Annotated in this window: 43 protein-coding genes; 22 read left to right on the top strand and 21 right to left on the bottom strand. The window is 61.3% G+C overall.

Annotated elements, in window-relative coordinates; genetic code table 11:
• Nucleotides 1-306 precede the first annotated feature (306 nt).
• The gene (locus tag MRX98_RS19460; protein WP_246914069.1) at nt 307-792 is read left to right on the top strand and encodes an acyl-CoA thioesterase; all 486 of its coding nucleotides are present in this window, start codon (nt 307-309) and stop codon (nt 790-792) included.
• A gap of 31 nt (nt 793-823) precedes the next feature.
• Nucleotides 824-1,252 carry an HIT family protein gene (locus MRX98_RS19455; RefSeq protein ID WP_246914067.1) on the top strand — a complete coding sequence of 143 codons (429 nt, stop codon included), beginning with the start codon at nt 824-826 and terminating at the stop codon, nt 1,250-1,252.
• Nucleotides 1,253-1,268: 16 nt separating this feature from the next.
• Here the strand turns inward: MRX98_RS19455 and MRX98_RS19450 are convergent, their stop codons facing one another.
• The 11 genes from MRX98_RS19450 to MRX98_RS19400 all read right to left on the bottom strand — a co-directional run bounded on the left by MRX98_RS19450 (nt 1,269) and on the right by MRX98_RS19400 (nt 14,268).
• A complete protein-coding gene (locus MRX98_RS19450; RefSeq protein ID WP_246914065.1) occupies nt 1,269-2,279 on the bottom strand; it encodes a tRNA 4-thiouridine(8) synthase ThiI in 1,011 nt (336 codons plus the stop codon).
• A gap of 4 nt (nt 2,280-2,283) precedes the next feature.
• A complete protein-coding gene (locus MRX98_RS19445) occupies nt 2,284-3,660 on the bottom strand; it encodes a sigma 54-interacting transcriptional regulator (RefSeq protein WP_246914063.1) in 1,377 nt (458 codons plus the stop codon).
• The gene (locus tag MRX98_RS19440; protein ID WP_246914061.1) at nt 3,653-5,455 is read right to left on the bottom strand and encodes an ATP-binding protein; all 1,803 of its coding nucleotides are present in this window, start codon (nt 5,453-5,455) and stop codon (nt 3,653-3,655) included. Before MRX98_RS19440 ends, MRX98_RS19445 begins: the two co-directional genes overlap by 8 nt.
• A 147-nt stretch (nt 5,456-5,602) precedes the next feature.
• Nucleotides 5,603-7,021 carry an NAD(P)/FAD-dependent oxidoreductase gene (locus tag MRX98_RS19435; RefSeq protein ID WP_246914059.1) on the bottom strand — a complete coding sequence of 473 codons (1,419 nt, stop codon included), beginning with the start codon at nt 7,019-7,021 and terminating at the stop codon, nt 5,603-5,605.
• Nucleotides 7,022-7,049: 28 nt separating this feature from the next.
• Entirely contained in the window at nt 7,050-8,438 is a 1,389-nt protein-coding gene (locus tag MRX98_RS19430; protein ID WP_246914057.1) for a sigma-54-dependent transcriptional regulator, read from the bottom strand.
• On the bottom strand, nt 8,435-9,958 hold the full coding sequence (locus MRX98_RS22215) for a sensor histidine kinase (RefSeq protein ID WP_246914055.1): 1,524 nt from the start codon (nt 9,956-9,958) through the stop codon (nt 8,435-8,437). Before MRX98_RS22215 ends, MRX98_RS19430 begins: the two co-directional genes overlap by 4 nt.
• 5 nt (nt 9,959-9,963) lie before the next feature.
• Entirely contained in the window at nt 9,964-10,356 is a 393-nt protein-coding gene (locus MRX98_RS19420; RefSeq protein WP_246914053.1) for a response regulator, read from the bottom strand.
• 55 nt (nt 10,357-10,411) lie between these two features.
• Nucleotides 10,412-11,206 carry a cytidylate kinase family protein gene (locus MRX98_RS19415; RefSeq protein ID WP_246914051.1) on the bottom strand — a complete coding sequence of 265 codons (795 nt, stop codon included), beginning with the start codon at nt 11,204-11,206 and terminating at the stop codon, nt 10,412-10,414.
• Between the two features lie 83 nt (nt 11,207-11,289).
• Complete coding sequence (locus MRX98_RS19410) at nt 11,290-13,098, bottom strand: SLC13 family permease (RefSeq protein WP_246914049.1); 1,809 nt, start codon at nt 13,096-13,098, stop codon at nt 11,290-11,292.
• Nucleotides 13,080-13,646: a universal stress protein gene (locus tag MRX98_RS19405; protein WP_246914047.1), complete on the bottom strand. Its 567-nt coding sequence runs from the start codon at nt 13,644-13,646 to the stop codon at nt 13,080-13,082. Before MRX98_RS19405 ends, MRX98_RS19410 begins: the two co-directional genes overlap by 19 nt.
• 211 nt (nt 13,647-13,857) lie before the next feature.
• A complete protein-coding gene (locus MRX98_RS19400; RefSeq protein WP_246914033.1) occupies nt 13,858-14,268 on the bottom strand; it encodes a response regulator in 411 nt (136 codons plus the stop codon).
• A gap of 350 nt (nt 14,269-14,618) precedes the next feature.
• Here MRX98_RS19400 and MRX98_RS19395 point away from each other — a divergent pair, with 350 nt between their 5' ends.
• The 10 genes from MRX98_RS19395 (at nt 14,619) to MRX98_RS19350 (ending at nt 25,210) form a co-directional block, all read left to right on the top strand.
• Complete coding sequence (locus tag MRX98_RS19395) at nt 14,619-15,200, top strand: TetR/AcrR family transcriptional regulator (protein ID WP_246914031.1); 582 nt, start codon at nt 14,619-14,621, stop codon at nt 15,198-15,200.
• Between the two features lie 297 nt (nt 15,201-15,497).
• Nucleotides 15,498-15,887, top strand: a complete 390-nt coding sequence (locus tag MRX98_RS19390; protein WP_246914029.1) for a response regulator — start codon at nt 15,498-15,500, stop codon at nt 15,885-15,887.
• Between the two features lie 62 nt (nt 15,888-15,949).
• A complete protein-coding gene (locus MRX98_RS19385; RefSeq protein WP_246914027.1) occupies nt 15,950-17,248 on the top strand; it encodes a sulfite exporter TauE/SafE family protein in 1,299 nt (432 codons plus the stop codon).
• Nucleotides 17,249-17,292: 44 nt separating this feature from the next.
• Nucleotides 17,293-17,940: a hypothetical protein gene (locus tag MRX98_RS19380; protein ID WP_246914025.1), complete on the top strand. Its 648-nt coding sequence runs from the start codon at nt 17,293-17,295 to the stop codon at nt 17,938-17,940.
• Nucleotides 17,941-17,958: 18 nt separating this feature from the next.
• Nucleotides 17,959-20,670: a PEP/pyruvate-binding domain-containing protein gene (locus MRX98_RS19375; protein ID WP_246914023.1), complete on the top strand. Its 2,712-nt coding sequence runs from the start codon at nt 17,959-17,961 to the stop codon at nt 20,668-20,670.
• An 11-nt stretch (nt 20,671-20,681) separates the two neighbouring features.
• Nucleotides 20,682-21,905 carry a response regulator gene (locus MRX98_RS19370; protein WP_246914021.1) on the top strand — a complete coding sequence of 408 codons (1,224 nt, stop codon included), beginning with the start codon at nt 20,682-20,684 and terminating at the stop codon, nt 21,903-21,905.
• 26 nt (nt 21,906-21,931) lie between these two features.
• Nucleotides 21,932-23,689 carry a sensor histidine kinase gene (locus tag MRX98_RS19365; RefSeq protein WP_246914019.1) on the top strand — a complete coding sequence of 586 codons (1,758 nt, stop codon included), beginning with the start codon at nt 21,932-21,934 and terminating at the stop codon, nt 23,687-23,689.
• On the top strand, nt 23,658-24,059 hold the full coding sequence (locus MRX98_RS19360; RefSeq protein WP_246914017.1) for a response regulator: 402 nt from the start codon (nt 23,658-23,660) through the stop codon (nt 24,057-24,059). The genes MRX98_RS19365 and MRX98_RS19360 overlap by 32 nt, the downstream gene beginning before the upstream one ends.
• Nucleotides 24,056-24,718 carry a sensor histidine kinase gene (locus MRX98_RS19355; protein ID WP_246914015.1) on the top strand — a complete coding sequence of 221 codons (663 nt, stop codon included), beginning with the start codon at nt 24,056-24,058 and terminating at the stop codon, nt 24,716-24,718. The genes MRX98_RS19360 and MRX98_RS19355 overlap by 4 nt, the downstream gene beginning before the upstream one ends.
• A 63-nt stretch (nt 24,719-24,781) precedes the next feature.
• Nucleotides 24,782-25,210 carry a response regulator gene (locus MRX98_RS19350; RefSeq protein ID WP_246914013.1) on the top strand — a complete coding sequence of 143 codons (429 nt, stop codon included), beginning with the start codon at nt 24,782-24,784 and terminating at the stop codon, nt 25,208-25,210.
• 12 nt (nt 25,211-25,222) lie between these two features.
• Here MRX98_RS19350 and crcB read toward each other — a convergent pair whose 3' ends face one another.
• Nucleotides 25,223-25,603 (bottom strand): fluoride efflux transporter CrcB, encoded by a 381-nt coding sequence (crcB, locus tag MRX98_RS19345; RefSeq protein WP_246914011.1) that lies wholly within the window; start codon nt 25,601-25,603, stop codon nt 25,223-25,225.
• 176 nt (nt 25,604-25,779) lie between these two features.
• Here crcB and MRX98_RS19340 point away from each other — a divergent pair, with 176 nt between their 5' ends.
• The 4 genes from MRX98_RS19340 to MRX98_RS19325 all read left to right on the top strand — a co-directional run bounded on the left by MRX98_RS19340 (nt 25,780) and on the right by MRX98_RS19325 (nt 32,127).
• Entirely contained in the window at nt 25,780-26,964 is a 1,185-nt protein-coding gene (locus MRX98_RS19340) for an efflux RND transporter periplasmic adaptor subunit (RefSeq protein ID WP_246914009.1), read from the top strand.
• Entirely contained in the window at nt 26,961-30,065 is a 3,105-nt protein-coding gene (locus MRX98_RS19335) for an efflux RND transporter permease subunit (RefSeq protein ID WP_246914007.1), read from the top strand. Before MRX98_RS19340 ends, MRX98_RS19335 begins: the two co-directional genes overlap by 4 nt.
• A 29-nt stretch (nt 30,066-30,094) precedes the next feature.
• A complete protein-coding gene (locus MRX98_RS19330) occupies nt 30,095-31,606 on the top strand; it encodes a TolC family protein (protein WP_246914005.1) in 1,512 nt (503 codons plus the stop codon).
• Nucleotides 31,607-31,830: 224 nt separating this feature from the next.
• Complete coding sequence (locus tag MRX98_RS19325) at nt 31,831-32,127, top strand: antibiotic biosynthesis monooxygenase family protein (protein WP_246914003.1); 297 nt, start codon at nt 31,831-31,833, stop codon at nt 32,125-32,127.
• Between the two features lie 148 nt (nt 32,128-32,275).
• Here MRX98_RS19325 and MRX98_RS19320 read toward each other — a convergent pair whose 3' ends face one another.
• Together MRX98_RS19320 and MRX98_RS19315 are read right to left on the bottom strand one after the other, a co-directional pair.
• Entirely contained in the window at nt 32,276-33,670 is a 1,395-nt protein-coding gene (locus MRX98_RS19320) for a TolC family protein (RefSeq protein ID WP_246914001.1), read from the bottom strand.
• Nucleotides 33,671-33,716: 46 nt separating this feature from the next.
• Complete coding sequence (locus MRX98_RS19315) at nt 33,717-34,232, bottom strand: MarR family winged helix-turn-helix transcriptional regulator (protein ID WP_246913999.1); 516 nt, start codon at nt 34,230-34,232, stop codon at nt 33,717-33,719.
• A 224-nt stretch (nt 34,233-34,456) separates the two neighbouring features.
• Between MRX98_RS19315 and MRX98_RS19310 the strand changes: the two genes are divergently transcribed.
• Entirely contained in the window at nt 34,457-35,257 is an 801-nt protein-coding gene (locus MRX98_RS19310) for a C40 family peptidase (RefSeq protein WP_246913989.1), read from the top strand.
• 90 nt (nt 35,258-35,347) lie between these two features.
• On the opposite strand, the gene MRX98_RS19305 is transcribed toward MRX98_RS19310, so the two are convergent.
• Complete coding sequence (locus MRX98_RS19305) at nt 35,348-36,742, bottom strand: acetyl-CoA hydrolase/transferase family protein (protein ID WP_246913987.1); 1,395 nt, start codon at nt 36,740-36,742, stop codon at nt 35,348-35,350.
• Nucleotides 36,743-37,065: 323 nt separating this feature from the next.
• Nucleotides 37,066-38,475, bottom strand: coding sequence for a sigma-54-dependent transcriptional regulator (locus tag MRX98_RS19300; RefSeq protein WP_246913985.1), 1,410 nt, complete (start codon nt 38,473-38,475; stop codon nt 37,066-37,068).
• 280 nt (nt 38,476-38,755) lie between these two features.
• On the opposite strand from MRX98_RS19300, the gene MRX98_RS19295 reads away from it, so the two are divergent.
• The 4 genes from MRX98_RS19295 to MRX98_RS19280 all read left to right on the top strand — a co-directional run bounded on the left by MRX98_RS19295 (nt 38,756) and on the right by MRX98_RS19280 (nt 44,660).
• Entirely contained in the window at nt 38,756-39,118 is a 363-nt protein-coding gene (locus MRX98_RS19295; protein ID WP_246913983.1) for a hypothetical protein, read from the top strand.
• Nucleotides 39,119-39,440: 322 nt separating this feature from the next.
• On the top strand, nt 39,441-41,321 hold the full coding sequence (locus MRX98_RS19290; protein WP_246913981.1) for a CPBP family intramembrane glutamic endopeptidase: 1,881 nt from the start codon (nt 39,441-39,443) through the stop codon (nt 41,319-41,321).
• Between the two features lie 284 nt (nt 41,322-41,605).
• A complete protein-coding gene (locus tag MRX98_RS19285; protein WP_246913979.1) occupies nt 41,606-44,089 on the top strand; it encodes an Lcl domain-containing protein in 2,484 nt (827 codons plus the stop codon).
• 91 nt (nt 44,090-44,180) lie between these two features.
• The gene (locus MRX98_RS19280; protein WP_246913977.1) at nt 44,181-44,660 is read left to right on the top strand and encodes a cytochrome c3 family protein; all 480 of its coding nucleotides are present in this window, start codon (nt 44,181-44,183) and stop codon (nt 44,658-44,660) included.
• A 178-nt stretch (nt 44,661-44,838) separates the two neighbouring features.
• Here MRX98_RS19280 and MRX98_RS19275 read toward each other — a convergent pair whose 3' ends face one another.
• From MRX98_RS19275 to epsC, 3 genes are all read right to left on the bottom strand, one after another.
• Nucleotides 44,839-45,480: a TetR/AcrR family transcriptional regulator gene (locus tag MRX98_RS19275; RefSeq protein ID WP_246913976.1), complete on the bottom strand. Its 642-nt coding sequence runs from the start codon at nt 45,478-45,480 to the stop codon at nt 44,839-44,841.
• Between the two features lie 186 nt (nt 45,481-45,666).
• Nucleotides 45,667-46,587: a cysteine synthase A gene (gene cysK / locus MRX98_RS19270; protein WP_246913974.1), complete on the bottom strand. Its 921-nt coding sequence runs from the start codon at nt 46,585-46,587 to the stop codon at nt 45,667-45,669.
• Nucleotide 46,588: 1 nt separating this feature from the next.
• Entirely contained in the window at nt 46,589-47,587 is a 999-nt protein-coding gene (gene epsC, locus MRX98_RS19265; RefSeq protein ID WP_246913972.1) for a serine O-acetyltransferase EpsC, read from the bottom strand.
• Between the two features lie 304 nt (nt 47,588-47,891).
• Between epsC and MRX98_RS19260 the strand changes: the two genes are divergently transcribed.
• Complete coding sequence (locus tag MRX98_RS19260) at nt 47,892-48,803, top strand: NAD(P)/FAD-dependent oxidoreductase (RefSeq protein ID WP_246913970.1); 912 nt, start codon at nt 47,892-47,894, stop codon at nt 48,801-48,803.
• Between the two features lie 15 nt (nt 48,804-48,818).
• Here the strand turns inward: MRX98_RS19260 and MRX98_RS19255 are convergent, their stop codons facing one another.
• Together MRX98_RS19255 and MRX98_RS19250 are read right to left on the bottom strand one after the other, a co-directional pair.
• Nucleotides 48,819-49,427, bottom strand: a complete 609-nt coding sequence (locus MRX98_RS19255) for a lytic transglycosylase domain-containing protein (protein WP_425523899.1) — start codon at nt 49,425-49,427, stop codon at nt 48,819-48,821.
• A gap of 153 nt (nt 49,428-49,580) precedes the next feature.
• Entirely contained in the window at nt 49,581-50,024 is a 444-nt protein-coding gene (locus MRX98_RS19250) for an OsmC family protein (RefSeq protein ID WP_246913966.1), read from the bottom strand.
• Nucleotides 50,025-50,734: the final 710 nt, after the last annotated feature.

Genomic DNA, 50,734 nt, shown 5'->3' with positions numbered 1-50,734 from the left:
GGACCCACCCGCCGGCGGTCGTTCAACGCACCACAAAACCAGTATCAGTATCGATTTTCGAACAACGCGCCTTGTGTCGCAAATCATGTCATCCCAATAGGAATGCCTCCGGCTCTTGTGCTGCTGGTCTACCGTCCTGGCAGCGTCGGTCCGGCAGCGCAGGTGTTGCGGCATCGGGGGACCGGCCCTATAATGGGGCCATTGCAATGGAACGCGGCGACAGGGCGGCAGGTTGTTTTGTCGGGTCGCGTTGGATGTGCGGCCGGTGTGGCCGATTGGGTAACGATGAAAAAAGGAGGGGGTTGTATGGAAGAGGAGCGAACGGCAGGCCAAAGCAGCCTGGTGGTGTCCCATTTGGTCCTGCCGGGGGATACCAATCCGGCGGGCAATGTGCACGGCGGTGTGATCATGAAGCATATCGACAATGCCGCGGGGATCGTGGCCCATCGCCATGCGCGCAGCAATGTGGTGACCGCCTCCATCGATCGTTTGGATTTTCACAACCCGGCTTTCGTGGGGGAGCTGCTGACCTTTAAAAGCAGTTTGAACTATGTGGGCCGCAGCTCCATGGAGATCGGGGTGCGGGTGGAGGCGGAGAACCTGCTCAGCGCTGATGTGCGGCACATTGCTTCGGCCTATTTGACTTTTGTCAGTTTGGACGAAAACCACCGGCCCAAGCCGGTGCCGCGGTTGCGTTGCGAATCGGGTGAGGAGCTTCGGCGCAACCAGGAAGCCATCGCCCGTGCGCAGCTGCGTCGCTGCGAGAAGCAAAAGGAGCAGGCCAACGGTTGATCATGATGACGTTGACGGGAAGGAGCGGCCGATGACCGATTGCATATTCTGTCGTATCGTGGCCGGCGAAGTGCCGGTCGCCAAGGTGTACGAGGACGACCAGACCCTGGCCTTCATGGATTTGGGCCAGGTCAACCCGGGCCATGTGATCGTGGCGGTCAAGCCCCATGTGGCCGACATCTACGGGCTTTCGGATGCCCTGGCGGCGGCGGCGTTTCAGACGGCCGCCAAGGTGGCCCGGGCGGCCAAGCAGACCTTTCATCCCGACGGCATGACCCTGCTGCAGGCCAACGAGCCGGCGGGGTTGCAGACCGTCTTCCACTTTCATCTCCACGTACTGCCCCGCCATGTGGACGACGGGGTTGCGCTCACTTGGCCCGCCAAGCACCCGCCCCGAGAGGAGCTGGAACGGCTGGCGGGGCTTTTGCGGGAGGGTGTTCAGGCGCTGCCCGCCCTTTGAGCCTATCGCGCATTCCTCATGTGATCAGGAAGCGGCGTGCCTCTTCGGGCAGCACCGGCAGCACGCTGATGGTGTCATCGCGTCCGGCGCCGCTGACCTGGATTGGGGTGGGGCTGGTTTCGGGGGCTTTGCTGTAGCCGGCGCAGATGGCGGCGGCCAGAAAGACCATTTCCCGGCTGCCGCCGCCGGGCATAATGACGGTGGGGCCGGGCCGCCCATTGGTTTTGAGCAGCAAATCGTGCTGGGGATCGTAAAGCTGCGCCAGTTGTTCGTTGTCCTGCTGGGTGCGGCCGACGACGATCTTGGTGGTCGGGTTCAGGCGCATGTGGCGGCCGTGCTGCAGCAGGTGCAGGGCGCCGGGCGCAAGTTGGCTGTCGTGGTCCATCAGGTCCTTGAGGCGTCGCGAGTAGCCGGGGTCGGTGAGCAGACAGCCGCCGGCAGGGGCGGGGTAGTCGGTGATCCCGTAGTGCGCCGCCAGGGCGATCTGGGGCTTGCGTGATCGGCCGCTGAGATCCAGCAGCCGGCCGCGGTCCACCAGGCCCTGCTCTTCCATGGGGGTTTCGGGCAGGCGTTGGGCGCTCAGGGGCCGCAGGATGCGGTCGGCGAATCCGGAGTGCTTGGCCACGTAGCGCAGGGAGGAGGCGGTTTGGGACATGGGGCGCTGGCCCAGTACTTCGCCGCTGAACAGAAAGTCGAAGCCGTGGGCCTGCATGAATTCGCCGGCCTTGCGGAACATCAGGGCGTGGCAGTCCATGCAGGGGTTCATGTTTTTGCCGAAGCCCGCCCGCGGTGCGGCGAGCATGGCCAGATAGTCTTCGGTGATGTTCAGTACGTGCAGGGGTACACCGGTGAGGCGGGCGGCGTTGCGTGCCTTGTCGGCATTGAAAAAGGGGGTTTCGAAGTTGATCCACTCCACGTGGATGCCCTGGTCCCGAAGCACCAGGGCCGAGAGCATGCTGTCCAGGCCGCCGGAGCAAAGGCCCAGGGCGCGAATAGGGTCGGGGGATGCGGATGCTTCCAAAGTCATTGGGCTACATTTCTCCGTATTGCTTTAACTTGTTGTGCAAGGTCTTGCGGGTGATGCCCAGGCGCCGGGCCGCCTCGCTTTTGTTGCCGCCGGCGGCCGCCACGGCCGCCAGGATCGCTTCCCGCTCGATTTCTTCCAGGGGGCGGTCGACCGCGGCGGCGGTCGCTTCCGCGGCCCCCTTGGCCTGATCGATATCGTTTTTTTCTTCGGCTGCCGCGATGGTAGCGGGCAGCTCCTTTTCGGTGATGTAGTCGCCGGTCATCAGAATCACCGCCCGTTCCACGGCGTTTTCCAGTTCGCGCACGTTGCCCGGCCAGTCGTGTTTGAGCAGCAGGTCCATGGCTTGGGGCGAGAACCCTTTGACCGTTTTGCGGTTCTTGGCGGCGTAGCGTTTCAGGAAGTGTTGTGCCAGCAGGGGGATGTCGTCGCTGCGGCGGCGCAGGGGCGGCACTTCCAGGGTGATCACGTTGAGCCGATAGAAGAGATCTTCGCGGAAACGGCCCTCGGCCACCTCCTTGGCCAGGTCCCGGTTGGTGGCGGCCAGGATGCGTACATCCACGTGCAGGGTTTGCCGGCCGCCGACCCTTTGGACTTCCCGCTCCTGGATGGCGCGCAGCAGCTTGGCCTGCATGGTGGGGGTGGTTTCGGACACTTCGTCCAGAAAGAGGGTGCCGCCGTCGGCCTGCTCGAAGCGGCCCGGCCGGGTCCGGTCTGCGCCGGTGAAGGCCCCTTTTTCGTGGCCGAACAGTTCCGATTCCAACAGGGTTTCGGCGATGGCCGCGCAGTTGACCACCACCAGGGGGTTGTCCCGCCGCGGGCTGTTGAAATGGATGGAGCGGGCGATCAGCTCCTTGCCGGTACCGCTCTCGCCGGCGATCAGCACCGTTGCCTCGGCGGGCGCCGCCATGGCCAGGGTGTCCAGCAGGGCCTTCATGGCCGGGCTTCGGCCGATGATGTTGTCGGCGTGGAACCCGGCCCCCAGTTTGGCCTTGAGTTGTCGGTTTTCGGCCTTGAGGCCGGCATGCTCGCGGGCGCGGGTGATGCTGATTTTTAGCGCGTCGAAATCCAGCGGCTTGATCAGGTAGTCGTAGGCCCCGGCCTTGAGGGCCTCCACCGCCGAGGCCACCGAGGAGTAGGCGGTCATGATGATGATGGGAATGGCCGGATTGTAGGCCTTGATCTCCTTGAGGGCGTCGATGCCGCTCATGCGGGCCATGCGCACATCCATCAGGATCAGGTCCACCGGTCCCTGCTGGATGCGTTCCACGGCGCCGGTGCCGTCGTCCACGCCTTCCACGCGGTAGCCCCAACTGGTGATCAAGGTCTTGAGGGTGGTCAGATGGCCCGGATCGTCATCCACCACCAGGATGGTTTCATTCATTTGCGGCCTCCGATGGGGAAGGGACGTCGTCCGCGCAGGGCAGGGTGATGGTGAAACGGGTGCCCTGGCCGGGAACGCTGTCGAAGGTGATGCGCCCGCCGTGGGCCTCGATGATCTTGTGCACGATGGCCAGGCCCAGCCCCGTGCCCTTGGGCTTGGTGGTGAAGTAGGGGTTGAAGATCTTGTCAGCGTCCGCCGCGGCGATCCCGCTGCCGGTGTCGCTGATGTCGATGCGCACCCGGTGCTTCCCGGCCGGGACGCTGGCGACGCTCAGGCGGCCTCCCGGCGCCATGGCCTGGATGGCGTTCAAGTAGAGGTTGAGCAGGCATTGGGCCAGCCGGTCGGGGTCGACATGGGCCGCGCAGAGGTCGGCCGCCAAGTCGGTTTGCATGGTGATGCCCCCGGCGGCGGCATCTTGCTGCACCAATTGCAGGGAACGCTCGATCAAGGCGTTGGTGTCACTGCGCCGCGGCGCCACGTCGGAGGGCCGGGCGAAGGCCAGCAGGTCGCTGATCACCCGGTTGAGGCGGTCCACCTCGCGGGACATCACCCGGGCCGCTTCGCGGTCGGGGCTGTCGGCGGGGAACTTGCCGGCGAAGTAGGTGGCCATCCCCTTGATGGAACTGAGCGGGTTGCGGATCTCATGGGCCATGCCGGCGGCCATGCCGCCCAAGGCGGCCAGCTTCTCCTGACGCCGCACCTCGGCCTGCAGGCGCCGCAACTCCCCCAGATCCCGCACGATCAGCACGTGACCCACGAACTGCCCGGCTTCATTGAAAATGCGGGTGGCGCTGACGCTGATGGGCACGCTGTGGTCCGGGTGCACGTCGATGTTCATTTCCCGGTCGTTGATCGCCTGCCCTTGTTCCAGTTGTGTGAGCAGGTCGCACAAGGGTTGGGGCAGCACCGCTTGCGGGGTCATGCCGAGGGCTTGGCGGCCCGGAGCGCCGAACAGCGCCTCGGCGGCGGCGTTGAAAAAAGCGATGCGCCCCAGGCGGTCGGTGGCGATGAGCCCCACCGGCAGATGGGTGACCACCTGATCGGCAAAGGCGCTGGTGTCCTGCAGCGAGCGCCGCGTGGCGCGGTAGCTGTTCATCCAGAAAAGCGATACGAACCCGGCGAATCCCAGCAACAGCAGTCCGGCGGACATGGCGATGGTGTGGCGCACCGCGCCTTCGACCATCTCTTCCAGCGGCTGCATGTCCAGGCCGACGGCGATGAACCGGTCTCCCTGCGCGGCGCTATCGCCCCAGGGTGCATAATCCGGCAACATGCGACGGCGATGCATGGCTTCCATGCCGGGGCTGCGGCCGCGCCGCGGCGGTATCAGGGGCCGGAAGGGGCGCAGCACCTCGAAGGCCGATCGCCCGTCTTCTAGCACCAGTGGTATTTTCTGCTCTTCGAGGTCATCAGACAAAGCAAGCGCGTCCAGGTGAGGATGGAGAGGCCGTCCGATTCGTTCCGGGTCGCTGTGGGCCGTCACCGTGCCGTCGGCGGAGATCAAGGCGATGTAGAGCACCTCGGGCAGCAGGGCGCTCTCTTCCAGCAGCCGCTGCACCTGGTTGCCGCCCCACATCATGCCGGTCATGCCGGTGCGCGCGCCGGCCTCCACCGCCCGGATCAAGGCCACCCCGCGGGCGCTGAGCACTTCGGTCATGTGGCGGTGGTCCCGTTGGATGTTCTGCAATGCCAGCACCACCACCACGATCAGCAGAATCAGGGCGGCGCCCAGGATGAGCCAGGGCGAGGTGCGCATGCCGGCGCCGGGCGCCGATTGGGTCTTGGTGATTCTCATGGGGGCAAAATAGGCGTTTGCGGGTAAAATGTAAACAGGTGCTCAGGAGGGGACGCCCTTTCACGAGTACTGACGGGGGGACGCCCTTTATATTTTTATATTTCTGCCCAAAAAGGCAGAAATATAAAAATATAAAGGGCGTCCCCCCTATTCCAGGATGGCTTTGGCCGGAATCAGGCCGGTGGCCGCGGCGGAGACGATGTTACCGGCCACGCCGGGGCCGTCGCCGGCCACGTAGAGCCCCCGGACGGCGGTTTCCAGGTGGGCGTCGGTTTCGACCTGGGTGGCGAAGAATTTGATTTCCGGCGCGTAGAGCAGGGTTTCGTCGTTGGCCACACCCACCACCACGCGGTTGAGCTGCTCCAGCCCCTCGATGATATTGGTCAGGATCCGCTCGGGCAGAGCCATGGCGATGTCGCCGCACACCACGTTGGTCAGGGTGGGGCGGATGTAGCTTTTTTGGATGCGCGGCCAAGTGCTGCGGCGGCCGCGCTTGAGATCGCCGAACCGCTGCAGGATGGGTTTGCCGCCGCCGATGAGGGTGGCCAGGTGGCCGATGGCCTCGCCGTAGGCCTGGTTGTCGGTGACCGGTTCGGTGAGCACCACCTTGGACAGGAAGGCGAAGTTGGTGTTCTCCGATTTGTGGTCCTGGTAGGCGTGGCCGTTGACGCACACGAAGCGGGCGTAGTTCTCCAGGGCGACGAAACCGCCCTGGTTGGTGCAGAAGGTGCGGGTCTGGTCGTCGTATTTGCGGGTCTGGATGAAGAAGGTGGGGTCGTAGATCACGCTGCACAGGTCGTGCAGGATGTCGTTGTGCACTTCCACCCGCACGCCCACTTCGATACCCCTTTGGGTGACGCCCAATTGGAGTTGCTCGGCCAGTCGCCCCATCCAGTCCGCCCCGGCCCGGCCGGGCGCCAGAATGACATGGGGGGCGCGGTACGCACCCCGTGCCGTACGCACCCCCTGCACCCGGCCGTTGGCCACCTCCACCGTGCGCACCTCCTCGGAGGTGTGCAACGCCACGCCTTTGCGGCGCAGATGATCGGCCATGGCGCCGATGTGGCCGGGCAAATGGTCGCTGCCCAGGTGCTTTTGCTTGATGAGCAACAGGTCGATGCCGTAGCGCTTGGCGTTTTTGCGGATCGCTTCGGCCACCGCCATGTCGGTGGGGTAGACCGGTCCGTCCATGCCGAAGCGGTTGAAGATCGCCTCGGTTTCATCGATCAGGGCACGCGCCTCGGGCAGGGGCAGAAACTGGGTCAGGTCGGTTTTGCCCAGCTTGTGGATGTAGTTGAGTTTGCCGTCGGAAAAGAGCCCGGCGCCGCCGACGCCGCACAGAATGTTGCACGGTTTGCAGCGTTGGCAGGCGACGGCGGTCAGCAGCATGGGGCATCGGCGCCGGTCGGGCGCCTTGCCCTTGTCCAGGATCAGGACCTTGAGGTGGCCTTGTTCGCACAGGGCGTGGGCGGCGAACAGCCCGGCCGGCCCGGCGCCCACGATGATCACATCATAATCGGCGGCGCCGGCGGGTGCTGCGGCGTTTTGGGGCTTGTGTGGCGGCATGGGTTGCAATCGTCATCTTTTTAGACGGTTATAACCCGTTTGGGCGCAGTTCGTCCACCCCGTATTTTTTCATTTTGCGCCAGAGGCTGGTGCGGGGGATGCCGAGGATTTTGGCGGTGCGTACCTTGTTGTAATTGGTGGCCTCCAGGGCGCGGATGATGTGGGCCTTTTCCTGTTCGGCCAGGGTGGACAGAGGGTCGGTGGTGACGGTGTCCACTTCCAGCAGATTGAGATCTTCGGGCAGGTCGGCGGCATCGACCCACTTGTCTTCTCCCAGGGCCACGGCGCTGCAGACCATGTGCTCCAATTCGCGCACGTTGCCGGGAAAGGGGTAGCGCAGCAGCAGGTCGGCGGCTTTGCGGGTGAACCCTTCGAAGGCTTTGTTGTAAAGCCGATTGTAAGCCCGCAGAAAGTGGTCGGCCAGCAAGGGGATGTCCTCCGGGCGATCGCGCAGCGGCGGGGTGCGGATCACCACCACCTTGAGACGGAAGAAGAGGTCCTCGCGGAAACGGCCGGCCTGCACTTCGTGCTCCAGGTCCTTGTTGGTGGCTGAAATCAAACGGATATCCAGCGGAATAGACTTGTTGCCCCCCACCCGCAGCACTTGCCGTTCCTGCAGCACCCGCAGCAATTTCACCTGGGTGGGCAAGGCCATCTCGCCGATTTCATCCAGAAACACCGTGCCGCCCGCGGCGGCTTCGAAAAGCCCCTGTTTGACGCTGTCGGCGCCGGTGAAAGCGCCCTTTTCGTGGCCGAACAACTCGTTGGCGATCAGCTCTTCGGCAAAGCCGCCGCAGTTGAACCCCACGAAAGGTTTGTGTTTGCGCAGGCTCCCGTTGTGAATCGCCCGGGCCACCAGCTCCTTGCCGGTGCCGCTTTCGCCGTGGATCAACACGTTGCAGTCGATGCGGGCCACCTTGTTGATCACTTTGATCAGCTCCCGGATGTGGGGGCTGATGCCCAGGATCTCGCGGGTGTTGTCCTTTTTGAGCAGCTCTTCACGCAGTTGCTTGTTCTCCGCCAGCAGGGCCAGCTTGTCCGCGGCACGCTGCAGCACGGCCATGATCTTTTCGGGGGTCAAGGGTTTTTCGATATAGTCGAAGGCCCCGTGCTTGATGGCCTGCACCGCGTCGTCGATGGCGGCGTAACCGGTGAACAGCACCACTTCGGTGGTCGGTGCGGCGGCCTTGATGCGTTGCAGCAGGGTCAAGCCGTCCATATGGGGCATGCGGATGTCGCTGAGCACGATCTGCGCGGGCGCGGCTTGCAAACCGCGCAGGGCCTGGATCGGATCTTCGTAGAGGGTCACCTGGAAATTGCGGCGCGCCAGGATGCGGCCGATCTGTTTGCGTGCGACGGCCTCATCCTCAACGACGGCGATGGTCAAGGGGGGCAGCGATGATGCCGGGGAGGTCACGAAGCGCCTTCCTGTGGTTGCCGTTGATCGCTGGTGGCGGCTGTTTGGGTCGCCCCCCAGGGCAGGGTGACCGTGAATCGGCTGTAGCGCCCCTGCTCGCTGGCCACTTCGATGCGGCCGCCGTGGTTGCTGATGATGCCGTGAGAGACGGACAGTCCCAGGCCGGTGCCCTTGCCGACCGGCTTGGTGGTGAAGAAGGGGTCGAAGATGTTGGGCAGTACCTCGGGAGGAATACCGCAACCGTTGTCCTCGACCTCGACGATGATCCGGTGGTTGGGCTGCTTGCGGGCCTTGAGCTGGATGCGACCGCCCTTGTTCACCGCATCCAGGGCGTTGAGCACCAGGTTCAGAAACACTTGCTTCAACTGCTGCCGGTCGCCCCGGATGGCGGGCAGCTCCGGTTCGATGTCCAGCTGGATGGCCACCCCCCGCACCCGGGCCTGGTTGAAGGCCAGCTTGGCGGTTTCGTTCAACAACAGGGAGAGGTCCAGGGGCTGCATCACCGACTTGTTCTCCCGCGTGAAATCGAGCAGGTTGTGGACAATGGCCCGCGAGCGGTCGGTTTCCTGGATGATGTCGGTGATCATCTCGGTGTGCTCGTCCTTGGACAACTCATCATACTCTTCCAGCAGGGAGTGGGCCGAGAGCATGATGTTGTTCAGCGGGTTGTTCAGCTCGTGGGCCACGCCGGCGGTCAGGATGCCCACGGCGCGAAGCTTGTGGGATTCGATCAGTGAGTTCTGGCGGCTTTCCAGCTCCCGCAGCATGCGGTTGATGGCCACCTCCACCGTGGTGAACTCGTCCCGGTACTTGCGCGCCGGCTTGACGGGGGTGAAATCGCCCTTGGCGATGCGCTGCGTGTGTTGCACCAGTTGTTTGAGCGGTTGCATGAAACGCAGCGATAAAAAACGGGCCACGTAGATCATCAGAAAAAAGAGAAAGATCAGAAAGTAGACCGGCACTTTTTGCACGATATTGAGCCACTTGGCGATCAATTCATGCTCTTTGGCCGCCAAGGCGGCCGCTTCGGTGACGACCTGTGCGCCGTAGCGCCGCAGGTCGGCCTCCACGGCCATGCGTCCGTCGGCGGTATTGAACTCTTGCAGGGATATGGGCGCTAGCATTTTAAGGCTGCTTTGATACAACGCCAGGTCCCGCATGAGCTCCTCCTTGGGCCAGGGAATGGACATTTGCTCCAAGTAGTGCAGGTTTTCGTTCAAGATGGCCTGTGCGTTGGCGGTGCTTTCCAGGGCGTCGTCCAAATTGGTGCCGTAGAGAAAGTAGTTCTTCTCCCAGCGCCGCGCCTGCTCGATGTTGTAGAGGAACCGCTCCCAGGTCGACACCGTTTCGATCTTGCGCTCGATGCGGCTGATGGTCAGCATGGCACCGATGGTGATCACCACCGAGAGGATGAAAAAGGTGAAAAAACCGAGGATGATCTGGAGCCGAAAGTTGAAGCTTGGCCGGCCCAGCAAATCGTCCCGCTCGTCATGGGTGGGGGTGCTGTTGAAGAACCACACGAAGATCAACGCTCCTGTATATCCGTGAACCCCATTTCCGTGGCGGCACGCACCACCATGGACCGCAGGTCGCTGGGTTTGAAGGGCTTGGCGATCATGTCGAAGGCCCCCTTTTCCATGCATTCGCGGGCCAGGTCGCTGGTGGCGAAGCCGGTGATGATGATCACCTTGGCATCGGCATTGACCGCCTTGGCGGCTTCGAGAATCTGAATGCCGTTGACATCGGGCATCATCACATCCGTGACGATAATATCAAACCCCTTTTCCCGAATGCGGTCAAGGGCTTTGCCGGGGTCCTGGAACACATCCACCTCGCAACCCAGCTTTTCAAGGGTGCCCTTGAGGCGTTGGCCCACAATGGGTTCGTCATCGATCAGTAAAACGGTCGGGCGTTTCATGGCTCTCTCCCTGTGCGATAGGCCGGGCGCCGCCCGGCAATGAATGTGGGTGCCGTTACATGCCTTCGAACAACTCTTTTTCGCCGATCACTTCCACATAATTGACCCCTTCCATGTGCATGACCGACTCCTTGATCTGCAGCGCCTTGCGGCGGTTGCCCCGCTTGAAGGCCTTGGCGTAGATATATACCGTGCCGTCATGGGCTTTGACCTCAACGTCGGGCACTTGATCCACGATGGTCGATTTGACCTGGCAGGCCAGTTCCAGGTTGCCCATGCAGTTCATCGAATAGGTCATGGGGCGGAAGCGCTGCTGTCCAAGGGTGTTGACGATCACATCGGCCGCTTCCTCGGTGCTCATGTGATCCAGGTTCAGCGTCAAATCGTAAAGGTTGGGATCGTCCAGACGGGCATTATAGACACGCTGGAACCACCTGCCTTTGCGCACCTGGCCGCGGCCGTTGCTGCTGGTTGTTTCGGGGGGGGTGGTGGGATGGGCCTCGGCTGCCGGGTGGGCCAGCACCAATACTTTGAGGACATGGGAGATCTCGTGAAAGATGGGATATCCTAGGTAACCGCAAAACACCATCTGATTGCCGGCCATCAATTCGCACAGGGTTTGTTCCAGCAGTGCGATGTGCTTACGCAGCGGTTTGGTGTTCAATCGTTGCAACACGGGGGGTTCTTTAAGTGCACGGAACAGGTCCGCCTCGGAAATCTGGAAACGTTGGGCCGCGGATTTCACCAGATCCTCCATCAGCACCAGGCGGTAGCCCAGGCGGGAGGCGGTGAAGCCTGCAATGGCGGCACTTTCCCGGCCATGCCGGGAGATGATGGCGACAATGGACATGGTTGCACCTCGGAATGGGATTTTGCAATCGGTTTATCGTAAAAAGGTTGTTCATCTTTTGTCTTCGAGAAAAAGCGCCGGTCCTATATGCCGTAAAAGAGCACCAGCATGGCGATCAGCACCACGATGAAGACCACCGTCATCAGGCCCCCGGCCTTCATGAAATCGACGCTGCGGTACCGGCCCGGCCCCATGTAGAGTGCATTGACCTGGTGGGTGGGCAATATGAAGGAATTGGAAGTCGCCAACCCCACCACCAGGGCGGCCATGCGCGGATCGGTGCCCGTGGCCAGGGCCATGTTCACCACCAGGGGCACCAGCAGGACGGTGGCCCCCACGTTTGAAATCACCAAAGTGAAGAAGGTGGACAACACGGCGATGGCGGTCAACAGGCCGATGGGCGAGACATCGCCGATGAGCCCGAGTACGGTCTGGGCGATCCATCCGGCCGCCCCTGACTTCTGGGTGGCGATGCCCAGGGGAATCAGGCCGGCCAGCAGAAACACGGTGCGCCAATCCACCGCCTGGTAAGCCTCGTCGATGGAGAGCACCCGGAACAAAATCATGCCAAAGGCACCGGTCATCAGGCAGACGGACAGTTGCATTTTGAAAACGATGATCATCACCAGGGCGGCGGCCAGCCAGAAACCGGCCGCCAGGGCCTTTTCAGGCTTGAGCACTTCGCCCACCGGGGTGGTGAAGATGAAGTTGTGCTTCTCCTCCAGAATCTTGAACCGGTCCCAACTGCCCTCCAGCACCAGGGAGTCCCCCGAGCGCAGCACCATGCTGGACAGGCCGCTGAGGTACACTTGGTCGGCCCGGTAGAGGGCCACCGGGTTGACCTGGTACTGCTCCCAGAAGTGGACATCCCGCAGGGTTTTGCCGATCAGCTCGGAACGGGGCGCCACCACCGCCTCCAGGATGCCGAAGCGGTCCTGGGAAAAGTCCTCCTTGAACAATTGGAGCCCCTCCTTGACGGTGAAGCCATGGTCATCGGCCAAACGGCGGACGTTGTCCGCCTTGCCGAAGGCGGCCAGGTGGCTGTTGTCCCGGATCTCGAAGTCGGGGGGCAGGGTCATCATTTTCAAACGATCCCGCCCCGCGTAGGCCACTACGTTGACCTGGTAAGTGTCGCGCAGCTGTTTTACGGAGATCGGCTCGCGGAAAGCGGTGAGATCGGCCGGGGCCTGCAGCTCGAAAACCTCGCCGATATCCTCGTAGGCGGTGGCTTGGGTGGGCATTGCTTCCCTGCGGGCGTCGGGTTTTTCTTTGGGCAGCACGAAGCGGCCGAACAGAATGAAGGTGGCGATGCCGGCACCCACCAGGGCCAGTCCGACCGGCGTGACGTCAAACAATCCGAAGGGCTTCAGTTGATATGGCAGGAGCAGGTCGTTGAGCAGGATCAGGGGACTCGATCCCACCAGGGTGATGGTGCCGCCCAGAATGGCGCAAAAACCGATGGGCATCAACATCTGCGACAAAGGCAGATGCATGGATTTGCCGACCCGGCGGATGGCCGGCAGAAACAGGGCGGCGGCGCCGATGTTCTGCATGAAGCTGGAGATGATCGCCACCGTGGCGCCCATGGCGATGACCACCCGGGAGGCGCTGTTGCCGGCGATTTTCACCACCGGCTGGACCACCCGGTTGATCAAGCCGGTCTTGTCCAGTCCGGCGCCGATGATGATCACGGCGATGATGGAGATCACCGCGTTACTGCTGAAGCCGGAAAAGGCCTCTTTGGGAGTGACCAGGTTGAGGATCGGCAGCAAAACGGTCATCAGTATGGCCACCATATCCACCCGGATCCATTCCACGATGAAGAGAAACACCGCCAGTGCGATGATGCCGAGTACAAGGGCGATTTCCGTATTCAGGACGATGGGCTCCATGAGGGGTCGGGTTCCTTTGTTTTGGGTTTGACGGTTAAGATGCGGCAGTGGGTCAACTGGTGCAGCAGCAGGGCATCGGGATGGGGTTTGGCCCGACTGTCGCGGGCATCCTCGGGCAAACCCAGGATGATTTCGGCAATGTGGTGATCCCGCACGAACTGTCGCACCTCTTGCAAATAATCCCCCTGGCGTTGCACACATTCGATCTGCAAACCCGCGTCCGCCCGCGCCTGGGCGATTTGGCCTTCCAGGGTCCGGCGCAGCGGATCGGAGGGCTTGGCGTCGGCCGGCCGGGGAGGGCCGGCGGCATCCAGGGCCCCGGCAGCACTGCCGGCAGAGTCACGCTCCGTCACGAAGAGGCAGTAGAAGACCCCGCCGTTGCGCTTGCCGAACTCCAAGGCGAAACGCACCGCCGCCAAGGCCGGAGGCGAAAGTTCCTTTATGGGTATCAAGTAGGCGGTCACCATTCCTCCCGAAACAAAAACGGTCGCTGCCTTGGCCGGATCGTCCGATGCGATGCGGTATTGCGCCGTGCCGGTCGACCCCATGCGCGACCTCGGGCCACCATGGCAGTTTCAATAAGCATTCCATGTCGGCAAACCTTACAAATTCCAATGGTTGGGTAAATCATGGCCCTACTTCCGGTTGAAACAGTTTCAATCCGAAACAGATCCGTGGCGTACGGCAGTTTCATTTTGAAACACGGTTTGGGTTTGTCGCCAAAGCGTGTTTCGGAAACACACATCCACCAATGGCGCGCTACCCCCCCTTTTGCGGCCGATGGGGCGGTTGGCTCTGACGGAAACGGCGCTGTTCAAGGGCTTCGCCCATGCACACCATGAGGTTGTCCAGGTTCACCGGCTTGAGCAGGTAATCGACGGCACCGTGCTGCAAGCCCGCCACGCCGGTGTTGACCGAGGCGTTGCCGGTGAGAATGATCACCTCGGTCAGGGGGCGGCGCTGCTTTATCTCCTTGAGCACGGCAATGCCGTCCAGGCCCGGCATGAGCACATCCAGCAGCACCACATCGAAATCGCGCTCCGCCAGCAGGGCCAGGGCCGCTTCGCCATCGGCCGCCGTTTCCACCGTGAAACCGCGCTTTTGCAAAAGGCGCGACAGGTATTTACGGACCTTCTCTTCATCGTCCACGACCATGACCAACGGTTGCATGGGCCACTCCTTTGTGTTTTTCCCCTCGGCGCCGCGAATGCGCAGTGCGTGTTTCAGAATGAATCAAATTCTCCCGGGACAAGTGTTGCGATGTTGTAACGGGCCGGGATTGGCGGCCACAAATATGTTTCAATTTGAAACAGCGCGCCCGACGGACAACCGATTGCGGACGTGTGCGGGTGCGAAAAAGGGGTTTTGCGGCCTTACCATGGCCTTCAAGCGTTACAATATAAGGGTGTAGCAATTCCGGTGCCCGATTGGTGGACAACCGTCTCGATCCGTGGCAATATGCGGTACATCCATTGCAGGGGGCGTTTGTAACTACCCATCGAGACCCACAGGATCCGTTCATGTCCAAGAAAGACGACATTCTGCGAACCGCTACGCGCCTCTTTTCCGAAAAGGGCTACCGCAACACCGCCATCGCCGAGTTGGCCAAGCTGACGGGGGTGGCGGAAGGCACCATCTATTACCATTTCAAAACCAAGGAAGAGCTGTTCCTGGCCATTCTGGAAAACCTGCGGCAAACGCTCATCGGCGCCTTCGAGGACTTTTTTGCCGAAAAGCGATTTGCCAGCGGATTGGAGATGATCGAGGGCAGCATCTTTTACTATCTCTACCTGGTCGGCACGCGCGAAGAGCTGTTTCTGATCCTGCACCGATACGACGCCTACGAAATGGCGCTGGGCAACCCCGTGTTCGGCAAGGAATTTTCCGGCATCTACAATTTCATCCTGGACACCTTCCAAAAGGCCATCGCCCGCGGCCAGGCCGACGGCTCCATCGCAGACCTGCCGGCCGGCAAGACCGCCTTCATCGTTTTTGCCATGGTCGACGGCATTGCCCGTCTGAAGACCTTCAATTTATATGATGCCAGCGCCCTTTATGAACAGTTGGTGATCAACTGCCGCCGCATGCTGCGCAAGGCATAACCGATCGGCTGCCGTCCCCGGCAGCAACTTTTCCACTCATGCAACTCCCTTGCGGGTCGCGACGGCCCGAGCCAACGGCCGGAAAATTTACCGGTCGCCCGCCCGATATTTCCTCATGGATTATAAAAAGATACTGAAATAGTTGATTAAATTTACAATGCCAAGGGGCCTCTGCGAGGGTCGTTTTTCCTGTTGACTTTCATTTTTGGGTCTGATTATTATACTGAGTACTCACTATAAAGATATTCGGCGCTTTCCAGGCCACCGGGAGGAGGCGTCCTTTAAAGGAGAAAGGCCATGGGCAAATTCAACATTCTGCTGGTCGACGATGAAGCCGAGTTCGTGGAGAGCCTGGCCGAACGGCTTCGGTTGCGAGGGTTCGACATCGCCGTTGCGTCCGATGGCGCCGGTGCACTGGCGCTGCTCCGTGAGCACCGCTTCCAAGGGGTGGTACTGGACGTGATGATGCCCGGCATGGATGGTTTGGCGGTGTTGCGGGAAATCAAAAAAGGGGACGATCCGCCGGAGGTGATTCTGCTGACCGGGCACGCCCGCACCGAGGCGGCCCTGGAGGGCATCCAGCAGGGGGCCTTCGATTATCTGATCAAGCCGGTGGATATCGACGAACTCTCTTTCCGACTGCAAGACGCCTGCGAAAAGCGGGCCCTGATGCTGCAACAACAGTGACCGCCCCGATTGCGCACGTAAACCGGATTTTCCGGAAAACAGCGATAGAAAAGGAGCAAGCAATGGGATTTTTCAAACAGTTGGGTCGATTCATGATGGCCGGTGCCGTCGCCCACGCCAAATGGGAATTGGACGTATCCAAAACCATTTTGGGGGACCGCAGGCGCCTTTTGCTGTTGGCACTGTTCCTGGTGCCGGTGATTATCGGCGGTTATGCTTTCGCCGAACCGATCAGCGAGATGCTGCCGGACGTGTTGGGCGGGAAAAAGGCCTACAGTCCGGCGTTTTATTCCCTCGGCATCTTTCTGGTCTCCATCCTCATCGGTCTGGGGGCGGGCCTGATTACCGGCTGCATCGGCGCCGGCGGCGGTTTCGTGATCGCCCCCGCATTGATGAGCGCGGGCATCAAGGGCATTTTGGCCGTGGGCACCGATCTGTTCCACATATTCGCCAAGGCCATCATGGGCAGTGTCATTCACCGCAAGCTGGGCAATGTGTCGGCCATCCTGGCGGTGGTGTTTCTCATCGGCGCTATCCTGGGCGCCACGGTGGGCGGGATGGTCAACCGCTTCTTTTATGAGATCAACCCGGTGATGAGCGATGCCTTCATCACCACCATCTATTCGCTGATGCTGGGTTTTCTAGGCATGTATGCCATGTTGGACTACCTCAAGTGCCGCAAGGCCCAGACCGCGGTCGAGGGTTCGGAAGATGCCTGCGCGGTGCACGGCGGCCGGGACGAGGGCGCCGAGCTGGGCAATCTGCCCCACCGCATCCAGGGGATGAAGATTCCTCCCATGATCCGCTTCGATCACGATATCACCCCCGGCGGCCGCTCCGTCTCCTGGGTCTTTCTGGTGGCCAGCGGCGCCCTTGTGGGATTGGCCGCCGGTATCATGGGCGTGGGCGGCGGTTTTCTCACCTTCCCCATCTTTGTCTACGTGCTGGGGGTCTCCTCCATGACCACTGTGGGCACCGACATCTTCCAGATCATCTTCACCGCGGGGTATGCCTCCATCAGCCAATACGCCATCTACGGCTTCATCTTTTACACGCTGGCCATGGGCATGCTCATCGGTTCGCTGGTGGGCATCCAGGTGGGGGCCATGGTGACCCAGGTGGTCAAGGGCATCACCATTCGCGGCTTCTACGCCATGGCGGTGCTGGCCGGTTTCGTCAATCGCATCTTCGCCCTGCCGGGCAAGTTGGGCGAGATGGAGATCCTGCCCATCTCCAAGGCCACCGGCCATGCCCTGGAGGTGTTCGGCATCTGGGCCTTCTTCATTGTCATCGGCGGGTTCGGGGTGTGGGTGATCGGCACCTTTCTCGCCAATCTGAAAACCCTCAAGTCGCAGGAGTGATCGCCATGCAAACAAGGAAACAGGCTATGTATAAAGGTGTGGGAATGATGATCAGCTTCGCCGTGGTGTTGGTGCTGATGTTCATGCCCATCTTGGACGGGCACAATCCCATGGCGTACATGGACAACCTTTACAACTCCATCTCCAAGGGCTCGGCCTACTACATTCCCAATGCCCAAGCGTCGGTGGACGCCTACCAGGGCGCGCCCCTTGCAGTGACCGTCAGCATGGAGACATCGGAGCAAGCCGAACGCTTTCGGGGTTTGTTGACCGGCCAGGGCATGGCCGCCGCCGCCACGGGCAAACAGGTGGCGATCAGCGGCAGTCTCAACGCTTTGTTGAACGAGGCCCTGGCGGATGCGGACATCATGTATGCAAACGACGCCGCGCGGATACTGGCCAAGCACGGCTACAACGAGCGGCAGGTGATGTACGACTGGTGGAGCGGGCTCAAGGCCCTGGAGTACGAGCTGAACAAACAGCGGCGCTTCGACGCGGCCAAGCTGGTGAACCTGGTGCAGGCCAAGGCGGTGGAGACCGCCTACAACTACTACGGCATCACGGCCGAGAGCATCAGCAACAAGATCGGTATCGTATTGCTTTCCCTGGTCTTTTACGTGGTTTATACTTTGTGGTACGGGTTCGGCATCATGTACCTGTTTGAAGGCTGGGGCATGAACCTGGGGCATTAGCGACAACGGGCAGGGCGTATGCTGCGAATTTTGCGCAATATCATCGATGCCTTCAAGGGCGTTTCCGGGCTCCCGGAGGCCGCGCAGGACGACGAGGAACTGCGGCGGGCCTTCAAACTGCGCTATATGCAGTTCCGGCGACTGCTCAACGCCAATGACAAGGCCTTGAAGACCATTTCGGAGATGGAGAGCGTCCAGGCGGGCAACAAGCCCTTCGGGATGAGTTTCATTCGTTCGCGCTGCGCCCTGCTTTTCGTCAACGTGTACCAGATCATTCAACATCTGGACACCCTTTCCGGCGGTCGTCACCAGGCGTTGTACGACACCTTCGGCCGCCTGCAGGAAACCATCTCCCCGCTGCTGGAAAGCGCGGTGCCCGGCGAAGATGCCGAACTGGTGCTCGACCTGACGGCCATCGATCGGCGCCACGCGGAGGTGGCCGGGGTGAAGATGGCCAGCCTGGGCGATATCGCCCGACAGTTGGATATCGCCGTGCCGGCCGGTTTCGTCATCACCTCGGCGGCCTATCATCGCTTCATGCAGCACCGGCGGCTGCAAGAGGAGATCCATCAGCGCATCCAAAGCCACGACGGAGAAGCGTTGGACCGGCTCTACGAGCTCAGTTCGGTGTTGCAGCAGCTGGTCATGGCAGCGGAGGTGCCGCCGGAGGTGGTTGCCGCCATCGAGGCGGCCGTGGACAAGCTGCGCAAGCAGGTCGATGGGCCACTGGCCCTGGCCGTGCGCAGCAGCGGCGTGAACGAGGATCTGCCCGGCGCCTCTTTCGCGGGACAATATCGATCCCTGCTCAATGTGCGGCCCGGGCATCTGATCGATGCCTTCAAGGAGGTGGTGGCCGGCAAGTTCGGCGCCACCGCCATGACCTATCGCTTCCATCGCGGCCTGCGCGACGAAGACATCGTCATGTGTGTCGGCTGCCTGCAGATGGTCGATGCGGTCTGCGGGGGCGTGGTTTACACCCGCAACCCCTTGGACATCCGGGAGGACACCATCATTATCAACGCCGTGTGGGGGTTGCCCAAGATGGTGGTGGACGGCCGCAGCGCCGTGGACCATTTCGAGGTCGCGCGCCAGGCGCCCCACCGTGTGCGGGAGCGCCGCATCGGTGCCAAAACCGTGGCCTATCGCTGCCTGGCCGAGGAGGGCATCTGCCGCAACGAACTGTTGGAGGATCAAAGCCATGCGCCGTCCATCGATGACGACCAGGCGGCGGCACTGGCCCGTATGGCGGTGGACATCGAGAATTACTGCGGCGGGCCCCAGGACATCGAGTGGGCCATCGACAGCGACGGACACATCGTGTTGCTGCAGTGCCGCCCCCTGAGCGTGGCCCCGGCCGAAGCGCAAGCGAGCGATGCGGATGCCGCACCGGTGTCCGAAGCGGAGGTGGCGCACGATGCCGCAGCAGGGGAGGAGGGCGCCGTTCATGCGGTGCTGCTTCACGGCCAGGTGACCGCAGCCCGTGGGGTGGGGGCCGGGCCGGTGCGCGTGCTCAAGCGGGAAGCCGACACCATGCGTTTCGCCGATGGCGAGGTGATGGTGGTCCAGCAATCGCTGCCGGGGTATGCCGTGGTGCTCCATCGCGCCGCCGCCGTTGTCGCCGAACACGGCAGTGTCAGCAGTCATCTGGCCAATGTGGCCCGCGAGTACCAGGTGCCGGCCCTGTTCGGGGTCGAGGGGGCCATGAGCCGCCTGGCCGACGGGCAAACGGTGACCGTGGATGCCGATGGTTTGAAAATCCACGACGGCAAGGTCGACGCCCTGCTGCGCGGCCGACTGCGTGCGCCCCACGTGATGGCGGGAACGCCGGTGTTCGATACTTTGGCGCAGATCATGCCCCACATCGCGCCCCTGACCCTGCTCGATCCGGACGCGCCCACCTTCGCGCCGGCCCACTGCACCAGTCTGCACGATATCATCCGGTACTGCCACGAAAAGGCGGTGCAGGAGATGTTCGCCTTCGGGCGCGACAACGCCTTTCCCATGCGATCGAGCAAGCAGCTGGTGGTGGATGTGCCCATGCAGTGGTGGATTCTCAATCTGGACGACGGCTTCAGCGACGAGGTGACGGGGCCCAAAGTGCGCCTGGAAAACATCGCTTCCATCCCCATGCAGGCCTTGTGGCAGGGCATCACCAAGGTGCCCTGGCAGGGACCGCCGCCCATCGACGGCAAGGGGTTCATGTCGGTCATGTTCCAGGCCACGCGCAACACCGCCCTGGTGCCCGGGGTGCGCTCCAGCTACGCCCAGCGTAACTATTTCATGATCGCCAAAAACTACTGCAGCCTCATGTCCCGCTTCGGTTTTCATTTTTCCACGGTGGAAAGCTATGTGAGCGAGCGGGTGCCGGAGAACTACATCATTTTCCGTTTCAAGGGCGGCGCGGCCGATGACTTTCGCAAGATGCGGCGCATTCAACTGATCGCCGAAATCCTGGAAGAGCAGGGCTTCGCCGTCTCCCTCACCGAGGATGCCCTGCGCGCCCGGTTCGAAGATTTTCCCATGGAAGTGATGTGCCACCGCCTGCAAATCGTCGGTTATCTGACCATGCACACCCGTCAACTGGATATGGTCATGTCCCGCAATGCCATGGTCGAGCACTATCGCCAACGGATCAAAAGTGATATCGAGGAGCGGTTCGGGAGGCCGCCGGAGCAGCCGGCGGCCGGCCCACAGCAACGATCGTCACCATCGATTCAAGGGCAAGCGTGAAGGAGGAGGCCATGTCTGTTATCGCGCTGTTCAGCGCCACCTATTGCGGAGCGGAAGCGATCGCGGCGCGTCTGGTGGCCGAAACAGGTCGTACGCTGTACACCGATGATGACCTGGTGGCGCGGGCCGCCACCCTCTCGGGGCTGCCGACCGAACAATTGCAGCGCTGTTTCGCGCTCGAACCCTCGGTGTTCAACCCCTTCACCCGCGAGCGGGAGCGCTGCCTGGCCTGGTTGAAGCTGGCCCTGGCCGAACGATGCCGCGACACCGATTGGGTGCTGCACGGATTCAGCAGCCATCTGTTGCCCCCCTCCATCGACCACGTGCTGCACGTTTGCCTGATCGCCGATGCGGCGCACCGCATTGCGGCGGCGGGGGGCGACAAAAAGGGAATGCGCGCCAAGGCACTGCGACGCATTGAAGCCGAGGACCGCCTGCGGGCCGCCTGGGTCCGGTCGATCAAGGGCGAGGACGATCCCTGGGCGGCCTCCCTGTACGACATGGTGGTGCCGACGCACACCCTGGACGGCGATCGGGCCGTGGCGCTGATCACCAAGGGATTGGCGGCCGAGGCGGTGCAGCCCACCGACCCATCCCGCCGGGCGGCCGCCGATTTTCTGAAAGCCGCACGCATCGAAACCGGCCTGGCGGCCATGGGCCATGCGGTGGGGGTGTCCGTGGCAGGGGGTGCCGTCGCGCTGCACATCGACCGGCCGGTATTGATGCGCGAACGGCTGGAAGCGGAACTCAAGGAGGCCTTGGCAACCATGAACATTCAAGAACCGATCACCTTTACCGTGGCACCGACCGCCAATGGCGGCGATGCCTACCGCCGCTACGATGCCGATCGGCCTTCCAAGGTGCTCTTGGTGGATGACGAGCGGGAGTTCGTGCAAACCCTCTCCGAGCGATTGGGCATGCGCGATATCGGTTCGGCGGTGGCTTTCGACGGCGAGAGCGCACTGGAGATGGTGGCCCGGGAGGCGCCCGAAGTCATGTTGCTGGATCTGCAGATGCCCGGCATCGACGGCATGGAGGTGCTCAAGCGGGTCAAGGCGACCCACCCGGAAATCGAGGTGGTGATCCTCACCGGTCACGGCACCGACAGCCACCGCCAGGAGTGTTTGCGCCTGGGAGCCTTTGCCTATCTGGAAAAGCCGGTGGACATCGAGGTGCTCAGCGACACCCTGAAACAGGCCAACGAGCGCATGCGGCGCAACTTGGAGAACAAATAGGCGAAAGCTTCAGAGGATCGATGGCCATGTCTTTTTGGCAAAAAATCAAGCCGCAATTTTGGGACCACCGGGATGTGGCGACCGGACTGCACAAGCACATGTTCAACTTCCGGCGCATCTGGTACTTGAGCGTGTTGCTGACCACGGTTGTGGCGGTGATTCCCATTTTCTTCCTGGCGGCCATCGACTACCAGGTGACCCAAAAAGCCATCGAATCGGAAATCATCCTGCGCACTTCCCGGCTGGTGTCCAATGCGCGTCGCACCCTGTCGTTCATGATTCTGGAGCGACAGTACGCGCTTCAGTTCCTGGTGCGCGACAACGCTTTCGCGCTGTTGCGCCTGCCGGAACGGTTGGACCGGATTTTAATCAGCTTGCAAGGCAGTTTCGGCGGGTTCACCGATTTGGGGTTGATCGATCGCCACGGCACCCAACTGGCTTACAGCGGGCCCTACGAGCTGACCAACTTCGACTACAGCCAACAAAACTGGTTTGCCCAGGCGCTGGAGCAAGGTACCTATATCAGCGACGTGTTCATGGGGTACCGGCAGAGTCCGCACCTGGTCATCGCGGTGCGCCATTTGAACGCTGCGGGGGAGCCCTTTGTGCTGCGGGCCACCATCGAAGCCGAGCAGTTTCATGGTGAACTGGTCCACATCGAGGCGGGCAGCGGCGGCGACATGTTCATCATCAACCAGGAGGGCATTCTCCAGACCCCGTCCCAGCGGTTCGGGGCTGTTTTCGAACGGATGTCCCTGCCGGTCCCCGACTTCTCGACCTCCACCCGTGTCTTCGAGTCGCTGGACGCCAGGGGCCAACCGCTGGTGATCGGGTATGCTTACTTGAATCACACCCCCTTCATCCTCATGGTGGCCAAACCCAAATCGGTCTTGATGCATCCTTGGCAGAAGGAGCATCGCCAGATCTTCACATACATGGTGGCCGGGGTGCTGACCATCCTGCTGGTGGCGGTGGCGGTTTCGACCTACTTGGTCGCCAAGATCCACACCGCCGACCAGACCCGCCTGGCCGCCCTGCACAACGTGGAGTATGTCAACAAGATGGCCTCCATCGGTCGCCTGGCGGCCGGGGTGGCTCATGAAATCAACAATCCGCTGGCGATCATCAACGAAAAGGCGGGATTGATGCAGGATCTGCTCCAGAGCCGTGGCAACGGACCGGTGATGGAGAAGTTGGCGGCCCAAATCGCCTCCATTCTCAACTCGGTCAACCGGTGTGCCACCATCACCCGGCGCCTGCTGAGTTTCGCCCGGCCGGGCAGCGTTTCCCTGCAGCCGGTCCAGATCGGGGAGGTGATCGAAAACGTGATCGGGTTTTTGGGCAAGGAGGCCGAGTACCGGGGGATCGACATCCGTGTCGCCATGGATCCCGACATCCCCGCTGTCCCGAGTGATCGCGGCAAGCTGGAACAGATTTTCCTCAACCTGATGAACAATGCCTTCGCCGCGGTGGAAGACGGTGGCCATTTGCGCATCGAGGGAAGCCGGACATCGCGCAAACGGATCACCATCGCCGTGGCCGATGACGGCTGCGGCATCGCGCCCGAGGATATTAAACGGGTGTTCGAGCCGTTTTTTTCCACCCGCACCCAAAAAGGGGGCACCGGACTGGGCCTTTCCATCACCTATGGTTTGGTTCAGGAGTTGGGAGGGACCATCACGGTCGAGAGCCAGGTGAACCAGGGCACCCGCTTTACCATAACCCTGCCATTGGAACCGGAGGTCGATAGGGATGAAATCCATACGGGTACTGCTGGCCGATGACGAAGAAGAGTTGGTGACGGCGCTGGTGGAACGCCTGGCCCTGCGCGGCATCGAGGCCGACGGGGTGTCCACCTGCGAGGCGGCCGTCGCACTGCTCCGGGAGAAACGGTATGACGTGGCCGTGCTGGACGTGAAACTGCCCCGAATGAGCGGCTTCGAACTCAAAAAGCAGATGGTCCGCGTGGCCCCGCACATGAAGTTCATTTTCATCACCGGGCACGGCTCTTATGCCAGTTTCCAGGAGGGGACCGCCGAAGCCGGTCGGCCGTACTATCTGCTCAAGCCGGTGGACATCGAGCTGTTGGTGGCCAAGATCAGGGAAATCACAGCGGCGGATGGGCCGCCGCCCGAAAAGGAGGGCGCGCCATGACACAATCCAACAAAGAGACGACTGTGGATGGATTGCGCTTTTTCGGCCGGATGTCGGCCGCCATCTCCCACGATTTGAAGAACACGCTGAGCATCATGAACGAGAGCGCCGGCTTGATCGAAGATCTGGCCCTGATGGCGGAGAACAAAGGGCGCCCGCTGGACCCACAGCGCATTCATCAGTTGGGCGCCACCATCAAAAGGCAAATCCAACGCAACGACGGCATCGTGCGCAACATGAACCAGTTCGCCCACAGCGTGGACCATTCGTTCAAGGAGATCGGCTTGACCGCCAACCTGCAGATGCTGTCGACCATTTGCCGCCGGTTGACCGATGCCCGGGGGGTGGCGGTTGCGGTCACCCCGTCCGATCCGGACATCGGCATCGTGACCCGGCCCTTTCATCTGCTCCATTTGGTTTGGCTGCTGCTGGCGTGGGCGATGGATCATGTCGACGAAGGCAAGCGGTTGTCGCTGCAGGCCCGCTCGGTGCAGGATCATGTCCACCTGGAATGCCGGGGGATCGCCGGTGCGACGGCCGCTGCCGCGTTTCCGCCGGCCCCATGGACCGAATTACTGGAATTGCTGGCCGCCCGCGTGGAGATGGACACTGCGCAACAGGCGATTGTCGCGGTGCTGCCCCGGCGGATGGCCGCCTGAAGATCAAGTGACCAAGCGTCGCTGAACAACACCCTCATGGAACCCGACGAAAGGAGTCACGCCATGACAACGAAAGTGCTGTTGGTGGACGACGAAAAAGAGTTTCTGGACCTGTTGGGCGAGCGCATGACCGCCCGCGGCATGGAGGTCGACAGCACCACATCGGCCACCGATGCCCTCAAGATCACCGAGGATCACACCTACGACGCCATCGTGCTGGACCTGATGATGCCGGAGATGGACGGTCTTCAGGTGCTTAAAAACTTGAAGGCCAAACACCCCGAGCTGCAAGTGATCCTGCTCACCGGCCACGGCAGCATCGAAAAAGGGGTGGAGGCCATGCGCCAGGGGGCCATGGATTTCATCGAAAAACCGGCCGATTTGGAGGTACTGACCGAAAAAATCAAAAAGGCCCAGGCACGCAAGATGATTCTCGTGGAGCGCAAGGTGGAGCAGGAAGTCAGGGATATTCTGGTCAGCAAGGGGTGGTAGGCGCGGATGCGCCTACTGCAGGCGCGCCAGCCAGAGGCCCAGAAAGGCCAGGGCGATGCCGCCCAGGGTGTTGATCAGGATGTTGGTCAGGGATTGTTGCAGCAAACCGGCGCGGGCGGTGTTGACCGTTTCCAGGGCAAAGGCGGAAAAGGTGGTGAAGGCCCCCAGAAAGCCGGTGATGAGCAACAGGCGCAGCTCGGGCGTGATCCATCGCGCCCGCTCCGCCAGTCCGTAAAGCAAACCCGCCAGAAAACAGCCCGCCAGATTGACCAGCATGGTGCCCCAGGGAAAGAGGTGGCCCCAGAAGCGCATGGTCAGCAAACCCACGCCGTAGCGACCGACGGCCCCCAGGCCGCCGCCGCACATGATCAGCACCAAGGTTTTGAAAGTCATGATCGCTCCATCGGTTGTCGTCCGGTTTCGGGGGTCGAGGCCGGATTGCCGACCGTTTGCTCGGATCGCTTGCCCGTCTCCATTCTCGGGCTATTTACATTAGCCGATTTTGAATCATCTGTTGAGCCTTTTTAATACCTATTGCGAACAGGGTTCGGTTTGGTTATTTTGGTCCCATGAAAAGAAATATTGCCATTGGCATCGGTGCCGCCGTTTTGTTGCTGTTGGTCTGGCAGTTGTGGAGCCACTTCAGCACTGGGCGGGACGAGGCGGGGCAGCCGCGGGCCGTTCGCCCGGTGGCGGTGGAGGTGGTGCCCGTGCGGCGTGCGGACATGCGGGATGTGGCGACCTTCACCGGCACCCTGCTGCCGACGTCCCGATTCGAGGTCGCACCCAAGATCGCCGGTCGGCTGGAAAAGATACTGGTCCATATCGGCGATGCGGTGGCTCCCGGCCAGTTGGTGGCGGTGCTGGACGATGAAGAGTATCGCCAGCAGGTGAGTCAGGCGCGGGCGGAGCTGGAGGTGGCCCGGGCCAGTCTCGAGGAGGCGATCACCACCCTGGAGAGCAGCCGGCGGGAGTTCGAGCGCACCGTGGCCTTGCACCGGCAGCGCATCGCTTCCGAATCCCAGCTGGATGCCGCCGAATCGGAATACAATGCCCTGCAGGCCCGTATGCGGGTGGCCGCGGCCCAGGTGGCCCAGCGGGAGGCGACGTTGCGTCTCGCCGAAGTGCGGTTGGCCTACACGCGCATCCATGTGCCTGAAAGCAACGGCGTCCAGCGGGTGGTCGGCGAACGGTTCGTGGACGAAGGCGCGCTTCTGTCCGCCAACACGCCCATTGTTTCAGTGCTGGACATCCGTCGTCTCAATGCGGTGGTGCATGTGATCGAGCGGGACTATGCGCGGATTACGCCGGATCTGACGGCCGTCGTGACCACCGATGCCTTTCCCGGCCGGACCTTCACCGGACGGGTGGCGCGCATTGCGCCCCTGCTCAAGGAAACTTCCCGCCAGGCGCGGGTGGAGATCGAAGTGCCCAATCCCGCCATGGAATTGAAGCCGGGCATGTTTGTGCGCGCCCACATCGAGTTCGCCGAGTACGCGGACGCCACGGTGGTGCCGCTGTCGGCCCTGGTGACCCGCGGCGGTCAAAGGGGTGTTTTTCTGGCCGACCGCGATGCCGGCACCGCCCGGTTCGTGTCGGTGACCGTGGGCATCACCGAAGGTGATCTGGCCCAAGTGCTCACGCCGCAACTGGAGGGTGAGGTAGTGACCCTGGGCGTGCACCTTGTGGTGGACGGCGCGGCCATTTCCATTCCCGAGAGCCGCTCCACCGCAGCGCTGACCGAACGGCCATGAACATCTCCACCTTTGCCATTCAGCGGCCGGTGATGAGCGTGATGGCGGCGCTGATCGTCATCATTCTCGGTTTGGTTTCCCTTTCCCGTCTGGCCATCGACCTGATGCCGGACATCACCTACCCGACCCTCAGCGTGGTCACGGAATACAGCAACGCCAGCCCCGAGGAGATGGAGGAGCTGGTCACCCGTCCCGTGGAAGAGGCGGTCAGCGCCGTGCCGGGGGTGGAGGAGGTGACCTCCGTTTCCTCCGAGGGGATGAGCAGCGTGCGGGTCACCTTCACCTGGGGCACCGACCTGGATGAAGCGGCCAACGACCTGCGTGACCGACTGGATCGGGTGATTCCCCTGCTGCCCGACGATGCCGATCGACCCATCTTGCGCAAATTCGATCTGGCGTCCTTTCCCATTCTGATCCTGGGTGTTGCCAGCTCCCTGGACCCCATCCAGCTGCGTTCCATCATCGACCACCAAGTCAAGTACCGCATCGAGCGCGTGCCGGGGGTGGCTTCCCTGGATATCCGGGGCGGGTTGGAGCGGGAGATCCATGTCAATCTGGATCCGGACAAGATCAAAGCTTTGGGTATCGGGGTGGAGCGGATCATCGAGCGCATCCGGGCGGAGAACGTGACCCTGCCAGCCGGCACCATCGAGTACGGTTTGTTGGACATCACCATTCGCACGCCGGGTGTATTCGTGCGCCTGGATGAGTTGGGGGATACGGTGGTGGCCCTGCGCGAAGGGGCTTCGGTCAAGCTGCGCGAAATCGCCTCGGTGGAGGACAAGTGGGAACGGGTGACCCGCATCATCCGGGTCAATGGCCAACCGGGGGTGCGGCTGGCGGTCAACAAGCAATCGGGCAAGAACACCGTGGAGGTGGCCGACGGCGTGCTGGCGGAGGTGGCGCGGATCAATGAGGACATCCCCCAGATGCGCATCACCCCCATTATCGACACATCGGCCTACATCAAGCGCTCCATCGCCAACGTGGGCCGCTCCATCGTCTACGGCGGCGTGCTGGCGGTTTTGGTGCTGCTGATGTTCCTGCGCAACATCTCCAGTACGGCTATCATCGTCACCACCATTCCCATCTCCATCGTGGCCACCTTCGCGCTGATGTACTGGGGCGGTTTCACGCTCAACATCATGACCCTGGGCGGTTTGGCCCTGGGCATCGGCATGCTGGTGGACAACGCCATCGTGGTTTTGGAGAACATCTACCGGCTGCGTGAAAAGGGGTTGGACGCCAAGCGCGCCGCCATTCAGGGCAGCCAGGAAGTGCGGGCCGCGGTGATCGCCAGCACCATCACCACCCTGGCGGTTTTTCTTCCGCTGGTGTTCGTCGAGGGAATGTCCGGACTCATTTTCCGGCAGTTGGCCTACGTGGTGGGATTCGCCCTGGCCTGTTCCCTCACCGTGGCGCTGACCCTGGTGCCCATGTTGGCCGCCCGCGGGGGGCGTGGCCCGGCGGTGGCGGCGGCCGACGTGCCGGAGACGGCCGGCGCCGCCCTCTCCAGCCGCCTCGAAGGGTTCTACACCCGTTTGGAGGAGCGCTACCGGCGGTTCTTGCACTGGAGTTTGTACCGTCGCGGACGCACCCTCGGCGCCGCCGTCGCTGTTCTGATTCTGTGTCTGGCCTTGGTTCCCCTGGTGGGCGTGGAACTGATGCCGTCCACCGACGAGAGCGAGGTGCGGGTCAATGCGGAGATGGCCGTGGGCACCCGCCTGGAAGTCGTGGATCAAGCTTTTCAGGAGATCGAACCCCTCGTTTACGAGGCCGTGCCGGAGATCGACAACACCGTGGTTTTCATCGGCGCGTCCAGTTGGCGGGCCCGAGGCACCAATGCCGGCGAGATGCGCATCGCCCTGGTGCCGGTCAACCAGCGCAATCGCTCCAGTGAACAGATCGCCCAGGCGTTGCGTTCGGCGCTGAGCGATTTGCCCGGGGTGGAGATCCGTACCCGGGCGGGCCAGGGGCTGTTTTTGCTGCGCATGGGCACCCAGGGCGATGATCGGCTGCAGGTGGATGTGCGGGGCCACGATCTGGAGACGGCCGATGCCCTGGCGCGCCAGGTGGAAACGGTGATCGCCGCGGTGCCGGGCGTGACCGACACCCGCGTGAGCCGGGAAACCGGCTCCCCCGAGGAGCTGATCGTGGTGGATCGGGGCAAGGCCGCCGACATGAAATTGACCGTTTCCCAAGTGGCCACCACGCTCCAGACGGTGTTGTCGGGCACTTCGGCGGGCACCTTTCGCGAAGGGGGCAACGAATACACCATCCTGGTGCAGTTGGCCGATGCCCAGCGCCGCTCCTTACGCGAAATCCTGGATCTGCCGGTGATCAATGCGGACGGCGAACCGGTGATTCTGCGCAACGTGGTTTCCACCACCCAGCGGCGCGGACCGACCTTCATCGAGCGCAAGGACCAGGAGCGGGTGGTCTATGTAACGGCCGAATACAGCGGCCGGGACATGGGCGCCATTCTGGCTGATGTGCGCAACGGGTTGGCGACCATACCGGTGCCGCGGGATTTCAGCATCCCCATCAGCGGCGATTACGAGGAGCAGCAGAAAGCCTTTGCTGAGTTGTTGCTGAGCTTCGTGCTGGCTCTGGTGCTGGTTTACATGGTGATGGCCTCCCTTTACGAATCGCTGCGCGATCCCTTCATCGTGATGTTTTCGGTGCCCTTCGCCGCCATCGGCGTGATCCTGATGCTCTATCTGACCGGCACCACTTTCAATGTGCAGTCCTACATCGGTTGCATCATGCTCGGCGGCATCGTCGTCAACAACGCCATTCTGCTGGTGGACCATATCAACCTGCTGCGCCGGCGGGACGGTATGGCCATGAACGCCGCCATCGAGGAGGCCGGCCGCCGCCGCATGCGGCCCATCTTGATGACCGCCATGACCACCATGCTGGCCATGACCCCCCTGGCCCTCGGATTGGGCGAAGGCAGCGAGGCCCAGGCGCCCATGGCGCGGGCCATCGTGGGCGGTCTGTTCAGCTCCACTTTCATCACCCTGATCGTTGTGCCCACGGCCTATGCCCTGATCGCGCGCAAGCACCTGGTTCGGGAAACCGATGCGCCGGCTTCCTGAGCGGTCGCGGGCAACGAGGAGCCAATTTCATGCCGGTTGCCATCCGTTCACTGATGTTCGGTCTGCTGATCCTGGCGCTGGGGGCGTCGCCCGTCGCGGCGGAACCGCAATCCGCCCCCATGGACAATGCACCCCCGCCCCACGACACCGCCGTTCTGACCATCACCTTGGCCGATGCCGTGCTCATGGCCCTGGAGAACAACCGCTCGCTGGCCGTCGAGCGACTGACGCCGGAAATCATCCAAAGTTTCGAGGACGAGGCCCGGTCCGTCTTCGATCCCGTGCTGTCGGCCGGCGCTGCCACCCAGCGCGTCGTCGGACCTCGTCCCTCCACCGCCGAGCAGAACCAGGTCAACAAGGTGGATGAAGGCTTCATCGCCCTGGACACCTATTTTCCCACCGGCACGGCCCTCACATTGGAAGCCGCCGCCGGCCGTGCCGATGCCGGCCGGCCCGACGACGGGCGCTACGCCGGTCGCCTGGGGCTGGCCCTGAACCAATCGCTGTTGCAAGGTTTCGGCACGGCGGTCAACCTGGCCCGTTTACGGCAGGCACGACTGGAAACCCGAATCAGTCGATACGAACTGCAGGGGTTCAGCGAAGCCTTGGTGGCCGGGGTGGAGCATGCCTATTGGGATTACGCCCTCTCCCTGCGGCAGATCGAAATCGTGCGCGAGAGTCTCAAGCTGGCCGAGCAGCAGTTGTCCGACACGCGGGCCATGATCGCCGTGGGCGCCATGGCCGAGGCGGAACTGCCCGCGGTGCAGGCCGAGGTGGCGTTGCAGCGGCAGGGGTTGATCGACGCCAAAAACGCGGTGGCCGCCAACCGGCTGCGACTGCTGCAGCTGGTCAATCCGCCGGGAGCGATGTTCGATCGAGAGCTGGCCCTTTCCCATCCACCCGCCATTCCATCGGTGCAGCTCGATCCGGTGGGCCGTTCCGTCGATGAAGGGTTGCGCCGCCGTCCAGAGATGAACCAGGCCCGCCTGGAGATCGATCGGGGCGAATTGGAGGTGGTGCGCACCCGCAACGGGCTGCTGCCCCGCCTGGACCTGTTCGTTCAATTGGGCAAAAGCGGTTATGCCGATTCCTTCGGCAGCGCCTTCGGCGAATTGGACGGCGACCATTACGACGCGCAGGCCGGCATCCGCCTGGCCTATCCGCTGGTCAACCGTGACGCCAAGGCCCGCCACCGGCGTGCCCGTTTGAGCCGCGAGCAAGCGGAAAAGGCCCTGGACAACTTGCGCCAAGTGGTAGCCTTGGACATTCGCATCGCCCACCTGGAGGTGGACCGCACCCGGGAGCAGATCGGCGCCAGTGCGGCCACCCGCCAGTGGCAAGAGGAGAAACTGCGCATCGAAACCGAAAAGTTCCGCGTGGGGCGCTCCACCAACCTTTTGGTGGCCCAGGCCCAGCGGGACCTGTTGGTCAGCCGGATCGACGAGGTGCGCGCCGTGGTGGCCTACCTGAAAGCGCTCACCGACCTTTACCGTTTCGAAGGGACCTTGCTGGAACGTCGGGGGATCGGGATGGATGGGTAGTGGATCCCGATCCTGATTTCGATTTCGATTTCGATCCCGCTGCTGATCTTATTCGGGATTTGTGTATAACCGCTTTTCTCTTTGACAGGCGGCTCAACGTCCCCTTATACTTACCAATAGCAGTGCTCTCCAACCAGTGTCGGCGTTGTCCCGAGACCTTTCCCTGACACCGCTGCAAGGCCACCGTCCTTCACCCCAAACGCCGTTCCGGCAAGGAGGTTGTAATGGCCGTCAAAGCCCTCATCAAAAGAGTCGTTCCGGAAGACAAGGCCAGAGAGATGATTCCCCTGTTCCGGCAGATGCGTTCCCTGGCCATGAACCAGGAGGGGTACATTTCAGGAGAAACCCTGCGCAATCTGAACAACCCCGAGGAGTTCCTGGTCATCAGCAATTGGCAATCCTCCGATGCGTGGGTCAAGTGGCTCAACAGTGCCGATCGCCAGCAGATTCAGGAGCAGATCGATGCGTTGTTGGGGGGCGCCACCCAATACGAGGTGTATCACTACGGTTTCAGCGAGTAGCCGCCGTTGCTGGATGAACGGGATCGACAAATCGGTCTGTTGAGACAAAGCGTGCCGGCCCCGACCCCCCTTTGCGGGGCAAGCGGGGCCGGTGAAGGGATGGGCCGCCGTTGCTTGGCGCCGGGGCGTCCTTGTTGACCTTGACGCGCTAACGGGCTTGAAACGTATCCAGAATCTGGCCGGTGGCCGTTTGCAGATCGTACCAGGCCAGTTTCAAGGCCACCCGGGACAGGGTGAGTTGGGACTGGGCCACCGTAAGGTCCCGTTGGGCTTCGTTGAGCCGCACCAGGGAACCCACGCCGGCCTTGTACTCCTTTTCCACCAGGTCGCGCTGCTGTTGCACCAGTTCGGCATTGGCCTCTTGCAAGGTCAGTTGGCGCTGGGCCGTTTCGATCCGGGTGATCACGTCTTGCACCTCGGCGACCACGTCGATGCGGGCGCTGTTACGCAACTGCTCGATTTCGTACAACCGGGCCCGCGCTTCACCATGCCGGGCGCGCGTCAAGCCGCCGGCGAAGAGATTCCAGCTCAGCCCCACACCGATGCTGTTACCGAAATCGTCTTCATTGAATCCCATGTCCCCCGGCCGTTCGCCGAACACCGAACCGGTCACGGCAACGGTGGGAAAATAGCCCGCCCGCGCCGTTTTGACACCCGCTTCCGCCTGCCGCACGAGCCAGTCGCTGCGGCGCAAATCGGGCCGATGGTCCAAGGCGGCTTGTAAGATGACATCCGTGTCCGTCTGTGGATCGATCAGTTCCCGGTCCGCCGTGGGTTCCAGTGACGCCAGGCGGACATGTCCGGGCAGCCGACCGCTGGGCAGCCCCAGCAGGCCGGCCAGGCTGATCAAGCTGGCCTGAAAAGCCCGTTCCTCCTGAAGGCGGCGGTTGGTGGCCGTGTTGCCGCGCACCTGAAAGTTGAGCACATCGCTCAGGGGGCCGGCGCCCACGTCGTAGCGCAGGCGGGCTTCGGACAACAACCGGTCGTTGAAGGCCTCGTCGGCTTTGGCGATGGCGATGTTCTCCTGGGCCAACTGGGCTTGTAAAAAGGCGAAGCTGACGGCCGACAGCAGCAGGCGACGGGCGTCCTCGCGGGCCGCGCCGGAAGCCTGTTCCCCGAAGCGGGCCGCCGCCAGGCGGAAGCGGCGCGCGAATCCGTCGAACACCAGCCAACTGGCCGTGAGATCGGCCTGGTAATAGTCGTCCGGGTTTTCAATGTCCGGTGCCGGGAGGTTCAAGGCTCGGAAGATGGCGAGTTGGGAGTTCAGATCCCGTTCCGACATTTTCACCCTGGCGGCACTGGCCGATGCATCCAATTGGGGCCAGTAGCCCGAACGGGCCTGCCGGACCACCTGGGCCGCCTGCTCCACCCGTGCCCGGGCCGCCTCCAGCGAGGGGTTGTCAGCCAGGGCGATGCGGGCCGCCGTTGCCAGGTCGAGCACATCGATGCGCTCGATATCGATGGTATCCGGAGGTTGCGTGTCGGCGGCCATGGCGACCAAGGGCATCAGTGCCGCGAACAGGCACAGGGCAACACGCCACATCAAGCTGCTCGTCGATTTGGGTTGCATCGGTATACCTCTCTCTTCTTCATGGCCCAGGGGGCGAATTTCCGGAAACGGCCGTCGGGCCGGTTTCCGACAGCAATACCTTTTGGACGGCCGCCAGCACCCGGCACCATTGGTCGGTGGTCTTCGGTCCCAGTTTCTGCACCAGATCTTCAAAAAGTGCAAGCAAGCCGGCTTCAATGGCATCAATGTCCTGCTTGGCGTCCGGCGCGATGCGCACCACCACCTTGCGTCGATCCTCAGTACTCGGTTCCCGCTGTAAAAGCCCTTTTTCCGTCAGCCGATCCACCATGGCCGAGGCCGAAGGGGCGGAAATGCCGAGCCGGTCCGCCAGGTCACCCATGGTCAGCGGTTCCTGGCTGCGCACCACACCGATGGCATTGAATTGGGCCAGTGACAACTCGATGTGGGGAGGGGAAGCCAGGTTGGCCAGGTGCCGGCTCTGAAGGTTGAGAATCTCCTCGTGTATCCGGCGGCCGGTGGTGATGATGTAAAGGGCCTGTGCCCTTGTGGTTTCTTTGTCGATCACGGATGCCATTGCCAATAGCGCCAAATTGATTTGTCACCCTAATGGTTAGGGTGGCTAAATGTTTCCATCGCTTTTAGCGCGGGGCGAATCGGGTGTCAAGGGGCGGTTGCCGAATCCCGTTGAAATTTGCGGTGCTGTTCGGTAGTCTTGCCGGCATGTCAATGGGGCGTGGCGGCAATCTGAAGTTGAACGATCAACTCTCCTTTCGGAGGTGTCAAGGCATGGTGCCACCGATGTCCAAAGCTGGATGCAGGTGGCTTTGGGCCGTGATGCTGTTGCTGTTGTCGGGGTTCCAGGGGTGCGGCCGGCCGGCGCCATTACCGGCACCACCGCCGGTTCCCGCGGCGCCCCTTCCCGCGGTACAGCCCGAACCCCTACCACCGCCCGATGCGGTATTGCCTCGCATTCAGTACACCATCCAAGTGGGCGCCTTCACCACCAGCGAGCGCGCCGCCGCCTATGCCGATCTGTTGCAGAGCGCGGGTTTGGACACCTACTACTTCATCGATCTGGATCGGCTCTTCAAGGTGCGTCTGGAGCGGTTCGAGACCCGGGAGGCCGCCATGGCCCGTGCCCTGGACATCCAGGCAAGGGGTCTGATCGACGATTTTTTCATTGTGCACCCCCAAATCGACCGGATCCTGCCGGAACCACCCATGGCCCTGGGAGAGCGGCTCGTCGCCACGGCGAGCCGCTTCATCGGGACCGATTACCGCTGGGGGGGCGCCAGCATCGAGCAGGGGTTCGACTGCAGCGGCTTGACCATGACGGTGTACCGTCTCAATGGGTTGGATCTGCCCCGTACTGCCCTGGAACAGTTTCGGGCCGGCACCCCCGTGGCGCGAGGGGCCCTGCGTGCCGGCGACCTGGTTTTTTTCGCCACCGGTCGCACCAGCCGTATTTCCCATGTAGGTATTTACAGCGGTGACGGCCAATTCATCCACGCGCCCAGTCGGGGCAATGCTATCCGCAGCGCTTCCCTTGCCAACACCTATTTTGCCGCACGTTACAAAGGTGCGCGTCGCTATTACTGATTGGCGGTTCATACGGCAGACAGCGAAAGCCGCCGCCGGTTGTCGACCGGCGGCGGCAAAGGGGTGTCTTGGGCGGATGGATCAGGGGGGTCAGTCGCGGCAGTTGATCACGCCCCGCGGCGGTTTGGCGCCCAAAGTGGAGGTGTAGCTCAGGAAGCCGGCATCCACCGCTTGTTTGAGCAGGGCCTCACGGTGACGGGGGTGGGCGATGCGGATCAGGGCCAGTGCCCGTTCGTTGAGCGATAGGCCCCGCAGTCGTGCCAGGCCGTATTCGGTGACCACGTAATCGACCAGGGAGCGGGGCACCGTGATGACCGTGCCCTTGGCCAGGGTCGGGACGATGCGCGATTTGCCTTTGTGCTCCGAATAGAGGGCCAGCACGCTGATCCCCTTGCGGTCATGGGCGAAGAGGGTGCCCATGACGAAGTCGAGCTGGCCCCCGGTGCCGCTGATGTGCCGCGGCCGGTCGCCGCCTAACTGCTCCGAAGCCACCTGGCCCACCAGGTCCACCTGCATGGTGCTGTTGAGGGAGAACATGCGGGGCTGCTGGGCGATGACCAGTGGACTGTTCACATAGTCCACCGGGTAGGACGCAAATGATGGGTTGTTGTCCAGAAAGTCGTACAGCCGGCGGCTGCCCAGGCAGAAAGAGAAGGTGGACTTGTAGCGGTCCATGGTTTTGCGGCTGTTGTCCACCACCCCGGCCTGGATCAGGTCGTACATTTTGTCGGTCAACATCTCCGAGTGAATGCCCAGATGCTTGACACCGGCATCCACCAGGGCGTCCAGCACCGAATTGGGCAGGCCGCCGATACCGATCTGCAACGTGGTGCCGTCTTGGATCAGTCCGGCTGAAACCACGTTGTCGGCGATCAGACGATCCTCCTCCTTGGCCGGGATGGCCGGCAGGGTCGGGGTTGCGAAGGTGTCGTCCTCCACGATGTGGTCCACCGCCGATATGTGAATCGCCTCCTCCTGGCCGCCGCACACCACCGGCATGTCTTTGCGCACCACCACCACGATCTTCTTGGACACTTCGCAAAACGCTTGCATTTCGGCGATGGTCAGGCCGAAATTGAAGAAGCCGTGCTTGTCCATGGGGGCGGTGACCACATAACTGATGTCCAGGTTGTAGTTCTGGCGGATCAGTTCCGGCGCCATGTGCCAGGAGACCCCCTGGTATACGCCGCTGCCCCGACGCTGGACGTGGGATCTGACCGAATGCAAAAGAAAACCGCTGTGCCAACGAAACACCTTGCCGTCGGGGTCGGCCTTGAGAAATTCATGTTCGGCGGTGTCCAGAAAGGTGCGCACCACCACATTGTGCAGTTCGTCCTTGCGGCGGGCCAGGTATTTGTCGATGTTGTGGGCGATGCTGGCCGCACCGCCCAGAAAGATCTCCATGCCCGGTTTGACCATGGCGGTGGCCGCTTCCGGGGAGATGCGTTTTTGGGCATAGAGGTCGTTAAAGGGGATATGGTTCATGGGCGTTTCCTTTCGGTTGCGTTGGGTTGGTGCTCAATCCGGCGGTTCAGCGGGCGGGGTTCAAACGATGGGGCCGCCGCCCGATCCTTGCCGCAGGCGGCTGAACGCTATTATTCGTCCAGTTGGCGACAACCAATCACAAAATGAATGGCGACACAAGCAGAACCTGAAAACACCGGATTTGCAAGGCGCTGCGGAAAGGAGGGGTGATTGTCTAAATAGATAATAAAAACAGTTTTATAAACCGGAAACAGGACGGGTTTGGAGGGGTGCCGAGAGTATGTCATGGTCGAACATGGATTGACGATGGCACCTTTTGGACCTTATTGCGACGGTTTGCGGAAGGCCTCTTTGCGGATGCCGTGCTTGCTCATCAATTTGTGCAACTGGCGGGTGCTGATGCCCGCTTCGGACGCCGAGAGGTTGATGCGGCCTTGATTACGGGCCACAAGGGCCTTGATGTAGCGGCACTCGAAATCGTCCAGGGCCGATTTGCGGGCTTCGGCCAAGGGCAGGTGTTCATTGATGGGCACTACCGCGAGACGCTCTTGATCCTCGAACAGTTCGGAGGGAAAGGCGGCGGGGGTCAGCAGGCTGCTGTTTTCCAGAATATAGGCCCGCTCCAGCAGGTTCTCGAGTTCGCGCACATTGCCGGGCCAATCGTACCGGGCCAAAGCTTCGATCACCCGGGGATGAACGTCGTGAATGGATTTTTGGAATTCCCGGTTCAACCCTTTGAGGAAAACCTCGATCAAGTGGGGCAGATCTTCGGTGCGCCGGCGCAGGGAGGGAATTTCGATGGGAAAGACATTGAGCCGGTAATAGAGGTCCTTGCGAAACAGTCCCGCTTCGCTCAACGCTTTCAGGTCGGCGTTGGTGGCCGCAATCACCCGGGCGCCGGTGTGGATGGTCTCTTCACCGCCCACGCGGCTGAATGTGCCGTCCTGGAGCACTTGAAGCAGTTTGATTTGGGCCGGCGGGGTGAGGGTGCCGATTTCGTCCAGAAAGATGGTGCCGCCGTTGGCGATTTCGAACTTGCCCAGCTTTTTGCGCACCGCCCCGGTAAACGCCCCCTTTTCGTGGCCGAACAGCTCGCTTTCCAGCAAGGTGTCGGGAATGGCGCCGCAGTGGACGCTGATGAACCGGGCCTCCCGGCGGTTGCTGTGCTGATGTACCAATTTGGCCATCACCCCTTTGCCGGTGCCGGTTTCCCCCACCAACAACACCGTGGTACGGGTGGATGCCACCGAACGGATTTTGCGAAAGACTTCGGCCATCGTGGGACTCTTGGTTTGCACCACCTCGAGGGCGTCGGTCTGCCAGAATTGATCGCGTAGGTAGTCCAGTTCCGATTGACGCAGGATCGACTCGGCGATGGACTCGGCGACCAATTTCACCTCGTCGTGGGAAATGGGATAGCCGATGTAGTCGCTGGCGCCCGTCTTGACCCAGCCGACGGCACTGCGAATCCGGTGCGGCGGGGTCATCACGACCATTTCGATGGAAGGGTGCCGCTGTTGAAAGGCCTGCAGGGTCGCCTCCGTGCCATGGGTGTCCGCATGGCGGGACAGGCAATCCAGGTCGACGAAAACCAGTTCATAGCGCTCCCGATCCAGTATTTGCAGCGCCGCGGACACATCGGCGGCGGCTTTGAATCGAAAAGCGGCACCCAGGGCCTTGCGAACGGCTTCAATGTCATTGGCGTCGCTGGCAATCACCATCGCTGATCGCATTTCGATGCTCCTTTGGTCGAACCACGGGAAGTGGCGCTTCCGATTGCCGGTCGGATCGGAATAGGTATTTCCTTCTTACGATATACAACAATTATAAAGGGTTGTGTATTCTGATCCCCTGGCTTGCCGGCCCACCGGGCATTGCCGGGTCGTAAATCGGAACAGCCGGTTCCTGCCGTAGAGGGGGTGAGTGATACGTTTTTCTCATGAAGTCATATGGTTGTCTGTTGTGGCATTTGTGTTGCTTATTCATTGAAAGTAAACTTGAGGAGGTGTGCCCATGGAATGGAAATTCTGGCGTCGTAATAAAACCGATACCGCCGGCGGCCCCGGCGCGCATATGTCCAAGTTGCCCGGTCCCAAGGAGTTGCCCCAGGCCATCGGCCAATATCTGGTGACCACCGGGAAACAGGATCCCGATTGGGTCTGGTCCCTGCGATGCGTGATCCGTCCTCGAGAGGGCGAGAGGACTTTTGTGGATTTCAGGGTGTTCAGCCCCGTGCAAGCCGGTACCCGGGGTGTGCGTATCACCCATTTTCAGTCCCTGGACGACCTTCCCGAGTTGATCCTTTTTCAAGGCGTTCTGGACAAAACGAACAACCAGGTAAGATTGCACAAAGGCGCACCCGATTTGGCCGCCTGAAGCACACCCCGATTCCGTTGTTCATCCCCGTTCCGTGCGATCGGCGTTTGACGATGCCTTCGCCGGGGACGGATTTCCATTGCCGCCCGCTTACCGCCAATCCCCCCATACCATTGTCCTGGTCTCGCCACAAGCAACAACCTTGCAGTCTTGACCCCGTATCCGGCGACTGATATGGGTGAAGGCAATTGCGTGCCGAACCGATCCGGTTGAAAGAAGGGGGGCGGCAACCGGAGGCCGTGCGCAACCGCAACCATCCACACCGACGACGCTTCATTGAAAAATTCCGTTGCAATCGGCCATCGAAACGAGGGCTTCGAGGATGAAACAACGAAATGCCGGGCAGCCACGTCAGGAGCAAGCAGGCAAGATGGCTTCACCGGATGCCGATTCCGGCACGTCGCGGCGACCCGTGATCGATAACGGCAATGGCGCCGCCGGTCTTGCGGTTGCCGCCGGCTCCGGCAACGGCAGGAAGTTGCCGGAGCGATATGCCATCAAGACCAGCGGCAAGGAAAAGGCCCTCACCTGCCTGGAAGCCCCCAATCTGAATGTGCACATCGAAGCCGGGCTGAGTTTCACCGCCGCCGTCGCCCGCAAGTCGCCCTCGGGCACCATTTTTCTGGATGGGGTGGCCCAGTGCGAACCTTTCATGGATCACGAACGGCAGGTTTACAACCTGGACCACCACGAGGGCTGCGTGCGGGCCTTCACCTTGTCCACTTGCGAGCAGGCCTTGGTGATGTACATGAAGGGGCTCGATTTGCGCAATCGCGAGTGGCACATTTTTGCCAACGAGCCGGATCTGGACACCCTGCTGGCCATCTGGATCCTTCTCAATCACACCCGCATCGGTCGCCAGGACGCCAACCAGCGGCGTCTGCTGTTTGCCCTGGTCCGTTATGAAGGGGTGATCGACGCCCTGGGTTTGGAACTCAAGGAGTTGTCCGCGCTGCCCGAGACCCTCATGCGCAAAATGCAGCGGGTGGTGGACCATCTGCGTGCCAATGAGCTGGAAATCAAAAAAGAGGGCGGCTGGAACGCGACGAACTACATGGACTACACCGCCGCCGCGCTGAACAAGATCGATCAGATTTTTTACAAGCCCAGCGATTTCATCGATTATCAAGGGATGGAGGAGTTGGCGCGCATCGATTTGTCCGATCAGCGCATCGCCGTGGCGGTCGAGGCGGACATGGGCATTTACGAGATCGAACCCCATCTCAACAAACTTTACGGTGATCGGTTGGGTGTGGTTTTTCTGAAGAAAGGGCCCAACACCTATACGGTCCGTCAAACGGATCTGTTCATGCCCATCACCCTGGACCCCATTTACGAGCGGCTCAATTTCATGGATACCGCCGTCAAAGGGCGTACCCGCACCAACAAATGGGGCGGAGCCAACGATATCGGCGGATCCCCCCGTGAAACGGGCACCTACCTGACCCCCGCCCAGATCGTTCACGCCTGTGGCGCGGCGGTGGCCAAGCCCGGCCTGCTCGAGCGCCTCTATCGTTTCGGGACCATCGCGGCCTTGACCGTATTGATCGTGCTGTGCGCCCATGCCATTCGGTGGATCTGGGATCCTGCGGCATGGATCGCACCGTCACCGGTTGCGCACTTGTGGGCCTCCGCCGAATTCGGGTTTGTCCTTGCGCTGCTGATGGGCGCCGGCCTGAGCCTGATGGTGGTCGCCCGGCGCCGGTCCTGGCAATATGGCTGGTCTGCCCCCATTGGCAAACAGTGGATGCTGCTGCTGCCCGTGGCAGCCTTGGGCGGCTGGCTGGGAGGTGTCTGGGCCCCCGCAGCGCCGGCGGCGGCCGACGGCAACCGGGTAGCCCTGTTCCTTCCGGGCTTGATCGCCATGCCCATTGCCGTTGAATTGCTGTTTCGCGGATTGGTGCACGGTTTGTTGGCACAACACGCGTTGGTGCAGCGCAGCGACAGCCGCTGGTTTCTCTCTTGGCCCATCCTGGGCAGCACCGTGCTGTACGCAGGATTCGCGGCTCTGAACATATTCGGGCACCCGGGTGCCGCAGCTGCGCCGGGGGCTTGGCTGTCTGTTGCGGCAGCGCTTGGCGGGGCCTTCTTGTTCGGCTTTGCGGCCGGTTGGATCCGTGAGCGCTCCCACAGTCTGTTTCCCGCTATGCTCAGTCACTCGCTCGCTGCCGCGGCCGCCTTTCTGTTACCGCGATTGTGGTGATCCACAAGCGCAATCCTTCCGATGAACGCCTTGTATCAGTGACCGAAAGTAGTTCGGATGAGTGTGTTTGTTGGGTTGATCCGGTTTGTTGTGTTTTTTTGAGTTTGTCGGGTTGGAAGATGGGTGGCTTAAGTTTCGGGCCATGGGTGGCGAAAATGGTATTGGACGGCAACGATGTTCCCTTTGACATCCCTGTCGGTTTCTACCTATAATAGCCACTTGAAAACATTGATACATTTGAACAATCCAACGAGGGTTTGAAAAGGACCGCGGGAACGGCAAGCATGGATCAACAGCTGGTGAACCAGATATTGACCGGTGACAGCGACGAGATTGCCGATCTTAAGCTGAACATCGCCATTCTCGAAGGATTCATCGAGTTGGCACGGCAACTGGAAACCCTTTCCGAGACCAGCAAACGGTTTTACGAAGAGTCCCGCAGCCTTTATCAAGTCACCTGCAGCGGGCGTTCCATCGGCGACCTGGAATCCCTGTTGGCCAAGTTTTTCGGTCCCCCGGTCAAACCCGCCGGCAAATCCTTGCCGCGCAAATTGCGCAAAAATGCTTCGGTCAAATATTTGGGCGGGATCGAAAAAGATCAATCCCTCTTTCTGCTGCCCCTCAACACCGGTGAGTTCTATGGCGCCTTGTGGCCCTGGCGGCGCAACAAGGCTAAAATTGAAATTCACCTGGGGTACTGCTCCGACTGGATGACCGACGAGGACTACCGGCAGATCGAAACGTTGGTCAAGCGCAGTTTGAGCCAAAGCGCCCTTCAGCACATGGATGCCCGGGTGGGCGGTCAGATTCGCGGTATCGGCCTGCCCTCCTTCTTGCAGATGGCGGAACTGGAGCAGTCCAGCTTTACCCTGCGCATCACCTCCGCTGGCCGCTTCGGTCAACTGCATGTGACCGAAGGTAAGTTGATTGCCGCGGAAACCGGCAGTTGGACCGGACGCGAAGCCGCTTATCGCATCGTCAGTTGGGACGATGCCGCCATCGAAATCGAGCCGGCCGACCCTTCGCGCGCCGATGAAATCGACCAGCCGTTGATGCACCTGCTGATGGAGAGCCTCAAGCTCAAGGACGAGATCACCAGCGGTGCCGATGCACCCCCTGCGCCACCCAAGAGACAACGTCCCAAGGCCGGTGCGGCCAAGCCGGCCAAGCGGCTGGTGCGCCTGGAACGACCGCCGGAGCCGCTTCCGCCCCGGCGCGGGTATAAACCCTCCACTTACCTGATCGCCTTGCTGGCTTTGTTGGTGATTCTGGGCAGCGGCACCGTTGCCGCCCTTCATGTGATGCAGCAGCGCGCCACCGCCGATCGGTATCAGCAACTGATCACCCGCTTGGAGCGCACGGACGCTCTCGAACAGCAACTGGCGCTACTCGATACCTATTTGGCGGAGAACCCCGAAACACCCCATGCGGATGATATTCAGTCCCGCATTAAGATCGTCCGCAACCGCATGGAGGCGCGCGATTTCGAAGCGACGCAGATGCAGGTCAGCGCGTTGCCGATGGGTGAAGGGTATGAAGAAAACGCCCGGGCGTTGTATGACGCTTTTCTTGAACAATATCCAGACAGCCGCTTCGTCACGCGTATCCAGGAGGCCATGGGCGAAATCAAGGACCTGTTGGATCAGCATTATTACGACGAGTTGCGTCGCGCGGCACGGCTGGATTACAATCAGCGGTTGGCGGTCTATCGCCGCTATCTGGAGCAGTTTCCGGAAGGCCGCTACCACGCGGATGTCAATTTTCTGCTGCGCCAGATGGGGGAGCAATATCTGGAATATTTGCAAACCGAGGACGCGCAGTGTGAGCGGCAGCGGCGATGGGAGCCTTGCATTCAACGTTATCAGCTGTTTATCGAGAGCAACGAAGGCATCCCTTTGGCCGATGAGGCCCGCAGCCGCATGCGGGCCTTGCAGGACAAGGCGGATCTGGCCCGCCTGCGCAGGGAGGCCGAGGATGCCGAAGAGGATCTGCCGGCGGCGGTGGCGGCCTATGAAACCTATCTTGTCGACCATCCCGACAGCACCCAAAAAGAGGCGCTGACGGCCGATCTGACGGCCTTGCGGTCCCGCTTGGAGGCGCGGCGGCAATGGGATGCGTTGAGACAATATGCCACCAATCCGCGCAACGATGTGTTGGCGCGTATTCGGCGCCTGGAGGATTTCCTGCAAAAGAACAGCGCCGCCCGTGAGACCATTGAAGCCCGGCGATTGCTCAGCGAGTTGTCCGCCCAGCGGCAGCAGGCCTTGCAGCAGCGCCAAACCGAATTGCAGCGTCGCGAAGCGGCGGCCCGGCGCCAAGAGGAACAGGCCCGTCAGGCCGAGCAGCAACGACGGACGGCGCGCATGGAAGCCCGCGTGGCGCAACAGCTGGCCGGCTCGCCACGTTATCGACCTAATGGCGACGGCACATTCACCGATGGATCCACCGGATTGACATGGACGCTGTTGGATTCACAACAGGCATTGGGCCGCTGTCTGGATTACGAAGCCGCCCGTCAATATGTACAAAACCTGAATACCGGCGGCCACCGGGATTGGCGGTTGCCTTCCGCCAACGAACTGGCGGCCTTGCACAAGCAAGCGCCCTATTTTCCGGCCGGCGATGCCGAGTGGTACTGGACCTCCCAAGCCTATGTGCGCGGCTTTCACGCTGTCGCGGATGTGGTCACCGCGCGGGGCGAGTCGGTGTTTGTCCGGGAAAACCGTAGCCAGGAGGAGTGTGGCGCGGTGCGGGCCGTTCGTCGCTGAGCCATCGACGCCAGAATTTGATTGAAAATTGGCGCGGAACATATTATAGCGGGCGGCATATTTTCCGGAAACATGTCAGAGGGGGTAGAACATGCGAAAGCGTTTGTGGTTGTTGGCAGCAGCGTCGATGATCGTAGTGGGTCTGGTTTGGGGGCCGGTATCGGCCGCCAAGGATAACGAGATGTGCGTGCCCATGGGCAATATCATCCTGGAGCCGTTGACTGCGGAAGCCAAGCGCGCCTCCGTCACTTTTCCCCATGCCGCCCATTTCGGTTACAGTTGCCGGGAGTGCCATCACACATGGGACAAGGTGTCGCCCATCGGCAGTTGCAGCGCGGCCGGTTGCCACGATGTGGCCGAAGCCCCCGTGGATGACGTCGGTCAGCCGTCAAAGGATCGGCAGCTGCAGATCCGTTACCACAAGAACGCTTTCCATGAGTCATGCATCGGTTGTCACCTGGAAATCAAACGGGAAAACGAGAAGTTGATGTCCTCCCGGCGACCGGACGCCGAGCGTGTGGCCCCCACCGGCCCCACCGGGTGCGTTCAGTGCCACCCCGCCGACTATTAAACTTTTGAAACCACAACCGCAACGGTGAAGGCGGTTTGCCGGCACGCCATTAAAAAAGGCCCACCCGGCGACTCAAGGGTCGCGCGACGGGCCTTTTTTCGTCGGCATTTTGCTTGACTTGACCGGCACCATCTTTCAGACAAACGGCGTACGGTCGCCCTTACGGGTACGCTCTCCCTTACGGCCGCTTGAGCATGATCCCGCGATCGAAAATTTCATAAGCGGTTTTGAGCGTGGACTTAAGATGGTCCTTGTCCTGGTCGATGATTTTCTTGCTCGATTCCCACAACACCACGCCGGCGAAAATGCCCCAGGTGATGTCGGACAGCGCCACCGGGTGGCGATCAATGAACAGCCCCTTCTTGATCCCTTCCTCGAACACCTGGGCGATGGCGCCGATGGAGTTGCGCGAGAGGGTCTTGATCTCCTCGATCAGATCCTCGGACAGATTCTTCAGCGTCTCGCTGGATTGGAGGTGAAACATGTTGATGATGATCAACGGATCGAAATCGTAGACGTCGAACATCACCTCCTTGAGCGCATCCAGCTTCTGCCAGGGATCCAACTCCTGCTGATTGATCACGTGGGAGATGCGGATGTGCAGATATTGCAGAATACGCAAAGACAAGGAGGCATACAGCTCCTCCTTGTTTTTAAAATAAAGATAAAGTGTTCCGGGACTGAGTTCGGCCTCCTTGGCGATATCCTCCATGGTGGCCTTGTTGAAGCCCTTCTCCGAGAAGACCCGTTTGGCAGCTACAACGATCTGCTGGCGTCTTCTCTCCTTTTCCCTCTCCTTGCGCTCTTGAATTCCCATCATTCGCTTCCTGTCTAATCGGTTCTATCCCATTGTCGGACCGCTTTTCACATTAAAACAGACGGATAACAGCGACTACCTGCCCTCGTTCAAGTTGCACGGTCATCCGGTGCGGGTGCAACAAGTGTCCAGCTTGTCCATTGTTTGAAGCAAAAAGTAAAAAATGTCAATTATTAAATGAAGTCGTGCTTATTTAAATAACGGCGTACTAATGTAGCGTTCCCCCGTGCTGGGCAGAATGACCACAATGCGCTTGCCCTGATTCTCCTTGCGTTGCGCCACTTGCAGCGCCGCCCACACGGCGGCGCCCGAGGAGATGCCGCACAAGATGCCTTCTTCGGCCGCCAAGCGGCGGGCCGTGGTGAAGGCGTCGTCGTCGCCGACCGTGATCACCTCGTCGACCAGGCTTTGGTCCAGGACTTTGGGCACGAACCCGGCGCCGATGCCTTGAATCTTATGGGGGCCCTTGGCACCGCCCGACAGTACCGGCGATGCGGACGGCTCCACGGCGATGGCTTTGAAATCGGGATTCTTGGGCTTTATGGCCTGGCTGACGCCGGTGATGGTGCCCCCGGTACCCACGCCGGAGACCAGAAAATCGACCCGCCCCTCCGTATCTTCCCAAATTTCGGGGCCCGTGGTTTCCCGGTGGGATTGCGCGTTGGCCGGATTCTCGAACTGGTTGGGCATGAAGGTGTTCTCCTGGCGCGACAGGATCTCCCGGGCCTTGGCAATGGCGCCGCCCATGCCTTCCGGACCTGGGGTCAACACCAGTTCGGCGCCCAGATGAACCAGCAGCTTGCGCCTTTCCTGGCTCATGGTTTCGGGCATGGTCAGGCAGAGCCGGTATCCCTTGGCGGCACAGACGAAGGCCAGGCCGATGCCGGTGTTGCCGCTGGTCGGCTCCACCACCAGGGTTTGGGCGTTGATCAGCCCCCGGCGTTCCGCATCGGCGATCATGCCGGCGGCGATGCGATCCTTGACACTGCCCAGGGGGTTGGCGAATTCCAGTTTGGCTACCACATCCGCCGCCGCTCCGGCGGCGATGCGGCCCAGGCGTACCAAGGGGGTGTGGCCGATGGTGGCACTGACGCTATTGTGGATATGCATGTCAGGCTCCTTTCCGTTTCTCTTCGGTCGATTTGTAGATCAGCCGGGGTTTTTCCATCATGACCGTTGTGTCCGGGGGCACCGATTGGGTCAACCAGACATTACCGCCGATCACCGAGCGGGCGCCGATGACGGTGTCGCCACCCAAAATGGTGGTGCCCGAATAGATGATTACGTCGTCCTCGATGGTGGGGTGGCGCTTCTTGCCCCGGTACTGTTCGCCGGCGTTTTTCGGCAGGCTGAGGGCGCCCAGGGTCACCCCCTGGTAAATGCGCACATTGGTGCCGATCAAGGTGGTTTCGCCGATCACCACGCCGGTGCCATGGTCGATGACGAACCGCGGACCGATGGTTGCGCCCGGGTGAATGTCGATGCCGGTCAAGCTGTGGGCGTGTTCGCTCATGATGCGCGGCAGCAGCGGCACCTCCTGTTGAAAAAGTTGGTGGGCCACGCGGTGCACCATGATGGCAAAGATGCCGGGGTAGCTGAAAATGATTTCGTCGTGGCTCTTGGCGGCCGGATCACCGTCGAAGGTGGCCTGCACGTCGGTGGCCAGCATCCGCCGGATGCCGGGAATGGCTTCCAGCAGGGCCAGCGCTTTGACCTGTCCGCCGTGTTCGCACTCGCTGCAAGGCAGGTCGTAGCGCATGCAGTCGTGCCGGATGTGGTGGCCGATCTGTTCGGCCAGCATGTCGTAAAGCTGGGAGATGCTTTGGCCCAGGTTGTATTTCATGTTGGCCGGATCCAGCTTGCCCCGGGAAAAATAACCGGGAAACAATATTTCGCGGAACTTGTCGATGAGGTCGGCGACAAAACCTTCCCCCGGGATGGGCTCATAGTCGATGTGGGTATAACACTCGGCACTCCGGCAATGTTCGATGATCCGCTCGGCGATCTCCGGCACCTTGGCCTTCATGCGTTTGCTGGCGGCCAGGTCGGTTTTGCAGGTATCCGTGTGGTCGTGATGATGGTGTCCGGAAGTTGTGTGGCGATCGTTCATGCGGTTATGCTCCTTTAGAATGGTAGGCCGGGAGATCGCTAATATAAGGCCCATGCACCATGAGGCAAGGGTGCTGCCGACCGTGACGCCATCCGCCGCCCCTTCGGCAAGGCATCATTGTGCCTCCGGCGGATCCGGATCGATGTTGCGCTGTACCCCTCTCCAAGAAGGGTTGTCCCTTGATTTTTCGTCCTTGCATGCCCATTTTGACACCCAGGGCATGGTGCTGACACAAAAAATAGCAACCTATATCATTTACCCCTGAATGATTCAATGCAATTCCAATCAGTGAAGGAGAATCAGTATGGACAACAGCCAAACCGTCGATGTGGCCATCTTGGGTACCGGCCCGGCCGGCTTGCAGGCCGCCATTCATGCCGCGCGCAAAAAGGTGTCGGTGGTGGTATTGGGTAAGGAGGCCAAAAGCAGCCTGTTTCATGCCCACATCGAAAATTTTTGTTGCATGTTCGATGTGGCCGGGGACACGATGCTGGAGAACGGCCGGCAACAGGCGGCCAACTTCGGTGCCCGGTTTCTGGACGAGGATGTGTTGGCCATCGATCCGCAGGAGAACGGGTATGCCCTGAAAACCGAAACCGGGACGACCTTCTTGGCCACCGCCTTGATCATTGCCACCGGAACGCAGCGCAATCGATTGGGCGTGCCGGGCGAGAAGACCCTGTTGGGCAAGGGGGTCAGCTACTGCGTGGATTGTGACGGCCACTTTTACAAAGGCGAAACCGTGGCCGTGGTGGGCAACGAAAGCGCCGCCGTGGATGGCGCCTTGACCTTGACCGAGATCGCCGACAAGGTGCACCTGATTTGCGACAAGCTCGAGGTATCCGACCACCTCAGGGACAAACTGGACGCCGGAACGGTGGTCGTGCACCAGGGCGCCGCCGTCAAAGCCATAGAAGGCGAAAATCAAGTGGAAAGGCTCATCCTGGCGTCGGGCGAATCCCTGCCGCTCACCGGTGTGTTCATCGAACAGGGCGCCAAGGGGCTGCTGCAGCTGGCCACCAACCTGGGGATCATGCTGGACCCGGAAATGCGCTACATCCAGACCGACAAGCAACAGGCCACCAACATGGCGGGCATCTTCGCCGCCGGGGATATTTGTGGCCCGCCCTGGCAGATGGCCAAGGCCGTGGGGGAGGGTTGCGTGGCCGGTGTTTACGCCGCCAACCATGCCAAGGCCAAAAGGGCGGCCGCCTGATGCTTCGCGCCGGTGCTACTCTTTATTGTAAAAGTTGAAAAAGCGCAGCACCTTCTGCACATAGTCTTGGGTTTCAGGAAAAGGGGGGATGTCGTTGTATCGACTGACGGCCGTGGGGCCGGCGTTGTAGGCGGCCAGGGCCAGGGGCAGCTGATGATCGAACCGCTCCAGCATGCTTTTCAGATATTGGGCGCCGCCCATGATGTTCTCCCACGGATCGAAGGGGTCGGAAATATTCAGCAAACTGAAATTGTCCGGCATGATCTGCATCAAACCCATGGCCCCTTTCTTGGAGATCGCCCGCGGATCGAAATAGGACTCCACATGGATCACCGCCTTGAGCAAGGAGAAGGAGAGGCCCGTCATATCGGCGGCTTCGGTGATCACGTCGTCGTAGTTTCGGTTGTTGCGCCAGGATGGGGGCCGGGTCGGCGTTTCGCGCATGTAGAGCTTGAAGTCGCCCGATGTGGGGGTGTTGGTGAAATGGAGCACCCCGTTCTCGTCGATGTAAATGTAAATGTCGGCCGCCGCCGGCGGAACAATCCAGCAGGCCCATGCGATCCACAGGGCCGCCACCCAGATGCAGGCCAGTTGTCGTCCGCTCGCTTTCGCCACGCTTTCCATCGGTTCGCTAATGTTCATCCGGAAACAGCACCCACGGCACCTCGTTGCCTTCACACCCGATGGCGCTGCCCGGCCCGGCCCGAGGATGCCTTCGGTTTCCTCCTTTGACGCGCCACGCCGTTCCGACCATGAAATGCAAATAATATGCCCCCGCTATTCTTCGTCAGGGCCGTTCTTTGCATTGCTGTCTGTTGGCGCCACGATCACGAATTCCGTAGTGATTTCAGCCACTCCCCGCACCGTTGCAGCCACGGAACAATACTTTTCCTGGGAAAGCCGGATCGCCTGGGTCAGTGCCTTGGGCGTCAAATCCTTGCCGCTGACCCGATAGGTCAAATGGATGCGGCGGTAGGCCCAAGGGGGTTTGGCGTCCTGTTCGCCCTCGGCGATCACCTCCAGCATGGTCAACGGCTGCCGCTTCTTGTTCATGATATTCAACACATCATAGGCCGAACAGGCGGACAACCCGATCAGCAGCACCTGGGAAGGGCTGACGCCCGAGGCCGGGTCGTCGCCGGACAGCACCACGGACTGATGGCGGGAATCGGTGCCCACGAACTGTTTGCCTAATACCCAACGAACGGTTGTGGTCGGCATTGAATCGCTCCTGAATGAGGATCACGGAAAGGCGGCGTATCGCCATTACGCCCTATAGGCTGTGCACCCACTTTTTGTAAAGCGCAAGATATAGGGGTTGCCCTTATCCAATATGATATTTTTGGGGACGCCTTATTCTCAATTATATCAGCATACTCGCTTTTCTTATACCCGTTCCGGCCCCTCGGGGCAAGCATTTCCATATGTTAGAGAGTTTTAAGTTTTACGTGTTAAGTTTTAAGCTAATGAATTCTATCGATTTTAATGGGTTTGGGGCGATCAGGCAGATGGGTATTGCCACCCATCCAACCCGTAGGGGCACGGCATGCCGTGCCCGGGTTTCCCCTCGGACATCCGGCAAGGGCACGGCATGCCGTGCCCCTATGGGATCGTTAACCATCGATCGCCGTTTCGTCCGGCACCGTATAATCGAATGCATCCATCCGCAAAAGGCGCACCGCCTGTTCTCGCACGGAGGCGGGTGGGAGCCCTGGCGGGCAGTTTTAATTTTTAAGTTTAAAGTTTTAAGTTGATGAATTCTATCTATTTTATGGAAAGGTTCCATCAACCGATTGTGATGGTGATCACGCGCAATCCCTTACAGCCGCGCCGATCACAAAGGGTGTTCTCCATTGTAAAAGTGACATCGCCTGTTCTCGCACGGAGGCGGGTGGGGCGGGGGGGTGGGTGATGCAATGCGTGCAGGCGCG

This window comes from Desulfatitalea alkaliphila (assembly GCF_022968795.1).
GTDB classification, from domain to species: Bacteria; Desulfobacterota; Desulfobacteria; order Desulfobacterales; family Desulfosarcinaceae; genus Desulfatitalea; species Desulfatitalea alkaliphila.
The sequence above is the reverse complement of the archived record's forward strand: the minus strand, read 5'-3'. Positions and strand labels throughout refer to the sequence as shown.

Bases quoted from the DNA above. Each gene is read 5' to 3' on its own strand.
- MRX98_RS19300 (WP_246913985.1), bottom strand. From the start codon at position 38,475: ATGCGATCAGCGATGGTGATTGCCAGCGACGCCAATGACATTGAAGCC.
- MRX98_RS19255 (WP_425523899.1), bottom strand. From the start codon at position 49,427: ATGGAAAGCGTGGCGAAAGCGAGCGGACGACAACTGGCCTGCATCTGG.
- MRX98_RS19360 (WP_246914017.1), top strand. From the start codon at position 23,658: ATGAAATCCATACGGGTACTGCTGGCCGATGACGAAGAAGAGTTGGTG.
- MRX98_RS19390 (WP_246914029.1), top strand. From the start codon at position 15,498: ATGGGCAAATTCAACATTCTGCTGGTCGACGATGAAGCCGAGTTCGTG.
- MRX98_RS19325 (WP_246914003.1), top strand. From the start codon at position 31,831: ATGGCCGTCAAAGCCCTCATCAAAAGAGTCGTTCCGGAAGACAAGGCC.
- MRX98_RS19400 (WP_246914033.1), bottom strand. From the start codon at position 14,268: ATGCAACCGTTGGTCATGGTCGTGGACGATGAAGAGAAGGTCCGTAAA.
- MRX98_RS19385 (WP_246914027.1), top strand. From the start codon at position 15,950: ATGGGATTTTTCAAACAGTTGGGTCGATTCATGATGGCCGGTGCCGTC.
- MRX98_RS19330 (WP_246914005.1), top strand. From the start codon at position 30,095: ATGCCGGTTGCCATCCGTTCACTGATGTTCGGTCTGCTGATCCTGGCG.
- MRX98_RS19290 (WP_246913981.1), top strand. From the start codon at position 39,441: ATGAAACAACGAAATGCCGGGCAGCCACGTCAGGAGCAAGCAGGCAAG.
- MRX98_RS19285 (WP_246913979.1), top strand. From the start codon at position 41,606: ATGGATCAACAGCTGGTGAACCAGATATTGACCGGTGACAGCGACGAG.
- MRX98_RS19335 (WP_246914007.1), top strand. From the start codon at position 26,961: ATGAACATCTCCACCTTTGCCATTCAGCGGCCGGTGATGAGCGTGATG.
- MRX98_RS19440 (WP_246914061.1), bottom strand. From the start codon at position 5,455: ATGAGAATCACCAAGACCCAATCGGCGCCCGGCGCCGGCATGCGCACC.
- crcB (WP_246914011.1), bottom strand. From the start codon at position 25,603: ATGACTTTCAAAACCTTGGTGCTGATCATGTGCGGCGGCGGCCTGGGG.
- MRX98_RS19435 (WP_246914059.1), bottom strand. From the start codon at position 7,021: ATGCCGCCACACAAGCCCCAAAACGCCGCAGCACCCGCCGGCGCCGCC.
- MRX98_RS19395 (WP_246914031.1), top strand. From the start codon at position 14,619: ATGTCCAAGAAAGACGACATTCTGCGAACCGCTACGCGCCTCTTTTCC.
- MRX98_RS19315 (WP_246913999.1), bottom strand. From the start codon at position 34,232: ATGGCATCCGTGATCGACAAAGAAACCACAAGGGCACAGGCCCTTTAC.
- MRX98_RS19455 (WP_246914067.1), top strand. From the start codon at position 824: ATGACCGATTGCATATTCTGTCGTATCGTGGCCGGCGAAGTGCCGGTC.
- MRX98_RS19320 (WP_246914001.1), bottom strand. From the start codon at position 33,670: ATGTGGCGTGTTGCCCTGTGCCTGTTCGCGGCACTGATGCCCTTGGTC.
- MRX98_RS19375 (WP_246914023.1), top strand. From the start codon at position 17,959: ATGCTGCGAATTTTGCGCAATATCATCGATGCCTTCAAGGGCGTTTCC.
- cysK (WP_246913974.1), bottom strand. From the start codon at position 46,587: ATGCATATCCACAATAGCGTCAGTGCCACCATCGGCCACACCCCCTTG.
- MRX98_RS19340 (WP_246914009.1), top strand. From the start codon at position 25,780: ATGAAAAGAAATATTGCCATTGGCATCGGTGCCGCCGTTTTGTTGCTG.
- epsC (WP_246913972.1), bottom strand. From the start codon at position 47,587: ATGAACGATCGCCACACAACTTCCGGACACCATCATCACGACCACACG.
- MRX98_RS19380 (WP_246914025.1), top strand. From the start codon at position 17,293: ATGATGATCAGCTTCGCCGTGGTGTTGGTGCTGATGTTCATGCCCATC.
- MRX98_RS19365 (WP_246914019.1), top strand. From the start codon at position 21,932: ATGTCTTTTTGGCAAAAAATCAAGCCGCAATTTTGGGACCACCGGGAT.
- MRX98_RS19445 (WP_246914063.1), bottom strand. From the start codon at position 3,660: ATGAATGAAACCATCCTGGTGGTGGATGACGATCCGGGCCATCTGACC.
- MRX98_RS19410 (WP_246914049.1), bottom strand. From the start codon at position 13,098: ATGGAGCCCATCGTCCTGAATACGGAAATCGCCCTTGTACTCGGCATC.
- MRX98_RS19355 (WP_246914015.1), top strand. From the start codon at position 24,056: ATGACACAATCCAACAAAGAGACGACTGTGGATGGATTGCGCTTTTTC.
- MRX98_RS19260 (WP_246913970.1), top strand. From the start codon at position 47,892: ATGGACAACAGCCAAACCGTCGATGTGGCCATCTTGGGTACCGGCCCG.
- MRX98_RS19405 (WP_246914047.1), bottom strand. From the start codon at position 13,646: ATGGGGTCGACCGGCACGGCGCAATACCGCATCGCATCGGACGATCCG.
- MRX98_RS19275 (WP_246913976.1), bottom strand. From the start codon at position 45,480: ATGATGGGAATTCAAGAGCGCAAGGAGAGGGAAAAGGAGAGAAGACGC.
- MRX98_RS19460 (WP_246914069.1), top strand. From the start codon at position 307: ATGGAAGAGGAGCGAACGGCAGGCCAAAGCAGCCTGGTGGTGTCCCAT.
- MRX98_RS19370 (WP_246914021.1), top strand. From the start codon at position 20,682: ATGTCTGTTATCGCGCTGTTCAGCGCCACCTATTGCGGAGCGGAAGCG.
- MRX98_RS19415 (WP_246914051.1), bottom strand. From the start codon at position 11,206: ATGTCCATTGTCGCCATCATCTCCCGGCATGGCCGGGAAAGTGCCGCC.
- MRX98_RS19350 (WP_246914013.1), top strand. From the start codon at position 24,782: ATGACAACGAAAGTGCTGTTGGTGGACGACGAAAAAGAGTTTCTGGAC.
- MRX98_RS19450 (WP_246914065.1), bottom strand. From the start codon at position 2,279: ATGACTTTGGAAGCATCCGCATCCCCCGACCCTATTCGCGCCCTGGGC.
- MRX98_RS19250 (WP_246913966.1), bottom strand. From the start codon at position 50,024: ATGCCGACCACAACCGTTCGTTGGGTATTAGGCAAACAGTTCGTGGGC.
- MRX98_RS19280 (WP_246913977.1), top strand. From the start codon at position 44,181: ATGCGAAAGCGTTTGTGGTTGTTGGCAGCAGCGTCGATGATCGTAGTG.
- MRX98_RS19420 (WP_246914053.1), bottom strand. From the start codon at position 10,356: ATGAAACGCCCGACCGTTTTACTGATCGATGACGAACCCATTGTGGGC.
- MRX98_RS19295 (WP_246913983.1), top strand. From the start codon at position 38,756: ATGGAATGGAAATTCTGGCGTCGTAATAAAACCGATACCGCCGGCGGC.
- MRX98_RS19310 (WP_246913989.1), top strand. From the start codon at position 34,457: ATGTCCAAAGCTGGATGCAGGTGGCTTTGGGCCGTGATGCTGTTGCTG.
- MRX98_RS19305 (WP_246913987.1), bottom strand. From the start codon at position 36,742: ATGAACCATATCCCCTTTAACGACCTCTATGCCCAAAAACGCATCTCC.